Source organism: Streptomyces sp. NPDC057963, assembly GCF_042887155.1.
In the GTDB taxonomy this organism is placed as follows: domain Bacteria; phylum Actinomycetota; class Actinomycetes; order Streptomycetales; family Streptomycetaceae; genus Streptomyces.
Map to the genome: position 1 here is coordinate 640,672 of NZ_JBHVPX010000001.1, position 57,671 is coordinate 698,342.

A 57,671-nucleotide genomic window follows, 5' to 3' on the forward strand; every position below is an offset into this window, starting at 1 on the left:
AAGAGCGGGCGACCGCGTCCGCCCCCGCCACCGATGTGTGGATTCGCGCCCTGAGTCCTCAGACGGTCAACGGCACCGTCCCCGAGAACAAGCCGCGGCCCCCCGCCGAGGTGGCGGCCCTGGAGTCCCTCGGGCTGAGCTCGACACCGCTGGCCCTCGACGGTGCGGGGGTGCACCAGGTCCTGAAGGGCGCCGGCGACTGGCTCCGGGACAACGGGTACCTGCCCAAGGCCGACGAGTCGGGCATCCTCGCGGACGAGCGCCTGATCAAGGCGCGCCTGGAGAACCTGCGCAAGCTGACGCTGCTGACCTCGCCGACCGGCCTCCAGGCCGGAGTGGACGAGATGATCGACGGCGGCTACGTCATCCACTTCAACAAGCCGACCATCGGCGGCGGCAACGACCGCGTGGTGCTCCAACTGGACCTGAGCCCCGAACCCCCTTCCACCAACGGGGCCGGCGGCCAGGGCGTCAGTCACCAGCGGACGGTCAACGGCGTCGTCATCCCGAACATCAGCGGCCTGTCGGTGCCGGGAACGAGCCAGTCCGCGCAGACCACCTCCACGTGGATCGGCGGCACCACCGAACTGGGCGGCTCCGTCGACGGTCCGGTACGGGGAGCGGTCACCGGCGAGATCAAGCGCACGACGACGTCCGCCGAGACACTGACCGTCGGTTCCGGACTCGCCTATTCGCAGTTGATCGCGACGAGCAACCAGGCCACCGAGATCTTCCGGGTGCCGACCGTGCTCGGCGTGAAGATTCAGGCGGGTGAGAATTCGCTGTACTCGGACAACTCCAGTCGGTTCACACCCGCCGACACGAGCACCGAGAGCGGGGGCGGCCCCAGGGCCTATCTGGATGTGGCCCTGCCCGCGAGCCGGACCCTGCCCGCCGCTGTGCAGGAGCAGGCCCCGGCCCAGGAACAGACGCAGGAGCAGAGGCGGAAGGAGGCCCAGGACCCGGGCGGCCTGTTGCCCGACGGCTCACTGGTCGACATCCTGCGGGGCAGCAAGGAACTCAACACGCTCCTGCACGACATGCTGGGCGAGGTACCACCCGCCCCGACGCCGTCCGAGACACCTGCATCCGAAACACCGACGTCCGAAACACCGCCTTCTGAGACACCGACGTCCGAAACGCTGCCGCCCGAAGAACAGGGCCACGTGGTGGGTGGCCCCATGCCGGGTGCTCTGCCGCCCGAGCAGCCGCCGCACACACAAACGCAGACACAGACACAGACACAGACACAACCGCAGGCACAGGCACAGACCACCGCCGGCAACCAGACGCAGAGCCCGGCCCCGGGTACGGCCCCGGGTACGAACACCCGCACTGCCTCCAGCCTGTGGACCTCGGCCGTGCACAGCGCCAAGTCCCTGGCCGGGCACATCCTGAACGCGGCCACGACGGTACGTCAGACCCTGGTCGGCGACACCCTCACGTCCGAGGAGATCTCCCTCAGCGAGGCCCTGCACGCCCAACTCACCCCCGCGGCGCTGTCCGCACGCGCCCATCAGCTCGTCAAGGGCGTCTACGTCATCGACGACCTCTTCGTGCCGGCCGCCCTCGCAGGCACCGATCTCGTCGTCGAGATCCGCGCGAAGCTGTCCAACCTCCGCAGCATGGGTGAGGTCACCCAGTACGGCGAGATCGACCTCGGGCTCGTCGACAGCGCCTCCCGCCAGACCTCCAGCGCCTCCTCCCTCGAAGGGGGTGGCGGCTTCAGCCTGAAGTCCACGGCACTCCGTGCGGACGCCGAGGCGGCCGCGGCCAAGGCAACCGACCCGCTCTCCGCTCCCGACGAGGAGGCCAAGAGCAAGGCCAAGGGCAAGGCCGTGTCCGGCGGCGGGGGCGCCAAGGGGGTGTACGGCCGCGGCGACACCCGGGCGGTGACGGCCGCCGCGTCGACGAGCGTGACACGCGTGCCCTCCGAGAGCGGCAAGCACGTCCGTATCTCCGCCGACATCACCTACGAGGTGACCCTGCGACGCGGGACACGCGGCGGCCCGGTGAGCCGCGCCGGGGCTGTCACCGAGCCCAGGACGGTCACCATCGAGGGGGGAATGCAGTTCCTCGCCACGCCGGAGCAACTGCGCCGCGACAACGGCAGGCTGGTCGATCTGTTGGGCCTGCAGGACCTGGGCGAGGGCACGCCCGCGAACGCCCCGCTGCCGTACCGGTTCGTACAGCGCGGAACCCTCGGCCTGGCTGCCGTGCTGGACGTCACCCCGCTGAGCAGCCCCTTGCCCCTTCCCGTGACCGCGAACGGCACTCCCGGCGCCACGGAACCGAACCCGGCGCCGCAGAACACCAATCCTGACGTTGATGGGCCGACGGAAACTCCGGACGTCCAGGAACAACCCCGGCAGGAACAGAACGAGCAGGAACAGATCGCTCCGGAACAGCAAGAGACCACACCGGAGCAGGACCAGACGGCACCGGAGCAGGAGCAAGCCGCACCGGAACAAGAACAGTTCATGCCGGAGCAGGGAACCACCGACCCCACGCCCCCGGCCGAGCCCCGGATCGAGCGCGATCTGTACCACCGCAGGCTGACCGCGCTGGTGGAGGCCCAGGCACCCGGCGCCCTCACCCCCGGCAGCTCGCACTACGTGCCCGGACTGCGCCAGCGGCTCGCGGACTTCACCTCCCCCGCCGCCATGGCCGCTCTCACCGGCCGCGGCAGGGACCAGCCGCTCAGCTTCACCTTCCCGTACCCCGACGGCGTGACCACCAAGGACGTCACGGTGCACCTCGCGGGCCGCCCGAGCTGGAGCTCCGAACAGCTCCTGCAGGTGAAGGGACGTGAGAGTGCGAAGGGAGCCGGGCTGGAGACCTTCACCCAGCACGCGCCCAACAACATCACCCAGACGCGGAGCCGGACCACCAAGTGGGGAGGTGCCGCGTCCGGCAGCCTCTCCATCCCCACCATCGACGACAGCAAGCACAAGCTGGGCCTCGCCCCCTCGGCCACACACACCACCACGCTCACCGACACCGTCACCAACACGAGCACCGCGGAGGACCGCCTCTGGATGCGTACGGAGGGGGGCGCGGAGTTCCGGCTGGCGTGGACCTTCACGGCCTCGATGGAGATCGACGGGACGACGTACGCGATCGACCAGGTGGACGCCGCCGTCACCGTCCGTTTCGCCAAGGACGAGGATCCCTTGGTCACGGGCGAGGCACCCGCCGAACCCAACCGTCTGCCCAAGGGCGTGCGGGAGACCGACCCGAGGAACACCGCGAACGGACTGCTGACCGCGGTGCCGGTGAGACCCACCGGTACGGAGACCGTCTACGAGATCAGCCACCACCAGGAGCTTCTGCAAGCGGTCCACGAGGTGGCCCCCGAGCTCGCGAAGGGCGCCGCCCTCAGCAGCGGCGCCAGCGACGAGGCGGCGGCGGCACGGCTGACGGAGCTGCTGCACGGCGGGCAGATCACGGTCGACTCACTGCGTCAGGCGGCGGGCTTCGGCGGTTCCGCGCCCCGCGCCGACGGCACGTCCTCGGTGAGGATGACCACGCAGTTGCTGCGACCGAAGATCATCGGCAGCAGCCGTGGCGTCACCATCGACCACGTACGTCAGACCGGTTCCGGCACCACCGCGACCTCCTCTGTGTCGCGTTCGTCCGCCTTCTCCCTCGGCGCGAACCACACCGTCGGCAGCAAGGGCGAGCACACCCTCGGCGTGTCCACCACGCCCTTCCAGTTCCAGTCGGTGCCCCAGGGCCAGGGCGGCGGTGTCTCGGCCGGCGGACGCCGCTGGACGAAGATCGGCACGGCGGGGCTGCCCACGGCCACGAAGGGCCTGCAGACGCACGAGGTCGAGGTCGACACGGTCACCACCGTCACCGGACCCGGCGGGCCGGTCCGCTATGTCACCGGCACCGCGATACTGCGGGTCTCCGAAACGGATCTGCGGGGGCTCGGCATCCTGCCCCCGGGCAACGGCGTCTGGGACCTGCCGCCCCTCTCCACCACGCCCACCACGACAACGCCCACGGGCACTGCAAACACAACAGAAGCAACAACAAACACAACAAACGCTGCGGCGCCAACGGACAGCGACAACGGCGGACGGCCCGATGCCGACCTGATCCAGGCGATCACCACCTACCTGACGGAAGAGGTCGGCGAACAACCCGACGGACAGCAGGACGAGAACCGTCCGATGCCACAGCTCTGGTTGGCGCTCGGGCCGCAGGACGGTGCGGCGCAGTTGGCAGCTGCCGAGGCTCGTGCCGTCGCCATCGCCACCGCCATCGGGTCCCCCGTGGAACTCGCCGTGCACGGCAACAACGGCATCCACTACCTGGTCGTCACCGGCGAGAACAATGAGGCCGCGACGTCCGCCGAGAACGCCGGAAACGCCCGGCCTCTTGGCGGCCCCGGCGGCCCGCGAGGGGAGTCGGTCTCCTCCCAGCCCCTGAACCGCCCCTCGATGCTGCCGCGCCCTCCGGTCGCCGCGGTCTCACAGAACACGGCGGCCGGGAACACCAACCAGGTCAACCGGGACGAGTCCGCGAACACCCTCACTCCGCACGAGCAACCGCCGACGGCCACCTCGACCACCCCAATCGCCCCGCCGACTCCGCCGACTCCGCCGACTCCAACGACTCCAACGACTCCAACGACTCCAACGACTCCAACGACGGCATCGGAGCACTTGTCCTCCCTCGACGCCAACGAGGACACCGCCCAGGACCCGACACCGGTCGACGACTCGGAGACGGCCCGCCCCACCCCGAACACAACAACACAGCACGTGCCCACCCCCAACAACAACGAAGACGCCACCCAGGACCCGACACCGGTCGACGACTCGGAAACGGCCGACCCCACCCCGAACACAACCGTGGCGTCCACGGTCCTCCCCGCTCCCGCTCCCGCCCCCGCCCCGTCCGCCGACCTCACGGACACGACCGAGACGCGGCCTCCGGTCCAGAACTCCAGCCGCTCCGCGCTCGCTTACCAACTCCTCAATCCCACGCCCAAGCCCGCACCCACACCCGCTCCCACCCCCGCTCCCACCCCCACGCCTCCTCCACCTCCCCCGCTGCCAACCCCGCCACCGCCGCCCCCTCGGCCCGAGCCGCGCGTCGGCGAGACCCCGTGGCAGCCGGCTGCGGGACGCGGCAATCTGCCCGACCGCCCCGCCCGTCCCCGGGTCCTGGGCAAGCGGGTCGACGTGCTCGTCTCCGAGGCGGAGCTGCGGCCGTTCCGAAACACCGCGACGGCCGCGGTGCACACCGAACGCTTCGATCCGGCCCTGCGGCAGAACGACCGGCGCCCCGGCCTGCTCAACGGTTCCGAGACGCTGATCCGTAACCACGTGCGTCGCGAACGTCTGTCAGACGGTCGCACCGTTCGCCATTTCTTCGTCACCCTGCCCTTCGAGATCGCCGACTACCTGGACCACTCGGATCTCGACGCACTCCTGACGCGTGTGCAGAGCCTCCTGGACACGCACATGAACCGGGGCTACGTACTCCCTCGTTCCGGCGACCAATTCCGCGTCACCGCAGAGTTCGTGCACGCGCCCGGCCACGGTGAGGCCATCACCCTCACCCGGAACCTCCTGCCCGACCGGGCGGACCAGCTCCACTGGGACCTCGAACACAGCGACGCCACCCTCGTCCACGAACTCCTCCACTACCTCGGACTCGCCGACGAATACCTGGACGCCAACGGCCTGGCGACCGGTGACCCGCATCTGTTCCGCCGCGACCCGCGCCTCACCGGAGTTCACGAGGAGGGGTTGATGGCCCTCCTCGACTCGGACGGCCTGCGCGAACTGCCCGTCGACTACCTCAGGACGATCGAGGACGTCAGCGACACCGTCGACATCCCCGTGCACAACGAGTCCCCACTGACCGAATCCACTGTGCACAACGAGTCCCCACCGACCGCGACGTCCACGCGCCTCGCCCCCGGTCAGACGCCGCACCGCCCCTCAAGCAACGCACCCGACCAAAACGGGGCCCCCGGATCAAGCCAGAAAAGGCGTGTTGGCGAAGAAGAGGACGACGGCGCCCCAGGGCCGAGCAATCAGAAGAAGCCCCGTGCCAGAGAGGATGACGCAGAAGAGCTGGAGCGGCTGAGGGAGTACGAACGTCAGTTGAACCAGGACGATCGGGAGGACCTCGGGTACCAGGGGGACCAGGAGGACCTCGGGTACCAGGAGGATCAGGAGACCCACGCGAGCGAATCGGATACGGGGAAGGGCAAGAAGCGCAGGAAGAATCCGGCGGACTCCATCAGCTCCCACGTGACAGAAAGCCCGGTTGTCGCCGTCCACGGTGGTGGCACCCTCGGCTGGGTGACGAGCGAAACCCGTCTTCGCTTCCCCCGCTCCATGGCGAACGAGCGATCCGAGCAAACCCTCTCCCACCTTTCTTTTCTGCTGCACAAAATCATGACTGACGCCCAGAAGGAGCAAGCAGGGGCGTCCGGAACGGTTCAGGACGACCGCGAGACACAGTCCATGCTGATCAATGGCAGACTACTTTTCGCATCGAACTTCAACGAATCCGCAGACGCTCTCAAGGAATATCTGAAGGGAAGCGGGGACACCTCGCTGCAAGGGCTGCTGGAGCAGCAGCTCAATCCCCCCGCGGCCGGGAAGCAATCCGAAGAAATCAAGCGCATGGACCGCGCCACGGAGAAGGTTCAGGCGATCCTGGACGATCAGCGCGGCATGGAGGACGACGTCACGGCCGACGTCTTGCGTGACGCGGTCGGCAGGACGATCGAGTTCGTCGGCACGGACGCCGACAACCTGCGGGAGGTGCTCACCGCCAAGGAATACGAGGGCAAGGTGATCATGATCCGCGTCGGCCCCACGGAAAAAGTGGGTTCGGAGAAACCTCGTTCGGTACATGCCGAGCAGAAGCTGCTTCTGGCCCTGCACAAGGCCGACATCAAACCCTCAGAGGTTGCCGGGCGATCCTTCATCGTCCAGGGCAGGTACCGGCCGTGCGCCGGCTGCGCGGCCGCACTGAGGTACTACCGCGATGCTCTCGGATTCAGCGGCTTGTCCTTCAACCCCAATCACGGCCATTTCTGGAAGTCGGCCGTGCAGAATCTCCTGGATCACCAACCCCATGTTGCCAACAGTCCCGAGTACGCACAGTATCTCCAGCACATGGTCGAGTCGACGGAGAACGAGACGGGCGATCCGACGCCGACCAACCCGATGAGCACACCCGCGAGTTCCGGGGTGAAACCGCCGTCCGACGGCACCACGGTGACCGAGAACAATGGCCTTGAGATCCGGATTCCGTCCTCGGACGGAGGAAAACACGGATACAGAACCGACTCCGACACCGACATCGAGGTTTCCACCGAAAATGGAGCCAAACGCTATCGCTCCGTGAGACGTGAACGGCACGAGTACCTGGGTCCGGAAACCGGGAGGATCGGCCGAGGCAGCAACAAGGCAAGCGGAGGAAGGCAGGCCGTCCGCGCCCTGGGCGAAGACGAGAGGAGCTTGATCAAGGCAGCCCACCTGTCAGGTGACCGAGAGAATCTGAGAAAAATTCTCATCAATTTCTCCACACAGGGAGGAGTGCGCGGAGTACCGATATCGAACATAGAGCTTTCCGGCATCATCGGACTGAGTCCGGGCCATATCGGACGCATCATCCTCGGAAAGTCGGGCCACGAAGCCCGGAACCAGAGGGAATTCAGAAGAAGAGTGCAAACCTTCACAGGAGAAGGCGAGGAAGCCGCCAGCCTCACCGACGATCACTGGCTTGCGATCGTCAACGAGATGTTCAGACTCCGCATCGACAAGGAGACCGCCGAGGACATTTCCGGATTTTCCGGGGATCTCTTCGACAGCGCCTACGACAGACATAGAGGGAATGAGGGCATCGGAAGCCTCGACGTCTCTCCCGGCGAAACGCTGAAACAGCGAATAGGGAAGCACTTCGCCGGTGGCTTCGAAGAATTCCGCATGGGCTGGGAAGAACTGTTGCATGTAGACACGAAGAAGCTTTCCAGGATGAGCGCATCGGAAATAGAGAAACTTCTGGAAATTCACGAGGACATCGAATCAGAAGGTGTCGATATCGACAATTTGTCCACCTTGCTGGACAACCCTTACCTCAAAGAGGTGATCTCAGGCAACCTGCGGCTCCTTCAGGCAGAGGTGAACAGCCCTTACTTCGGAGACATCCACCCCGACGAACAAGGCGCAGATGAAGAAAGCGAAGAATTTGAGGCCGGATCCCTTTCGGCTCGTTATGAAGCATACCTACGACACATTTACGGAAAGAAGCGGTGATCGTAGCGAAAGGCGTCGATGATTCGGATTTCCCGGCCCCATCGAGACGCGGTCTCATCGCAGTGCCGGTCAGACGGATATATCTGCTCATGACAACAGCCACCTCGACCACGGCAGTCCTGTGATCCCGGATTCACCGCGTCGTCGATGAAGAATCCCACCCCGCTCCCCTATTCCCCGGAGTCGAGCCTCCTCGTCCATTCCCCGGAGTCGAGCCTCCTCGTCGACGGGGCGGACGTTCAGCTGGACAGCAAGGAGATCCGCCTGTGCCCCGTCGCGTACCGTGCCCGGCCGCCCGCGCCGCTGGATCCGGGCGGGCGTCGGGCCGCCGCCCGCCCGGCCCGCCCGTGCGCCCGTCTGGTGTCCCCGCACGGCTTCCCCGGTCCCGGCCGGTGCCGCAGACGCAGGACCTGACGGGTCGGTTCGACTTGCCGGGCGCGGCCGCCAACGATCTCCTCGTCCGCCCGGCCACCGGTCGGACGCAACCGTTCACCGCCACCATGGAGGTGGACGCGGAGCACGGCGCAGCCCGGACCCGGACCGTCCCGAAGGGCGTTTCGTCGTGCACCGAACTCGGCACCGCCGCGGCCTACTTGCTCGACCTGTACACCGAAGGCCCCGGCCGGACCCTCCTCCTGACGGGTCCCGGCGGCATACCCCGCACCTGCCAGGGGTCCTCCGCCGACCACGCTCACTCAGCCCTCTCCGAATCCGCTTCGAGCAGCTCACCCGCGATGCCGGAGAACCACGCTCCCGCCCGGAGCGCTCTTCATGATCGAATCGGGGCGACCGGACAGGGGAGGGCCAGTGCGACAGGCTGACGACGGACGGGTGGGGCCGGCCTCGGGTGGCATATCCGAGCGGATGAAGCGTCGGTTCCGCCGCCGCGACGCCGCCCCCGCGCCCGCCGAGGCGGCGGGCGGCTCCGCTGCCGGTGCGGCACGGGGGGCGTCGCCGCGCACGGTGCGGGACGAGTTCCCCCACCGCTACCTGCTGCGTTCCTCGGCCGTGCCGGACTCCCCGGTCCGGGAACTCGTACGGGAGTTGCCCGCCGACCCCCGGCGCCCCGTCGTCGTGGTCGACGTGCCCCAGAAGGCCGCCGGCAACCTCGGTGAGGAACTGGGCTCGCTGCTGGCCCGGCTGCGCGAGGAGGAGCCGCTCGCCGTCCGGCTGGTGCTGTCCGGGGCCGCCGCACCGGCCGGCGAGGCCGGTCCGCTGGCCCAACGCCTCGCCGACGCCTGGGAGGTCACTCTGGAGGCGCCCGACGCCCCCGCCGTCCTCACCCCCGGCGGCCTGCTCTACGTCACCGAACCCGCCACCCCCGGCGGCGGCTGGTGGCGTTTCGCCCCGGGGACCGCCCCCGAGGCGCTGGGCGCCCGCCTGCCCGCCCCGCGCTGGCAGCACGCGCTGACCCGGGTTCCCCTGGGGCCGATCGGGGAGAGCGTGGTCCGTGCCGTCCCCGCCGGGCTGGCCCTGTACCCGGCGGGCACCGCCGCGCCGCGCCCCGATGAACTCGCCTACGCGGTCGCCGTCCACCCCGAACGGCTGAGTGTGCTGCTCGGCGCCCCGCGCGCGGAGCCGGTCGCGGCGGAGGACCTGGCCACCCTCCTCGCCGGTCTGCCCGCCGAGCCCCGCCACTCCCTGCGGCTCGTCCCGGCCGACGGCCGGGAAGCGGTCGGCCTGGCCGAGGAGGTGTGCGACCTCCTCGGCACGGAGATCGAGGTGAGCCTGGGGCTCCCGGTCGCCGCCACCAGGAGCGAGGACAGCAGCGAGGCCGAGGGCGAATCCGTACAACTGGTCTCCCCCGAGGGGGAGTTCACCTGGCCCGCGCCGCTGACCGCCCTGGTCTGCTCCCCCACCGGGGAGGACGGCTCGCGTCCCTCCCCTCGCCCCGCCGCCTGGGCGTTCCCCGAGAAGGCGGGGGTCCCCGGGACGGAACCGGCGAGCCTGCGGCTGCCGTCCGGGGCCTGGGCGGTGGCGGTGCGTTCCGGCCTCTGGCTCGGCACCTCCCCCCACCCACCCGCCGAGGTACGGGACCGGGCCGGCGAGTCCCGCGCGCTGCGGGTGGAGATCGCGGCGGACTGCCTGTCCGGGAAAGCGGCGGGCGAGAAGCGTCTGAAGGACCTGGCCGCGCTCCTCACCGGCCTCGGCGCGGCGGCGCGCACCCACTCCGAACTCGCCGTCTCCGAGGACGTGGAGCCCGAGGCGGTCGCCGGGCTGCGGCGATTCGCGATCCGTACGGGGCTGACGCTGGCGGCCGCACCTCGGCGGAGCAGTGCCTCGGCGCTGTCCGGGAGCGCGCCGACATCCCGCGAAGTGGGCACCTCGGCCGACGAGGCCACCGCGACGCGGACCGAAACGGCCACGCCCCGCCCGAGCACGCCCGTGGCGGTGGCCGCGCCGACAGCCGGAGGGAACCCGGCTGCCGAGCCCGGACCGCCGGTGGAACCGGAGCCCGAGGCGGCACCGCCCGCCCCACGCCCCCGGGCGGAAGAAGCTCCCGCTGCCAGGACGGGCGCGGGCACGCCACGCGCCGAAGGCCACCCGTCCGGAACCGGAGCAGCGGCGGCCGACCCCGCCCCACGCCCCCGCCCGCAGACAACCCCCCACACGGAATCGGGTCCGGCCCAACCACACACCCAAGGCCGCCCGCCCACAGGCGGACCCGCCACGCCGCTCTCCTCCGCCTGCCCGGAGGAAACCCCTGGGCCCGGGGCGGGCCGGGGCCTGACCCACACCGAGGGCCGGCCGGCGGTGGCAGGGGCCGGGGGCGCCCTCGGGGCGCGCCTCGACCCGGCCGGAGCCGTACCGGACGGGGGCCCGCACGCCCCAGCAGGATCCGGCCGGCCGGCACCGGCCCGGCGGGAGGAGCCCACGCTCCCGCCCGGGGCGGTGGTCGGCGCACGGACCACAGGTGCCGGGGGCGAGGAGGCCGAGCCGAGCGGCCCGCCTCCGTCGACGACGTCCGGCCGGACGCCCGCCGCACCCGCCACCCCGCAGCCGGCGGTGTCCGGCGCCACCACTCCGCCCCCGGTGCCCGCCCCCGCGGGCCGGACGGCCCCGGCACCGGCCCCAGCACCGGCACCGAGCGCCCCGGCCCAGGCCAGGCCCCCTGCCGCCCCGGCCCAGGTCAGGCCCCCTGCCGCTCCGGCCCTGCGCCGCCGCGCGCCCGTGGGCTTCAGCGGCGAGCCGGACCGCCGGGCGTTCCGGGAGCTGGCCGCCGAGGTCTGGGAGAAGCACAGCGGACCCGTGGGCCAGGCACTCATCCGGCTGCCCGCACTGCGCGGAACCGGTGAGGACGCCGCACGGGCCGACCTGATCGCCGTCCATCTGTACCTCTCCTCCTCCCTGGAGGACCCCTTCGGGGCTCGTGCCCTCGCCGAGGACAGCGAGGCGCTGCGCCCGTACGCGGCCTGCCTGGCCTCCGGGTTGCAGCGGCTGCCCGCCCTGCGGGGCACCCTTGTGCGCGCCGTGGCACAGCCGGCTGTCCCGGACGAGGTCGTGCCGGGTGCGGTGCTGGAGTGCGACGCGCCGCTGGACGTCGTCCACCTGGAGGCGCAGAACGCGCCCCTGCCGCCCCTGTCCCACGTCCGTTACGTCATCCGGCCCGTGACCGCCCGGCGCACCTCGGTACTCTCCGTCGACGGAAACGGTGTGCAAGCACTCTTCGGTACCGGGACCGCGTTCACGGTCCTGACCCGCCACGAGGCGGAGGGCGACATGCCCGCCCGGGTCCTGCTGGCCGAACTGCCCACGGGCACCGGCCGGTTCCGGGAGCCCTCCCCAGAAGCCGTGGAACGGCTGGACAGCGCCGCCCGCCGCCCGAGCGCGGCCGGGGCGCCCGCCTGGCCGGATCGGTGCACCGGTCCGTTCCACCACGCCCCACCGGTGCGCTGAGCGGCGCCTCCGCAGAACTCTTTCCTCCCGTCCAGAAAGGCAGACCAGCCATGGCAAGCAAAGAGTCCACCCCGGCAGGTGAGAGCGCCGGGGGCTCCTCGGTGCGACGCGCGGCGGCAATCGCCGTCCTGACCGAGGAACCGACCACCGGCCTGTTCCCCGCGACCGCGACCGCAACCGCCTCCGCCGCCTCCACCGCCTCCGCTCCTGCTTCCGCTTCCGTCTCTCCCTCCGCTTCCGCTTCCGCGGCCGTGACGGCTTCGGCCGCCGGTGCGGAGGCCGAAGCCACAACCGGCACGAAGGCCGAAACGGGCGGCGGGACGGCGACGGCCACCGCCGTAGCCACCGCGACCCCCGCAGCGGAGGAGGAGGGCGCGGCCCCCGCAGCGGAGGAGGAGGCGCCGCCCGCCGCTGCGACGGCCGCAACCGGCGAAACCGCCCCGGCCACCGCCGAATCGGCCACGGCGGCCACCGCCGAGACGGCTTCGGCGGCGGACGGAACCGCTTCCGCCGCTCAGACCCGGACCACGACCGAGTCGGCGGCCGAGACGCGCCTCACCGCCGCGGCGGGCTCCGGCGCCTCCGGGAAGCGCGCCGTCGGCCTGCCCCTGGGGCGGCCCAAGAAGCCGATGATCGCCGCCGCGGTCCTCGGCGGGCTGGTCCTCATCGGGGTGCCCTTCCTCATCTCCGGCCCCGACGACAAGCCCCGTCCCCCGGTCGCCGGGGCCCCTGCCGGCAGCTCGATGAACCCCGACGGTTCCGGCCCCGGACTCGTTCCCAGCGAGCAGCGCATCTCCGCGCCGGGCGTGGCCAAGGCCAAGGGCGAGCACTCCGGCAAGGGGCCCGGCTCCGACGGCACGACCGAACACAACGCCGTTCTGGGCGGCATACACGAGTCCGGCAGCGGCGGTGAGGACAAGGAAGACAAGCCCAGCACCTCGAAGAAGGCCCCGTCCACCAAGACCGGCAAGAAGAACACCCCACCCGCCGAGAGCAACAAGCAGACCCCCGCCAACAAGCCCGCGGGCGTCGCCCCGGCCGCGCCCGCCCCGGCCATCACCTACTCGCACCTCATAGGCCCCGGCTGCAACACGCCCGGCTTCGCCGCCGGGGACCAGTACACCGACGGGAACGAGGGCTGGCGCGGCAGCCGGGGAAGCACCACGTCCTACGGGTGCAGCGGCTTCTACTACAGCCTGCCGATGTCGGGCAGTTCACGCTCGGACGGCATCTGGGCGCAGTGGAAGTTCACGTCCGGCGACGTGAAGAAGGGCAACTGCGCGGTCCAGGTGTACATCCCCAACGTCCACGACCTCTCGTACGTCGGCGGCACCCCGGCTCACTACACCGTCTACCGCGCCTTCACTCAGAGTTCGGGCAACCAGATCGGCACCTTCGAGATCAACCAGCCCTCCCACCTGGGCCAGTGGGTCTCCGCGGGCACCTTCCCGATCACGGACAACAAAATCTCCGTCGTCCTCGACAACCGCGGCAGCGGCGCCAACAACCGCCACGCCGCCGCGGCCCCGGTCCGGGTCAACTGCACCGCGACCTGAGCGGTGTACCGCCCCTCCCCGCGCCGCCACACGCGCGGGGAGGGGCCCCTCTGCCCCTGCCCCTGCCCCTGCCCCTGCCCCTGCCCCTGCCCCGAGGATCGCTCCCCGGCACCGGATCACCGGGCGAACGTCACAGAGTCCACGTCACCTGCCGGTCATACGACGATGCAGGTCATGGCCGCCCACAGCAGGGGCGAGTGCTCGATCCGGCCGCCGGCGCGCCAGTGGTCGAGCTGCTCGCGCTGCCAGCGGCCGAGCCGGTGCACGGGGTCGCGGTGCTCGTGGGCGGCGTCGACGGCGATGATCGCCTCCGACAACGGGCGTACGGACTCGGGCAGACCGGCCAGCCGGTGGAACGCGAAGCTGGTCGGCAGCACCCAGCGGGTGGCGGTGACCAGCTCGGCGCCGTTGTGGATCATCGCCGTCGCCAGGCCGAACGACTCGGCGAACCGCAGATCGCCGCCGCTCTCGCAGCCGATCAGCGCGACACGCGGCGGCGCGGGCCAGATCCGCGCACCCGGCTCGCCGTCCGCGCGCAGGGGAAGCGTGCCCAGCAGGAGGTCCTTGGCCGACAGCGGCCGATGGGTACGGACCGCCTCGACCAGGCCGGCGGTCCCCGGACCGCAACACAGATGGAGCGCACCGTCCTCGCTCTGCCCGCCCTCGACCGGCGCGCCGCTCACGTGCCCGACGTACATCAGCCTGCGTGCCCCCTTGCGGAGCACGCCGCTCAACCAGTCCCGGTCCAGGTCGGTGCGGCGGAAGGCCTCCGCCGGGGCGGCGACGGACGGCGCGACGGCGCCCGCGTCCAGACGGCTCCGGACGAACGACAGCAGCTGCGGGTCCGAGCCGGGCGGCCCCAGGACCGAGCCGAGCGGGGAGTCGGCCCGGAACCCGGGAACCCGGGGGTCGAGGACGAGTACGACCGCGTCGGCGCCCGCATCCGCGCCCGCGCCCGCATCCACATCCGCGTCCGTTTCGGCGTCCGTGTCCGGCGCCGGACACGCAGCGGATCTCTTCGGCCGCAACGACACCGGCGCCGTGGTCACGACGTCCGCCAGATCGATGAGCCGGACGTCGTCGCCGACGGCAAGCAGTTCCCACGGGACCTGGGCCACCCTGGGCGACGGCTGGATCCGCACCAGGGGACGGCCCGCGCGCGCCGACACGTGGCGTATCTGCGCCGTCAGCCCCTCCGGCCACAGTGCCTCGGCCAGCACCCGCGCGAGCCGGTGCTCGGTCCGGTGACCGGCCATCGCTCCCGAGTCGAACGCCCGCCGCAGCCCCTCCGCTCCCCCACCCGCGCCCGGCAGCGCGGCGGCCAGCGCGCCGACCGCCCGGTCGACTTCGGCACCGGGCCCGTGGCCGGTACCGAACCCCCGGGCCCCGCTGGTCCACGTCCAGGTCATGAACAGGTCGCCGGCGTCCGCCAGCCGGACCTGGACCACCGGTCGGCTCATCACGTCGTCGGCGACCAGCACGACACCTCTTCCTCACTCACGATCCGTCGGTGATAGCGGAATTCGGCCGCCTCGATGTACTCCTGGAGCGCGATGCGGCCGGATTCCGGCGACATCCGCACCTTCGGCGGCGGCGCGACGCGCAGGCCGACGGAGGCAGCGGCCTCCGCCGCCACACCCCCGGGCATCATCGGGCCCTCGACGTGCCCGTACGCCTTCATGGCCGCGCTCGGGAAGACCGACGCAACGTCTACGGCGGCCCCGGCCGCCCCAGCTGCCCCGGCGGGCGCAGAGGACTCGCCGGGCCCGGAGGACTCGCCGGATCCAGAGGACTCGCCGGGCCCGGAGGGCGGGACACGCATCGCCGACCGAGGTGTGCGGTCCAGCGCCAGCGAGGCGCCCGCGCAGCGGTGTTCCACCAGTTCGAAGAGCAGCCCCTGGTCCTGTCGGCGTACCGCGAGACGGAAGACCAACTGCATGGCGTCGTCCGCCAGTTCCAGCCACTGACTGCGGGCGTGGGCGGTGGCGAAGTCGTAGCGTGCCGCCTCCAGGGCCAGCGCGGCGGGAAGGGCGAGGGCGAGCGCGGTGCCGATGGACTCCCGCTCGTGGTCGCCGTGGTCCGTCCGGTTCAGGTTGTCCTCAAGGGCTCTCGCGAGCAGGAGATCGACCTGTGCGCACCGCTCGTACACCTCCCGCGCCTGGTACACGTCGCGGGCTTCCTGGGCCAGCCGCTTCATCTCGGTGATGTCGCCCCGGGCATAGGCCTGTTGGGCGCCCAGCAGGCTGGTGTCGGCGGCGGCGACCGATGCGCCGAGTCGTTCGAACCGGGCCAGGCTCGCCCCCAGCAGGTCCTGTGCGCCGGTGGCGTCGCCGCGCAGACCGGCGAGAAAGCCGCGGGCCTGTTCGCAGACCGCCAGGTCACCGAACTGCCGCTGCCGCTCGAAGATCGCGGACGCCTCGGCGTACCACCGCTCCGCGAGGTCGAGATCGCCCCGGTGCATCGCGGCATACGCCCGGTGCACGAGCAGCGACTGCCGCTCACCGGTGTTCCCCATCGCCCGGAAGCCGTCCTCCGCGCGGACGAAGTAGTCCTCGGCCGGGTCGAACCGCCCCGTCGAGGCGCAGATCAGGCCGAGGGCGGTCAGCAGCCGCGGGACGGTCGGCAGCATGGTCGGCGGCATGGTGGACAACAGCGCCGAGGCATGCTCCTCGGCCGCTCCCCACTCGCCCCGCTCCATCAGCAGATGCACCCGGTTCAGGCCGAGTTCGGCAGTACGCAGCCCCTCGGGGTCGTCGAACCCGGGCAGCCTGGCCGCCACTTCGTCGAGACAGGCCAGCGCCTCGTCCAGGTGCCCGGTCCTGCGCAGCAGGTCGGCCCTGGCGAGCAGGGTCTTCAGCAGGACTTCCAGCCACAGTTGACGGCCGAGCGGCCCCATCGACACCGAGGGGATGCCGTGGAGCAGGCCGAGGGCCCGCTCCACGGCGTCCGCCGCCCCGGCCAGGTCCGTGGCGGTGAGCCGGACGCTCGCGAGGTCCGACAGCAGATGCGCCCGCAGGAACCGCACGTCGGGCGAGTCCTCGATGGGCTCGGCCACGGTGAGCAACCCCTCGTAGACGGTGCACGCGGCGGCGAGGTCAGCAGCCAGCCGATGTTCCTCGGCCAGGGCGAAACCACTGTCGAACGGCTCCCCGTACAGCCACACCCCCGCGTCGTCCTCCTCGTCCGGCATCCGTCAGTAGTCCTCACCGGTGGCAGCGGCGGCGATCTCGGCAAGGAACGGCCCCGAAAGGGCGTCGTGCGGCGACGCGCCCTGTGCCGGGGACTCCGCCGCGGTTGCCAGCCGCCGCCGGGCCAGCGTGCGGACCGCGTCGCGGTCGGCGACGCCCCCGGCTCCACCGGCCGTACCGGGACCGGGACCGAAGCCAGGACCAGGACCGAGGTCGAAGCCGGGACCGGGACCGAGGTCGAAGCCGGGACCGGGACCGAGGTCGAAGCCGGGACCGGGACCGAGGTCGAAGCCGGGACCGGGACCGAGGTCGAAGCCGGGGAGCAGCACACCGACCTCGATGCGCGGCGGCGCCGCCGCGGCCGGCAGCTCCAGCTCCGCCCGGCCGGTCCACACGTCGTCCCGCCTGGCGAGCGGCACCCGATACCGGCGGCCGCCGTTCACACGGACCTCCGCGACGAGAGGCACCGCGGCGGCGGGGGCCGCGATGTGCGCGACGACCTCGACCTCGATCTGCCGTCGCGCGCCGAGTGCGCGAGCGGTCCAGGACACCGCGGTCTCGGAGGCGTCGACGAAGCCGGGCGGGTAGCGGCGCCAGTCGTTGGTGCCCGAGCCCCGGGCGATCACCCGGCCGCCCGCGACGAGCGGATCGCCCGCCGCGAGGGCATAGCCGCCCTGCCGTGCGAACAGCGCGCCGGGATCGACCGGCGTACCGGCCGGACGGCGCTGGTCCAGCGACGACCGGAGGCGGCGCAGCGCCTGCCCGTCCAGCCCGGCGCTGTCCGCCGCGTCGTCGATCAACCGCAGGACGCTCTCCAGGTGGCGTGCCGTGTCCGTCGGCCGCGGTGCCGCGCGCCACCACTCGGTCAGCGGGTCGAGGGCCGACCGATGGTCCTCGATCAGTTCGGCCGCGCAGTCGTCGGGCTGGTCACCGAAGTCGTCGAACAACTGCTGGCACGCGTGGGTGAGCGCGGCCAGCTCCAGGCCGAGCACGTCCGGTTCGAGCGCCGGTATCCCGTCCGCGTACGACGCCGGCCACCACCGCGCCGCCCAGTGCCCGAAGCCGAGCCGGGCGGCGCCGCCCGCGAGAGCGGTCACGTCCGCAGCCACCCGCGGGCCGGCCGGCTCCCCCGCCGCGCAGGCGTGCACGGCAGCGGCGGTGCGCTCGCCGTAGACCGCCCACAGCCACTGCTGCGCCCGCCCCACGTCGTTCACCTCCGCCACCGGCAGACCCGGGTCCCCGAGGACGGGCCAGGCCAGAACCGCTCCCGCGACGTCGAGTACGGCCCGGGTGAAGTCGGGGCCCGCACCACCCACGTCGCTGCCGTCCCCGGCCCCGCCGAAGGCAGCACCGGCGGCGACCCGGATCGTGCCGTCCGCACCCCGCACGACACGGACGTCGATGGGGGCCCGCGCCATCACGCGCTCCTCGGCTCGGCCGCTTCCGCCGCGGTCGCCGACAGTGCCCGCAGCGCCGACCGGACCCTGGCGCGGTGGTCCATCATCACCGAGCGGGCGACCCCGTCGAGCACCGCCCAGGCCGACGCGGCGTCCCTCAACGACGCGTCGCGGACATCCCGCCCGTGCAGCCGCACCCACAGCCGCCGCATGTAGGCGGCCCACGGGGTACGGAGGTCCTGAGCGAGGGCTTCCAGTACGCCGCCGTCCGGGTCGGGGCGGGGAGAGACGGTCATCCTGCGGGCGCGAAGGGCCGAAGCCTCCCGCCGCCAGCGGCTGTTGACCGCCCGGTGCGCCGTCGTCCGCCCCGGCGCGGATTCTCCGGTGCCCAGCGGGTCGAGGCCGACCGCGAGCCGACCGCCGAGGACCACGGCGACGCGCAGGCTCTCGTCGTACAGGCCGAGCGGAGCACAGCTGCGGCCGACCTCCCGCCCGACGAGCTCCGGCACCGTCGCCAACTCCTCGCGCCGGGCCGACGACTGCAGCACGACGAAGAGCCGCTCGAAGAGCGTGCGGTCCAGCGGCGCGGGAAGCGTGGCCGTCGAGGCGCCCCGGCCGACCTCCGGGCGCGGCGGCACCTGGCGCTCGGTCAGCCCCAGATGCGCCGGCAGGTCGTCGCGGCCCCAGACACCGCTCGGGTGCGCCCATAGGGCCCGGCCGAGCAGGTCTCCGTACCCCGCCTCGACCATGGACACGTACGCCGCTGGGTTCCCCGCCCCACCCGGCGCGCCGCAGGCGTCCAGAACCTCGGCCGCCAGCGCGACCGCCGCGGCCGTGCCGTCCGCCGGGGCCGGCCGGCGGCTCTCCCACCCGGTGGCCAGCTCCCCGTCGAGCCGGGCGCGCCGGGAGGCGTCCGCCAGGTGCTCCTTCAGCACGTCCACCGTGCGTCCGCCGACCGCGTCCGCCACATCCTCGACCACGGACCTGGCCAACGCGTCCGCACCGTCCGAGGGCGCTCCGTGCTCGGTGGCCAGCTCGAAGCACCGCTGGAAGTACAGATCCTGGGGGTTGCCCGCCACGACACCCAGGGCCCGCCGGGCCCTCTTGAGCAGGGTGAACCACTGCGCCGTCGCCTCAAGACGCGGACCGGACTCGCGGATCAGCGCGTCGAGGTGCGCGGCCTGCGCCGGTCCGAGGAAGTCCACCGCGAGTTCCGGGCTCAGCGCCGGCCTGACGATCAGCGGCAGCACGATCAGCTTGACCGTCCGGGTCAGGGGTGCGCCACCGGGGCCACTCAGCGATTCCAGCCCCGGTCCGAGGCCGCGCCAGGCTCTGTCGATGACCATGGCGCGCGGGAGGCTCTCGCCGGTCGGCCGGCTCGGAGGCGACATGTGAGGAGGGTACGTCGTCCGAAAACGGGCGGGCGAACCTGAGATCGGTAGGTGCCGCCGGCCGCCTAGCGTCCACCCCGTCAGCAGGACGCACCCGTAGGCCGGGACGGTCACCACGCCCCGTCCCACCGGCCCGACAGCCGACGGCCGACAGCCGGCCCCGGCCTCCGAGCACTCTCCCCGCCCGCACACCGGGCCCACCGGCCCCAGGACCGACACCGACACCGACACGGATGCGCTCCAGGTCGCACCCGACGAAATCCACCTGAACCGCACCGGACATCACCAAGACCGGACATCACCAAGAAGGAGAAGCCGACATGGGAATCTTCGGGAATCGTCGCAAGAACCGCGAGGAGCGGGCCGCCGAGATCGCCGACAAGGTGGCCAGTGGCAAGGGTTTCTACGGCCGCGCCACACGCGCGTTCCTCGGCGACGAGGACTTCGCCAAGGTTCAGCAGTCGATCGGCGCGTACCACTCCGGCGTCGACGTCCAGCAGTTGCTCGCCATGGGGGTGCCGACCATCCCCGCCGTCGTCGAATCGATCAGCGACACCGGCAGACTGGTCAACTTCAACCCGGTCGTCGACCTGGTCCTCCAGCCGTCCGGGGCCGCTGACCGCATCGCCCTCCAGACCATCGTCTCGAAGGTGCGGATTCCCCGCCCCGGCGACCAGGTACTGCTGATCGCCGACCCCGCCCGGCCGGGCGGCTACCTGTACGCCGGGGACGGCATCGCCCCGTGACGACACCGCCGCACCACGTGCCGGCGACCGCTGCACCACTCCCCCGCGCTCCGGCCCCCAGGGCTCCGAGAACGGCTGAAGGCCCAGGTCGGAGACTGTCCTCACCTGGGCCTTCCCCGACCCCCCTGTTCCACCTCGCCGGTGCACGTTCTGGACGACCTTCTTCAGGCGCGCGTGTCGGCGCGGTGGCGTACGGCGCTCAGGGCCGGGACTTCCGGGCTCGGCCCCGGGTACGTGGTGTCGGCGGACAACCTTGACGCCGCAGTGACCGTTCTCTGCCGCGGATGGTGACGGAGACAGGGGGTCGCCGTGGGCCAAAGGCCCGTGCGTCACGCCTCCGCAATGGCGTCCAGTGGGCTCAGAGCGGCTGCTCGGCGGGCCGGGAGGGCTGCTGCGAGTGCGCCGATCGTGAGGGACACCAGGCATACGAGGAGCAGCGTTCCCCAGGGAAGGGCCAGGGAGTACCCCTTCAACGCGCCGTTGGCCAGTGCGCCCACCGTCCAGGCTCCGAACAGGCCGCCCGCCAGTCCCAGGAGTGTGCCGAAGGCGGCGACGGTCACCGCTTCCAGTCGGATCATCCGTCGGATACCGGTGCGGTCCATGCCGACGGCGCGCAGCATGCCGATTTCACGGGTGCGTTCCGAGACCGACATGGCCAGGGTGTTCACGATGCCGAGGGTGCCGATCACGGCACCGATGCCGAGGAGCCCGTACATGAGGGTCAGCAGGGTACCCATGGCGCCGGCGGCCTCTTGCACGAGTTCGTCCCGGTTCTGGACTTTCAGCAGCGGGTTGTTGCCCGTCGCGGTGCGCAGTCGGTCCTGGGTCGCCCTGGAGATCGCGTCGTCGTCGGTGCGGACGAGGATTCGCTGGATGGAGCCAGGGTTCAGGCTGTTCTGCTGGACCTCGGTGCGGGCGCCGAGGGCGTCTTGGGCGGTGGGGTTGTCCTCGTAGGTGCCGATGACGGTGTACTCCTTGAAGTCCCTGTGGCCGTGGCCGATGCGGGCGTTGATCCGCTCTCCCGTCTTCACGCCCTGTTCTCGGGCGGTGCTGCTGGAGAGGGCGATTCGGCCCGGCCCGAGGTCCTTCAGGGAGCCGCTGACGAAGGCGAGTCTCATGACGGAATCAACGGTCCCGGGGTCGACGCCGGAAATCTGCAAGGCCTTGCTGCCGGTGAACAGGGTGGAGTCGGTGACGGCACTCGTGGTCCGTACCCCAGGGGTCTCGGACACCTTCTGGACGGCGGCCGGGTCGATGCCGGTCATGGCGGCGCGGGCGCTGATCACATAGTCGGCGCTGAGGCCGGCCGCTGCCTGGCGGTCGAGGGCCTGCCCGGTGGAGTGTCCGACGACGGCGAGTCCGGCGACCAGGGCCGTACTGACCATCAAGGCGGAGGCGGTGGCCGCAGTGCGCCGTGGATCTCGCAGTGCGTTCTCGCGGGCGAGGCGGCCGGCAACGCCGAAACGGCTGGTCAGGCGCCCGGTGAGGCGGATCACGGGGCCGGCGAGGGCCGGCGCCAGCGTGATCAGGGCGACGACGAGGGCTGCGCAGCCGAACATCGCGTTCCGGAGGTTTTCCTCCGATGCGTCCTTCGCACCCATGAGCGAGATGAGCAGCCCGGCGCTGAGGGCGAGCAGGAGCGATCCCGCCACGGCACGGTAGCGGGATCGGGCGGTGGTGGGCGGCTGCTCGGACGAGCGCATCGCCTCGATGGGGGCGATCTTCGCCGCCTTGCGAGACGGCAGCCACGCGGCGAGGACCGTGACGCCCACGCCCACCCCGAGGGCGGCAACGACCGGGAACGGGCCGATCACCAGAGGACCGGTGCGCGGTGTCTCCTGCGTGGTGCTCAGGAGGTTGGGCAGTACGGAGGCGATGCCGAGGCCGAGCAGGAAGCCGATCACCGACGAGACGAGGCCGAGCAGGACGGCCTCCCAGAGGATGGTGCGGACCACTTGGCGGCGCGAGGCACCGATGGCCCGCAGCAGAGCAATCTCCCGGGTGCGGCGGGCGACGAGCACGGTGAAGGTGTTGACGACGAGGAACGAGCCGATGAACAGCGCGACGCCGGCGTAGACCATCGGCAGTTTCTGGTGGCCCCGGGTCAGCGTGTTGACGAGGATCGTCTGCTGGTCGGCCTGGGCGGTGCCGGTCGTGACCTCGGCCCGGTCGGCCGGGAGCAGTGCGGTGACCCGGTCGGCGAGGTCGAACTGGCTGGTGCCGGGCTGGGCGGTCAGATCGACCGAGGTGTAGTGGCCTGGGCTTGCGAACAGTTGCTGGGCGGTCGCCCTGTCGAACAGGGCGAGGGTGCCGCCGGCGGTCACCCGGGTGTCCTGGGTGGTGACAACGCCCACGAGTCGTTTGGTGACGGCCGGGCCGTCGGCGGCCAGCGTGATCGTGTCGCCGACGACGAATCCACCGGCGGCGGCGGTGACACGGTCCACGGCGAGTTCATCGCCGTTGCGGGGGGCATGGCCCTTGACCAGCGGATAGCGACTGTCCTTGCCACCGGCGCCCGGTACGTAGGCGGCGGCAAGGTTCGCCCACACCTTGCCGGCCCGCAGCGGAGTGCCATCTGCGGCGTTGAGGGTTGCCGACCCGTCGGCCGACGGCCGCACAGCGGCGACACCGGGCACATCGGCCAGTTTCCGCGCGAGCGCGTCGTCGAGAACGAGGGGATGTTCGTTCCCGGAGGCGCCGGGTGGGGGTGTCTTCGAGGTTACGGTGACGGCGACGTCCGCGAAGCTCTTGGACACAGAGGCGCGGTAGGCCGCGACGGAGGAGTCCGCGAAGACAAGGGTGCCGCAGACGAACGCGACACCCAGGCATACCGCGAGGACGGTCATGACCAGACGGGCCTTGTGCGCGAGGACGTTGCGCAGAGCTGTTTTCAGCATGGATGGCTTCCGGGACGTGGGAGTGCGGGGAGGTGCGACGCACATGTGCAAGGGCCGGGCGGGCTCGTCGTCCGTGAGCGGGTGACGGGCCGGCCGGGGGCGGGGGTCGGCTCAACTGGTGCGGGCGCGGGCGTCGAACCCCTTCATCCGGTCCAGGACCCCGTCCGGGGTGGGCTGTGACATCTCGTCGACCAGGCAGCCGTCGGCGAGGAAGACCACGCGGTCGGCGTAGCCTGCGGCGACAGGGTCGTGGGTGACCACGACCACGGTCTGGCCCAGCTCGCGCACCGAGTCGTGCAGGAAGCCGAGGACCTCCGCCCCAGCCCGGGAATCCAGGTTGCCGGTGGGTTCGTCCGCGAAGACGATCGCGGGGCGGGAGACCAGGGCGCGGGCCACCGCGACGCGCTGTTGCTGCCCGCCGGACAGTTGTCCGGGACGGTGGTCGAGGCGCTGGGAGAGGCCGATCATGGAAACCACCCGGTCCAGCCACTGCCGGTCGGGCTTCCGGCCGGCGATGGTGAGCGGCAGGGTGATGTTCTCCAGCGCGGTCAGGGTCGGCAGCAGGTTGAACGCCTGGAAGACGAAGCCGATCCGGTCGCGGCGCAGCGCGGTGAGCTGCCGGTCGTTGAGCGTGCCCAGTTCGGTGGTGCCGATGCGGACGGAGCCGGAGTCGAAGGAGTCGAGTCCGGCGGAGCAGTGCATCAGGGTGGACTTGCCACTGCCGGACGGGCCCATGATGGCGGTGAACTCGCCCTCCCGGAACGAGGCGTTGACCCGGTTCAGGGCGACCACGCGGTTGTCGCCACTGCCGTAGACCTTCGACAGGTCGGTCGTAGCGGCCGCGATCCCGCTCGTCGCGTTCGGCGTGTGCGGGGCACGGGGGTTGACGGTCACAGGGAACTCCTCTTCGGGTGCAGAAAGCTGCACGTCGAAGGGTCTCCGGGGAACGTATCGGGGCCTGCGCCGCCGTGTATGGACCCCCGCTCCGCTTTGTATCGGTTGTGCAGCGGCGGGGCGGACGGTCAGTTTTGTACTGGCTGTGCAGGGGTGGGCGGTCGGTCCGGCAGGCGCAGGGTGGCGACGGCGCCGCCGCCCGGGGCGTTGTCCAGGCACAGTCCGGCGCCGAGGAGCCGGGCCTGGCCCAGGGCGATGGTCAGGCCCAGGCCGTGGCCCGAGCCGCGCTCCGCCGCACCCGTGTGGAAGCGGCGCGGGCCGTCGCGCAGCAGGTCCGGGGGGAAGCCGGAGCCATGGTCGCGCACGACGACGGTACGGCCCTCGACGGCGACCTGTACCGGGGTGTCCCCGTGCCGGTGGGCGTTGACGACCAGGTTGCTGACGATCCGTTCGAGGCGGCGCGGGTCGGTCTCCACGGTCTGCGCGGCCTTCTCGCGCGTCGCGTCGGTGACGGTCACTTCGGTGTCGAGACCGGTGCGCGCCACGGCCTCCGAGACCACCGCCCCGAGCGGCACACGGGCGTGGACCGGCTGTTCGGCGCCGGCGTCGAGGCGGGAGATCTCAAGGAGGTCCTCGACCAGGCCGCGCAGGTCGCGCACCCGGGCCCGGAGCAGATCCTCCGTCCCACCGGACGGCAGGAGGTCGGCGGCGACCAGCAGACCACCGACCGGGGTGCGCAGCTCGTGGGCCACGTCCGCGGTGAACTGGCGCTCGGTGCGCAGCCGTCGGCCGAGACTGTCGGCCATGACGTCGACGGTGGCGGCGATGTCGGCCACCTCGTCACGGCCCTTGGTGGGACCGGTCCGGGCATCCAGGTCCCCGGCGGAGATCCGGCCCGCGGTCTCGGAGACCCGCCGCAGCCGGCGGCCGAGCAGCCCGGCTCCGTAGACCGCCAACGGCGTGGCCGCCGCGAGTGCGACCAGCGAGGACACCGTCATGATCACGTCGAGCCGGCGCAGCCCGTAGAGCTCCGTGCTCATGTTGACCTGGACGGCCAGCACCGGGCTGCCCGGACCGTCGACCCGCTGGGCGGCCCAGACACTCGGCCCCAGATTCCCGTCGACGCGCCCGTCGTAGGCCGTGTGCCGGTCGCCGTCGGCGGGATGCCGTAGTACGGCGGGCAACTCAGCCGGATCCAGCTCTGCACCGTCCGCCAGAGCTCCGGTGCGCCGGTAGGTGTCCATGGCCGCGTACACGGTGTTGACGGCGCGTGCCCCGGCCCGGTCGAGGATGTCCTTCGCGGTCCAGAGGTGTACCAGCACGCCCACCGCCGCCACGACCAGGCAAGCCGTTGCCGCCGCCAGCGCGGCGATTTTCCAGCGCAGGGACACGCGGGTCGGCCGCAGCCGGTGGAACGGTTGCACCGGCCTCAGCGCCTGAGCTTGTAGCCGAAGCCGCGGACCGTCTCGATCCGGTCCCGGCCCAGCTTGCTCCGCAGCCGCTGCACACACAGGTCCACGACCCGGCTGTCGCCGTCCCAGCCGTACTCCCAGACGTTGCGGAGCAGGGTTTGCCGCTCCAGCACGATCCCCGGGTGGGCGGCGAATTCCAGCAGCAGCTTCAGTTCGGTCGGGGTCAGTGCCACCGGGCTTCCGGAGACGGACACCTCCAGGCCGCCGGTGTCGACGGTCAGGTCCCCGAAGGCCAGCACCTCCCTCTCGGACCGTGCTGCCCCCTCGCCTGCGGCCCGCTCGGGTCCCGGGGCGGGCGGGTAGGTCGCCCGCCGCAGCAGCGAGCGGATACGTGCCACGAGCACGTAGGTGTCCACGGGTTTGACCACGTAGTCGTCCGCCCCGGCCTCCAGGCCGGCGACGACGTCGAGCCCGTCGCCGCGAGCCGACATCATCAAAACGGGCACCAAGCTGGTCTCCCGGACTCTGCGGCACAGGCCGATCCCATCCAGACCCGGCAGCATCACGTCCAGAATCAGCAGGTCGAAGCTCTCCTCGCGGAAGAGCTCCAGCCCCGCCAGCCCGTCGGCCGCAGCCCTCATCCGGTAGCCGTAGCGCTCCAGAGCGACGGTGAAGGACCGGCGCATCAGGTCGTCGTCCTCCACCAGCAGCACGCGAACAGGCCGCGGAGAGGCCGGAGCAGGGGCGGACGAAGACACGGGCAGATGGCTCCTGTTCGGACGGTCGTGAGGCACAGGTCTGTGTGTACGCACGCGCAGACGGCGACCTGGGAAAACGATAAGGCAGACACCGGACGCGGCAACCGCCCCGTACAGCGGTCACGCATCGCGCCCCCACCGCACCTTTCCTCCACGAACACCCAGGTCGGACGGGACGGCACAGATCGGCAGCAGCCGGGACCACGTCACTCCGGCGCCCCGTCGACCCCCGTTCGCCGTGGCCCGGCGCACCGATCCGATGGCCGGCCAAGCGCTCCCTGATACCCGACCGATACAAAACCCGCCCTACGTCGCCGGTACGGTGACCGCTTCGGTTCGCCGGGTCGTCCGGGCGTCGGTCACCGGTCGCCGTGCACCGGACTGGATGGGTGGGGTAGGCCCCCGGCGGCCCTCCGCTCACGCAGGCAACGCCACGGCAATCCGACCGTGCGACCCGTCATGCCCCGAGCAACAGAAAACCCCAGGTCACGGGCTATGTGACCTGGGGTTTCGCTGAGCCCCCTGTCGGATTCGAACCGACGACCTACGCATTACAAGTTGTCCGATCTTGGTTCGGGTGCGTCCGCGGGCGTCCGCGAACCGAGGTTCGCCCCTGCTTCCCGACCTCGATGGACGACGGCGGACACCCCTGGAACGAGCGGCAATTGAGACTGCAACTGAGACTGGGCGGTGTCCGATGAGTCAGTTTGCCTCCGAGCGTGCCCGCCAGGGTGGACCTGGCGGGCACCGAGAGAGGGTCAGAACCCGCCATCTCGTACGCCAGCACGGAAGGCGGCTCACTGGGAGGTGGGCCACCTCCACGCAGTCACCGTCTGAAACGCTGTGGCTGCTCTTGCGCCACGGCGCGTCGCCAGATCCTGGCTGTAGAGGTCCTGCTTGCGCATGGCAATCCTCCCCTGTCGAGTAGTCCTGCCAGCACGAACCAGGTTCAGCGGACCTCGCTGGGCCGCTACGTCCGCCTCCTGCGCAGCGGGGTATGCACCGCCGACCCGGGAGTGCGACCGTAATCGCCGCCGACTCCCCGCTCAGACGAGCCCGCTTTCGTCGACGGGTGCGCGCCCTCGCTCTTCACTCAGTGGCCCCGCCGAGATCCGGGGCCTTCGAAGCCGGGTCAGGAACCGCTGGCGGCCGAGGCGGCGGCAGCCGCGGCGGCGGCCGAACTGCCGTCCGAGGACGCAGACGCAGCCGAAGCCGCGGCGGCGGCCGAACTGCCGCCCGAGGACGCAGACGCAGCCGAAGCCGCGGCGGCGGCCGAACTGCCGCCCGAGGACGCAGCCGCAGCCGCAGCCGCAGCCGCAGCCGCAGAAGAACCGTCAGGCTTAGTGCCGTCAGGCTTAGTGCCATCGGCCTTCAGGGTCGCGTTCCTCTCGCTGCCGTCGGAGACGGTCACGGGACCGAGGGAGCCACCACCGCTGACGGCCGAGCAGCCGCCCTGATAGAGGACGATGACGTCACCCTGGGCAAATTTACAATTACTACCGGCGACGGCGATGTCGCCGTCGGCTGCGGCCATCGAAGCCGAGGCTCCGATCATGCCCACGGCGGCGAGCATCACGACGGCGAGCTTGTGTGTCTTCCGCATCATTTCTCCTTGGTCTCATTCCCGTTCCCACAAGAACAACGTTGCACGCTGTCACCAAACAATCACGTATCGTTCACGCTGCGCTACCGCCGTCCGGATGATCAAGATGCTCTCCTACTCGGCTTCGCTGCCCCAAGCCGTGCCCAGAATGGAGGCGTGCGAGCCGCTCCCGGCGTCGCCGTCGCGTCCGTTGAACGAGAAAACCCCAGGTCGGAAGCGTTTCCGACCTGGGGTTTGAGATGAGCCGCTTTCGGGATTCGAACCCGAGACCTAGGCATTACGAGTTGTCGGATTTCGTTCCGGAGCTGTCCGCCGCCGTCCGTAATCGACACTGCACTGCAGGTCAGGGACATTCTGAGATGTCAACGGACGCCGCTGGACGCCGTCGGAATCTTGAGCAGTTGAGACCGCAACTGAGACCGCCGCCCTACCCAAGGCCACAGCCACGGGTGGGGCGGCGCCGTCGATCGGAGGCGAGGCGTTACGCCGCCAAGGCCTCGGCAATGCTCGCCATGCCGAGGATGACTTGATCGGCACCGGCGTCCGCGAGCGCGGTCTCCTTGGTCGGCTTGTTGGCGAAGCCGACGCTTCGCGCCGCCGCTGCCCGAGTCGCCTCGATGTCGGTCACCGAGTCTCCGATCAAAACGGTTCGCTCCGGCGTGGCCCCGAGCAGTGAGGCGGCTTTGAGCAATGGGTACGGCGACGGCTTCATGAGGTCAGGCCTCATTGCGGGCCGTCCCACGACCTCCTCTACGAGAGTTGAGAGCCCGTGGGCGGAGAGGTAGACGCGTACGCATTCGGCGGAGTTGTTGCTCACGACCGCCACGCGGCGCCCCGATTCATGAGCTGCTTTCAGCGCCTCAGCGGCTCCATCGATCGGCGGCCCAGCGACTCCAACCGCGCTGACTTCCGCCTCGGTGAGCTTGGCCTCGACGGCTGCAAGGATCGTCCCTCCGCCCTGTGCCGCGAGGTGGTGAACCTCCATGGGGTCTTCCGTTGAGCGCGCTGCGGCGCCGACGCGTGGTCCACGCTGGAGCAGGCAAGGGGAGGAGAGGGCACGAACCGGGCCCTGACCAGCGTGACTGTGGGCGTCACACCCGACGACATCCCGGGCGTCGCGCCCCGGTGGGAGCTGCCCGTGTGGGGCCCCACGGAACCGGTGGCCCCTGCTCTGGAGGCCGGGCCCACGCTCACCGATGACGCGCTGGACGTGCTCGTCGACCAGATCTGTCACAGCGAATCCCCCGCCCTGTCCTACCGCGACATGGCCGCCCGCTTCCGCGCGGCCGGCCACTCCGCGTCCGAGACCCGGCTCCGGGCCGCGTGGAAGCGGGTGGCCTGATGGCGACGCTGCCGGTGTTCCGGTGGCGCCTGGCCCCGGACGGGTACGCCACCCGCCGTCAGCTCCGCGCCCTCGGACTGCGGCCCGGCGGGCAGGACGTCGCCGCCCAGCTCGAACGCCCCCGCCGTCGCCGGGAACCGCTGGTCGCCTACCTCTACCGCGTCGACCACGCCAAGCCCGTGCGGCCCATGACACCGGCACGCCGGGCAGCACTGGCCAAGGCCATGCTCGCCCGCCGCACCTGCCCCAACTGCCGCCGCGACGCCGGGTACTGCATCCCGCGCTCGCTCGGCATGTGCGTGACCTGCAACGACACCACCAACCACTGACCAGGAAGCAGGCAACCCAGTGAAGATCCGCATCGGCAACGTGACCATCGACACCACCGACAACGACCAGTCCGGCAACGACATCCGCGACGCGATCGAGAGCAACGGCGGCACGGTCACCGGCGGCCACTTCGGCGGCGAGAACCACGGCATCACCGGCGGGACCTTCCACGGCGCCATCCACATCAGCAGCGACACCGGCCAGTAGACAGCCCCACCGCGCCGCTCCTTCTGCCGCGCCCGCTCACCCCCACACTCGCACCGCTCCGAGGAGACCCGCATGTCTAGCACCGACTGGAACGCAGCCGCCGCCCGCCTCGAAAGGGAAGCCGCCAGGTACGACCGTGAGGCCGCCAGGTCCAAGGGCGTGTGGCGCGAGATCGCCGAGAGCCAGGCCGACGACCACCGCGCCTGGGCCGCCCACTACCGGGCCAAGGCCAAGCGCCAGCGCTGACCCCACCGCCCCGGACCCGCCGTGATGGTGCCGGATCGAATCCGGCCCGGGGCACTCCCCTGCACCACCCACAAGCCGACGTGCCGTCGGCAGTTCACCGCTGCCCCGACCCGAGGAGAGCCGTGTCCCACGACGAAGAGTTCATCGCCTACATGAAGGCGTTCGAGGCGTCCACGAAGCACCTCGGGGCCTGCACCGCCTGCCAGAACGACCAGCCCTGCACCGAAGGTGCCCCGATCCACGCCGAGTTCATTGCCCGTCAGAACGCCTGGAACGAGCGCGTCCGGGCCGAAAGGAAGCAGCCGTGACCCACCTTCCCGAGCCGGTCCAGGTCGTGCAGCTCCCGGACGGCACCTACGCCTACACCCGCAATCTCCCCGCACCGCAGGTCCCGCCGCAGCAGATCGTCCAGCACATCCACCAGGCCCCGCCCGATCGGACCGTCCAGCGGATCGCGCTCGGCTCCGGTGTCGGCGCCGGGGCAGTCGCGGCCGGCGTCTACTTCGGCCCCCTCCTCGTCGGCGTCCTCACCGCGATTGCCGCGAACCTGGCGATCCTCACGTTCCTTGCCGTGGCCATGGCCTGGGGTGTCGTGACCGTCGTGAAGTCGGTCGGCGGTGCGGACGGCCAGGCCGCTTCCAAGTCCGCATCCAGGGCCCGTCGCCGTCGCTGACGGTCCCTCTGCCCGTCCGGTCTCGTACCGGGCGGACAGAGGGACCGGACAGCCCGGCCCGCCCCAGGGAGGACACCGTGGAGAGCTACACCCCCGCCGAAAAGCGCGAGCGCAACCGCCTCTTCCGCAAGGGCTTCCGCCAGGCCCTCGCCGACTGCGTCGACCCCCGCTTGGAAGCCCGGATCGAAAAGATCGACCAGCGGGCCGCCGAGCGCGGCGCCCAGGAGCTGCGGGCCCTGCACCAGGTGCAGGCCGACGCCCGCCAGACCCTCGCCAACGCCAAGGCCACCGAGCGCACCGCCGCCCGCCAGGCCCGCAAGCAGGCCGAGGACGCCGTGCGCCGCGCCGAACGAGCCGTGGCCCGCGCAGAGCGCTGAACACACCATCACGCCCCTGTGTGTCGGGGCGGCCGTACCCGGCCAAGGACACCGGCCGCCCCGACACCAGCCCTCAGCCCATCGAGCAGAAGGAAGTACCAGCATGACGGACACCGCCGCTCCGGTCGCTCACCTGCGGCCGGTCCCCGACCTCGAAGACGACAGCGAGTCCGGTGCGCCGGTCGCGGTCGACAACCCCGCGCTGCCCGACCCGAAGGTCAGTGTCGAAAAGCGCAAACCGGTGCTGGCCGGATGGCTCACCAACCGGCGGGACTTCCTGGCCACCGCCAAGCACGCCGGGGCCAACCTCGGCTACAGCGCCCTGTTCCACAGCGTCAGGCTGCCGGTGTATGGAGGTCGGCTGGCACTGATGTCCCCGCGGGGAGCCTGCAGGTTCATCGCCTCCACCAACCGGAGGGTGTGGGACCGGGAAGCCGCCCCGCTGCGGGCCGCCGCCGTGCGCGCGGAGGATGTCGAGGAGTACATGCGCCTGGCCCGGCTGCGGTCCGGCCGTGTCCGGCTGCGCGGCCTGGTCGTCCTGGTCGCGACCGTGTTCGGGATGGGATTCGCGCTCTGGCTGTACGTCATGGCCCCGGCGTTCATGTACGCGTTCGCGGCCGGCGGGGTGCTGCTGCTGGGCATGGCAGGTCAGCAGCCCGACGCCCCGGTCGTCGGCCCCGCCGTGCTGAAGACCGAGGTGCAGAAGCTGACCGGCAGCATCGTGCTGCGCGGTCTCGACTCGATCGGGAACGCGAAGATCTCCGCCGCCATCAAGAAGGGCGGCGACATGAACGGGCTGCGCTTCACCAGCGAGATCGTGCGCGACGGCCCCGGCTACCGCGCCGACCTGGACCTTCCGTACGGGGTGACGCCCGAGGACATCATGGAGTCCCGCAAGCCGCTCGCCTCCGGTCTGCGGCGCAAGGTCGGCTGCGTGTGGCCCTCACCCGATCCCACCGAGCACGAAGGTCGCCTGGTGCTGTGGGTCGGGGACAAGCCGATGAACGAGACGACGAAACCGGCCTGGCCGCTCCTCAAGACCGGGACCGTGGACCTGTTCAAGCCGGTCGTGTTCGGCAACGACCAGCGGATGCGGGACGTGAGCGTGACGCTCATGTTCGCCGCCGTCGTCGTCGGCTCGATCCCCCGCATGGGCAAGACGTTCCTGATGCGGCTGTTCCTGCTCATCGCCGCACTCGATCCCCGCTCCGAGCTCCACGCGTTCGACTTCAAGGGCACCGGCGACTTCGGCGCCCTGGAGCCGGTCTGCCACCGCTACCGGGCCGGTGAGGAGGACGACGACATCGAATACGTCCTGGACGCGCTGCGGGAGCTGAAGGAAGAGCTGCGGCGGCGGGCGAAGGTCATCAAGTCCCTGCCGCGCTCCCGCTGCCCGGAGTCGAAGGTCACCCCGGAGCTGGCCAGCGACAAGAGCCTGAAGCTCCACCCGATCGTGGTCGGGTTCGACGAGTGCCAGGTGCCCTTCGAGCACGAGGAGCACGGCAAAGAGATCGAGGCGATCTGCACCGACCTCGTCAAGCGCGGCCCCGCCCTGGGCATCGTGACCCTGTTCGGCACCCAGCGCCCCGACGCGAAGTCGCTGCCCACCGGCATCAGCGCGAACGCGGTCCTGCGGTTCTGCCTGAAGGTCATGGCCCAGCCCGCGAACGACATGGTGCTCGGCACGTCGATGTACAAGGCCGGATACCGGGCCACGATGTTCTCCCGCTCCGACCGGGGCATCTGCTGGATGGCCGGTGAAGGCGACGACCCCCGCATCGTCGCCTCCGCGTTCGTCGACGCCGTCGCCGCCGAGCAGATCGCCGCACGGGCCCGCACCGCGCGGGAGGAATACGGCAACGTCACCGGCCACGCCATCGGCAAGGGCCCGGACAAGAGCAGCCGTTCCGATGTCCTCGCCGATGTCCTCGCGGTCATCGCACCGGGAGAGAAGGCGGTGTGGTGCGAGCGGATCGCCACCCGCCTGGCCGACGCCCACCCCGACACCTACACCGGGTGGAAGGGCGAGAACGTCACCACCGCCCTCAAGCCTTTCGGCATCAAGGCCGGCCAGGTCTGGGGCCAGACCGACGCCGGTGAAGGCAAGAACCGGCGGGGCATCGACCGCACCGACATTGTCGCCGCCATCACCCGCCGTGACCAGAACAAGGCGGCTGCCTGAGCCGAGCACGACTGCTAGACCTAGCGGCCCCGCCTGCTAGGTCTAGCACCCCCGCTAAGGGCTGTCCCGTAATCCCTGGCGGGCGTGCGACGACAGCTACGGCACCTCGCCGCGTTGTCGGAACGCCCGAATACATCCAGTATGAGGGCGTCCCTCCGCCTTGCGATGCACCGCATCTGACGCCGCACGCTGATCCACCAGGGATTACGGGACAGCCCTTAGCAACCAAAAGCCGCCCTGAGCTGCCCACTAGCGTCTAGCGACCCACCTGCGAAAACCCACGCGAGCGTCTGCCCGCAGCGGGCCGGGGGCGGTCTCGTCTTCACCCGGCCCAAGACGAAGAAGAGCCAGAACGCCGTACCGATCCCGCCCGTCTTCATTCCGTTCCTCCGCGACCACCAGGCCCAGCAGGACGAGATGCGGATCGCGGCCGACGACCTGTGGCAGGACTTCAAGGTCGTGTTCTCACGTCCGGACGGCCGGCCGCTCGACCCTCGCGCCGACTAAGAGGAGTTCAAGGAACTGCTCGCCGAAGCGGGGATCGACGACCGTCGCCTGTACGACGGAAGCCGTCACACCGCCGGGACCATCCTGAACGAGCTCGGCGTGGACATGCCGACCATCATGGAGATCCTTCGCCACACCCAGATCAGCCAGACCCGGCGCTACGTGAAGGGGCGGTCGCACCTGTCGAAGGACGCGATGCGGCGCATGGGCGAGTTCTTCGTACCGCCGCCAGCAGTCGCCCCCGAGGCCACCACTGAGACTAGAACTGAGACTACGGACACCCGCGCGGCCCGCGCCCAGCGCCGCCGACGCGTCCGCTGAACGACAAAACCCCAGCTCAGAGCGGATCTGAGCTGGGGTTCACACTGAGCCCCCTGTCGGATTCGAACCGACGACCTACGCATTACAAGTGCGTTGCTCTGGCCAGCTGAGCTAAGGAGGCGTGCCGGAGCAGTGTAACCAACACCGCTCCCCGCGCGGTCCAGAATTTCGCGCCCCTCGAACTACTGACAGATTTCAAATGTCCAGGTAGCGTCGCTGGGGATTCACCCAAGTGGACCAGACCACTCCCTTACTCGGATCGTCCGGCACGTTCCTGCCGGTGAAGGAGAAGATTCAGCATGGCCAGTGTCACGTTCGACAAGGCGTCCCGCGTCTACCCCGGCTCCACGAAGCCGGCCGTGGACCAGCTCGAGATCGACATCGCGGACGGTGAGTTCCTCGTCCTCGTCGGTCCTTCCGGTTGTGGCAAGTCGACCTCCCTGCGCATGCTCGCGGGTCTTGAGGACGTCAACGGCGGCGCGATCCGCATCGGTGACCGCGACGTCACGCACCTGCCCCCGAAGGACCGGGACATCGCCATGGTGTTCCAGAACTACGCGCTCTACCCGCACATGACCGTCGCGGACAACATGGGCTTCGCGCTCAAGATCGCCGGTATCAACAAGACCGAGATCCGGGCGAAGGTCGAAGAGGCCGCCAAGATGCTGGACCTCACCGAGTACCTGGACCGCAAGCCGAAGGCGCTCTCCGGTGGTCAGCGTCAGCGTGTCGCGATGGGCCGTGCCATCGTGCGTGAGCCGCAGGTCTTCCTCATGGACGAGCCGCTGTCGAACCTCGACGCCAAGCTGCGTGTCTCCACCCGTACGCAGATCGCCTCGCTCCAGCGCCGTCTGGGCATCACGACCGTGTACGTCACGCACGACCAGGTCGAGGCCCTGACCATGGGTGACCGTGTCGCGGTCCTCAAGGACGGTCTGCTCCAGCAGGTCGACTCGCCGCGCAACATGTACGACAAGCCGGCGAACCTCTTCGTGGCGGGCTTCATCGGCTCCCCGGCCATGAACCTGATCGAGGTCCCGATCACCGACGGCGGCGTGAAGTTCGGCAACAGCGTCGTCCCGGTCTCCCGCGAGGCGCTCTCCGCCGCCGCGGACAAGGGCGACACGACCGTCACGGTCGGCATCCGCCCCGAGCACTTCGACATCGTCGAGCACGGCGGCGCCGCCGCGAAGGCCCTCTCGAAGGACAGCGCCGACGCCCCGGCCGGTCTGGCCGTCTCGGTCAACGTCGTCGAGGAGCTCGGCGCCGACGGCTTCGTCTACGGCTCCGCGCGGGTCGGCGGCGAGGACAAGGACCTGGTCGTCCGCGTCGGCGGCCGCGCCGTTCCGGAGAAGGGCACCAAGCTGCACGTCGTGCCGCGCCCGGACGAGCTGCACGTCTTCTCCACCTCGACGGGCGCCCGTCTCACCGACTGACGTCCCGCGCACCCGCACCGCAGACACGACGGCCCCGCACGTTCTCCGTGCGGGGCCGTTCGCGCGCCGCACGGCGTGTCCGGGTTTGAATCCGCAGGGCGCCGGATTCCCCGGCACACCGGGCATTTCACCGCCGCACGTCAACACGCGATTCGAAAAGCGCACTCGAACCACCCCACTCAAGGGTGACAAGATGTCGCCACATCATTACTGCCCGCTACGCTCGCTGCGTGACCCACACCGCTCGCCGCATCGGCCGATCCCTCGCTTTCGTTCTGCCCGTCGTGATGGTCCTCTCCGGGACCCTCGCCGTCACCAGCGTGCCGTGGGCAGCGCACAACTCCGAGTCGCAGATCCTGGCCGCGTCGGCTCAGGACGTATCGAAGCGCGCCGAGGCACGCACCCCGCAGGACGTCCTCCGCGACCGGCTGCTCCTGGAACTCCGGGAGAAGAACCCCGGTGCCGCGCTGACGGACCTGCAGCGTTCCGTCGAGGCCCGTCCCTCGCTCGCCCGGCACTGCATGTCGATCGCGAAGGCGCTGGGCCGCGCGGCGGTCGAGCAGTACGGTCCGACGCGCGCCCACCGGTTCTCGCGTCCCGTCTGCGACACGTCGTTCGCCTCGGGCGTCGCACAGTTCAGCTGACCGGCCTGTCCGGGCACGGCATATCGTGCCTGACATGCATACGTATCCGACGCAGGCCGTGGTCCTGGCTGGTGGCCAGGGATCGCGGCTGCGCCCGTACACCGACGACCGCCCCAAGCCGATGGTCGAGATCCCGGGCACCGGGACTCCGATCATCGGCCATCAGCTTTCCTGGCTGGCCGCCGAGGGCGTGACCGACGCCGTGGTGTCGTGCGGTCACCTCGCCGAGGTGCTGCAGGAGTGGCTGAACGCGGCGGTGCTGCCGCTGCGCGTAACGACCGTCGTGGAGTCCGAGCCTCTGGGCCGCGGCGGCGGGCTGAAGTACGCCGCCGCCCGGCTGCCCGACCCCGACCAGCCCTGGTACGCCACCAACGGCGACATCTGGACGCGCTTCTCGCTGCGCGAGATGGCCGCGTTCCACACCGAGCGCGACGCCACCGCCACCCTGGCCCTGGCCCGCCCCCGGATCCCGTGGGGCGCCGTGGAGACGGACGCGTTCGGCCACATCACCGACTTCATCGAGTCGCCGCCGTCCCCGTATCTGATCAACGCCGGTGTGTACGTCTTCTCGCCGACGTTCACGACGCTGCTGCCGGACCGGGGCGACCACGAGCGGACGACGTTCCCGCGGCTGGCCCGCGAGCGCCGGCTGGCCGGGTACCCGCTGCCGCACGGCGCGTACTGGCGGGCCATCGACACGGCGAAGGACCTGACCGAGGCCGCCAAGGAGCTCGACGGGCAGTAGCGGAGGGCCGGGGACAGACACGGGGGCAGGCCGGAGACGGATACCGGCGGAAGGGTGTCGGAGACAGACACTGCCGAGGGCCGGGACAGACACCGGCGGAAGGATGCCGAGGACAGATACGGCGGAGGGGCGGTCACCGGTTCGTTCCGGTGACCGCCCCTCCCGCCGTGTGGGCCGGGCGGCTCAGCCGAGCAGGCCGCCGATCGGGTTCTGCCCGCCGCCGGAGCTCCCGCCGTTGGAACCGCCACCGCTGTCCGAACCGCCCGCACCGGAGCCGCCGCCGCTGCCGGTGCCGGTGGAACCTGACGAGCTCGGGCCGGAACTGCCGGACGAGGGCTGCTGCGGGGCCGTCCGCTGCGGGGGCTGCTGGACGGTGCCCTGCGTCTGGCTGGGCTGCCCGGCACCGGCCCCCGCCTGGCCGGACTCCCGGACGGAGCCCGCGGCGGGCGTGGACGCGCGGGCGGAGGGGGTGGTCGCGGCGCTGCTGCGGGAGGGTGAGGGCCGCTGCCCCTCGGGCGTGTGGGAAGCCCGGCCGCTGCGGGACTCCTGCGGGAGCGGGGAACCGGGGAGCTGGTTGGTCGGGTTGCCGTTCGGTCCGGGCACCGTGACGACCCCGGAGGAGCGGACCGCGCCACCGAGCACGGAGCCCACGAGCAGGGTGAGGCCGACGACGACAGTGGCGACGACGGCGCCCCGCCGCAGCACCCGGCGGCGGAGGTTCCAGATCGCCGAGCGCGGGCCGAGCCTGCGCCACGCCTCACCGGCGAGGCGTCCGTCGACGGAGTAGACGGGGGCACCCGCGATGATCAGCGGGCTCCAGGCGGCGAGGTAGATGATGTCGGGCGCGTCGTAGGCGGCGACGGTGCGCCAGCTCACGGTGACCAGCAGGGCGGCGGAGAGCAGGGCACCGACGGAGGCGGCGACGCGCTGCCAGAGACCGAGGACGGTGAGAACGCCGACGACGACCTGGAGGAAGGCGACGGTCAGTCCGGCACCGACGGGGTGCGAGAGGGCGAAGTCGCGCAGGGGCTCGGCCAGCGCCCAGGGCTGCAGCGAGGTCAGCCACTTGACCATGGAGCCGCGCTCGCCGCCGTCGAAGTAGACGGGGTCGCACAGCTTGCCCATGCCGGCGTAGATGGAGATGAAACCGAGGAAGACCCGCAGCGGCAGCAGCACGACGCCGAGGTTCATACGGCGCCCGGGGTAGTACGCGTGTCGCACGGAGTCGTTGCCCTGGCGCCGCCCTCGGGCCTCGGCACCGTCGTCGTACTCGTCCCCGGCGTACCCGGCGTACCCGTCCGGGTCGTACGCGTCGCGGCCGTATGGTCCCGGGTCGACCGGGTCGTAGGCACCGACCGCCTGCCGCATGGGCGGCAGCAGCGGACCGTTGCCGTGGCGGCCCGGCTGGTGGGGCGCGGTGACGACGGGGTTGGGCTGGGTCTCTTCGAGGCGCTCGATGAGCTGGGTGCCGCCCGTGCCGAGCCCGCGGTCGAACTCGTGGCCCGCGCGGGCGGCATAGGAGTCGTAGGGGTCGTAGGAGTCGTACGCGGTGGCCGGGCCGCCCGCGGTGGAGTTCCGTACGGCCTGGAGGAGTCCGGTGGCGCCGGGGTCGCCGGGAGCGGACCTTCCGCTCCACACGACGGGCGAGCGCCTGCCGCGCACCGCTCCGGTGCCGCCACTCATGGCGGGGATCCTGGGCACGCCGGCGGGGGCCAGACCGCGCAGCCGTGCGCGCTGGCCGGGGGCGAGCTGCACCCGGAAGCTGGCGTGGTTGACGATGACCTGCGCAGGGTCGCAGTCCACCTTGGTCATGCTCAGGGCGGGTTGTTCGTCGAACCGAGGCGTTCTGGTGTCCACACTCATCTAACCGAGTGATGCGTGTTTAGGACACTGCCTTGACGGGCCCGATGTGTCCGAGGCCCGTCAATGGGTCGGGCGGGGGGCGCCCCGGACGGCCGCCCCCCGGCCGGGCGTACCTCAGGCCCGGCGCCGCGCGACCTCGTACAGGACGATCCCGGCGGCGACACCCGCGTTCAGCGACTCCGCGCCGCCCGGCATCGAGATGCGGACCCGGTAGTCGCAGGTCTCGCCGACGAGGCGGCCGAGGCCCTTGCCCTCACTGCCGATGACGATGACGACGGGGCCGCCGAGCGCCTCCAGGTCCTCGACGGTGTGCTCACCGTCCGCGGCGAGGCCGACGACCGTGATGCCGGCCTTCTGGTAGCCCTCCAGGGCCCGGGTCAGGTTCGTCACCCGGGAGACCGGCGTACGGGCCGCCGTGCCCGCCGAGGACTTCCAGGCGCCCGCCGTCATCCCGGCCGCGCGCCGCTCGGGCACGACCACGCCGTGACCGCCGAACGCGGAGACGGAGCGGACGATCGCGCCCAGGTTGCGCGGGTCGGTGACGCCGTCGAGGGCGACGATCAGCGGGTCCTCGCCGTTGTCGTACGCCGCCGCGGTGAGGTCCTCGGGGTGCGCGTACTCGTACGGCGGGACCTGGAGGACGAGGCCCTGGTGGTTCAGGCCGTTCGTCATCCGGTCCAGCTCGGGGCGCGGGGCCTCCATCAGGTTGATGTTGCCGCGCTCACCGGCGAGCTGGAGCGCGTCGCGGACCCGCTCGTCGTTGTCGATGTACTGCTGGACGTACAAGGTCGTCGCCGGGACGCCGTCGCGCAGCGCCTCGTAGACCGGGTTGCGGCCGACGACCATCTCGGACGTGCCCTTGACGCCGCCGCGCCGCGGGGCGGGGCGGCGGGCCGCGGCCTGCTTGGCCTGGGCGTTGGCGACGCGGTTCTTCTTGTGCCCCTTGCGGGCGGAGGCGGGCGGCGTCGGGCCCTTTCCTTCGAGGCCACGGCGTCGCTGCCCGCCGCTGCCGACCTGCATGCCCTTCTTGTTGGACGTGCGGCGGTTCCTGCGCTGGCTGTTCCCGGCCATGACCTACCTGTTTCGTTGCTTCTCAGACATGCGTACGTAAGTGAAGTGTGCCGCCCGGAACGCCGGGCGGCACACCGTGGGGACTACTGGCGCGGGCCGAGTGTCCACCGTGGTCCGGCCGGGCTGTCCTCGATGACGAGGCCGGACTGGTTGAGCTGGTCGCGAATGGCGTCGGCGGCGGGCCAGTCCTTGCGCTCGCGGGCCGACTGGCGCTGGTCCAGGACGAGGCGTACGAGCGTGTCGACGACCCCGTGCAGATCGTCGCCGCGGTCGCTCTCACCCGCCCAGTGGTCGTCGAGCGGGTCGAGGCCGAGGACGCCGAGCATCGCGCGGACCTCCGCGAGCCGGGCGACGGCGGCTTCCTTGTCGTCGGCGGCGAGCGCGGAGTTGCCCTGGCGGACCGTGGTGTGGACGATCGCGAGCGCCTGCGGGACGCCCAAGTCGTCGTCCATCGCCTCGGCGAACGCCGGCGGCACCTCGGTCGCGGGCTCGACCGTCTCGCCCGCCTTCTCGGTGACGCGCTGGACGAAGCCCTCGATCCGCGCGAACGCGGACTCGGCCTCGCGCAGCGCCTCCTCGCTGTACTCGATCATCGACCGGTAGTGCGGGGTGCCGAGGTAGTAGCGCAGCACGATCGGACGCCACTGCTTGACCATCTCGCTGACCAGCACCGAGTTGCCGAGCGACTTCGACATCTTCTCGCCGGACATGGTGACCCAGCCGTTGTGCACCCAGTACTTCGCGAACGTGTCACCGAACCCCTTGGCCTGGGCGATCTCGTTCTCGTGGTGCGGGAAGATCAGGTCGATGCCGCCGCCGTGGATGTCGAAGGCGGTGCCGAGGTACTTGTGGGCCATGGCGGAGCACTCCAGGTGCCAGCCGGGCCGGCCGCGGCCCCACGGGGTCTCCCAGCTGGGCTCGCCCGGCTTGGACGCCTTCCACATCGCGAAGTCGCGCTGGTCGCGCTTGCCGGTCTCGCCCTCGCCGGACGGCTGGCGCAGATCGTCCAGGTCCTGGTTGGAGAGCTCCAGGTAGCCCGGGAAGGAGCGCACGTCGAAGTAGACGTTGCCGTCGGCCGCGTAGGCGTGACCGCGCTCGATCAGGCCCCGCATCATCTCGATCATCTCGGTGATGTGGCCGGTCGCGCGCGGTTCGTACGTGGCCGGGAGGCAGCCGAGCGCGTCGTAGCCGGCGTTGAACGCCCGCTCGTTCTCGTACCCGATGGCCCACCACGGGCGGCCCTGCTCGGCCGACTTCGTGATGATCTTGTCGTCGATGTCGGTGACGTTCCGGATGAACGTGACGTCGTAGCCGCGGTACTCGAACCAGCGGCGCATGATGTCGAAGTTCAGCCCGGACCGGATGTGCCCGATGTGCGGGGCGGCCTGGACAGTCGCGCCACAGAGGTAGATCGAGACACAGCCCGCTGTGAGCGGGACGAAGTCACGGATCTGCCGGGCGCTGGTGTCGTACAGGCGAATAGTCACGCCTCAAGGGTAGTGGGCGCGCACCAGTGCCCCGCGACCCCTTGGCGATCGCGGGGAAAAGTCTGCGGCGGCGGAGTGTCCCTAGATGCGTCCGACGACCTTCCGCGGGGTGATCCGGACGACCACGCGCTCGCCGTCGTCACCGGCCGCAGGGTTGAACTCCGCGTACCTCTTGCCGGTGTACTTCACGGACAGCTCGTCGATGAGCTCCTGGCCGCCCTCGGTGGTGAGCGCCGCGGTGCCGCGGATCTCTGCGTACGTGTACGGGGCGTCGAAGGGCTGCACGACGACGGAGACCCGCGGGTCGCGGCTCAGGTTCTGCTCCTTGCGGCGGCCTGCCGTCGTCGAGACGAGCAGGTCGTCGCCGTCGCGCTTCACCCAGACCGGGGAGACCTGGGGGCTGCCGTCGGGCTGGATGGTGGCGACGGTGACGAAGACGGGGGTGTCGAGAAGCGCCTTGAGTTCTGCGGAGAGTGCGGCGGTCATGGCGTACGTCCTCCAGTGGGGATCGGTGGTGCCTCTACCCGTACCCCAACCCCGCGTCGCCGCTCGCGCTTCCCGTTCCTGCCCACCGGAAAGGTCAAGGCGAGCGCGGCGCCCGCGAACGGCACGGCGGCGAGTACCGCCCACCGGGCCGGGTCGGGCCGGGTCGGGCCGGTCCGGGCCGGGCACCTGGAGCAGGGCCCCGGTGCCGCGCTGCCGCCGAGGACGGCGAGCCCGGAGACGGACGACAGGGCTCCGGTGGCGAGTCCGACCTGCCGGCCGTCGACCAGACCCCGCACGAGGCCCCGTGCGGCCGGGACCAGCAGGTCAGGGCCGTGCGGCAGGTCAGTCCGTGCGGTAGACCAGCGCGGTCGCGATCCCGGCGAGGCCCTCGGCCCGCCCGGTGAAGCCGAGCCCGTCGGAGGTGGCGGCGGAGAGCGAGACGGGCGCCCCCACGGCGGCCGACAGCACCCGCTGCGCCTCGTCGCGCCGCTTGCCGATCTTCGGCCGTACGCCGACGACCTGCACGGCCACGTTGCCGATCTCGAAGCCCTCGGCCCGGACGATCCGCGCCGCCTCCGTCAGCAGGGTGACCCCGGCCGCGCCGGACCACTCGGGCCGCCCGGTGCCGAAGTGCTGCCCGAGGTCGCCGAGCCCGGCGGCCGAGAAGAGGGCGTTGCACGCGGCGTGCGCGACGACATCGGCGTCGGAGTGCCCGGCCAGGCCGGGGCCCTCGCCCTCCCACAGCAGCCCCGCGCACCACAGCTCGCGGCCCTCCTCGAAGGCGTGGATGTCCGTGCCGATCCCGACGAGCGGAATCACGGGCCCGGCGCCCTGCTCAGAAGCCATCGTTCGCCCTCCTGCGCGCGAGTACCGCCTCGGCCAGCACCAGATCCAGTGGCCGGGTCACCTTGAACGCCTCTTCGTGCCCGGGTACGACCACGACGAGCGCCCCGAGCCGTTCCACCATGCCCGCGTCGTCCGTGGCGCCCTCGCCGCTGACGGCGACGGTCCGGTGCGCGCGCACGAGCGTCTCGCGATCGAAGCCCTGCGGTGTCTGGACGGCGCGCAGCCGGGCCCGGACGGGCGTGCCGAGCACCGGCTCCGGCTCGCCCGGCCCACCCGGCTCGACCTCCTTGACGGTGTCGGCGAGCGGCAGCGCGGGGACGACGGCGGGCGCGCCGTCCCGCACCGCCTCGATCACCGCGTCCACGGTGTCGACGGGCACCAGCGGGCGCGCCGCGTCGTGGACGAGGACGACGGAGACGTCCTCGGGCAGGGCGTCGAGGCCGATCCGCACCGAGTCCTGGCGGGTGTCGCCGCCGGGTACGACGAGGAAATCGGTGCGCTCGGGCAGGGCGTGCTCGTCGAGCAGGTTCTTGACCTCGGCGGCACCGTCCGGCGGCGCCACGACGACGACCAGGGAGACGGAACGGGACGCGGCCATGGCCCGAACCGCGTGGATGAGCATGGGCGTCCCGCCCAGCGCGCGGAGCGCCTTGGGGGCACCCGGGCCGAGCCGTACGCCGCGGCCGGCCGCGGGAATCACGGCGGCCGTGCGGTACGGGCGCGATAGATCAGACATCGGTTGCACTCCGAAGCTTCGGCATGTTTGTTTCCCTCACCGACATGGGTATGGCCACAAGCGAGCCGGGCGCCACGCCCTGACTCGACCGGGCCCTTTCCGTGACACCCGGTCGGCGTCGGACAAGCCGCACCGGCCGCTCGGGATCGGCTGCACAAGATCGCGAGCAACGTATCGGGGGGATTGCGTGTGAAGCCAACGCATGGGTGGGTCGGGATGTAATCCGGACACACCGTGGCTGAATCCGAACATGCCGCAGCGCCCGACGACATACCGTGTTTACGGTTGTCAGCGGGCACCGCGACAGATTCTTTAAGGCCGGCGCGCGCCGGTTCAGGACGCGAGTACCTCGTCGAGCAGAGCCTCGGCCTTGTCTTCGTTCGTGTTCTCCGCGAGAGCGAGCTCGCTCACCAGAATCTGGCGAGCCTTGGCGAGCATCCGCTTCTCACCTGCGGAGAGTCCACGCTCGCGCTCACGACGCCACAGGTCGCGAACCACTTCGGCGACCTTGATGACATCGCCGGAGGCGAGCTTCTCCAGATTTGCCTTGTAGCGCCGGGACCAGTTCGTCGGCTCTTCGGCATACGGTGCGCGCAGCACCTCGAAGACCCGGTCCAGCCCCTCCTGCCCGACTACATCGCGTACGCCCACGAACTCCGCATTGTCCGCCGGCACACGAACCGTCAAGTCGCCCTGGGCGACCTTGAGCACCAAGTAGGTCTTGTCCACGCCTTTGATCTGGCGAGTTTCGATAGCCTCGATCAGCGCGGCCCCGTGATGGGGATAGACCACGGTGTCGCCAACCTTGAACGTCATGTGACAGGTACCCCTTCCGTGGCTATCAAGAGTAACACGAGAACAGCTTCTCCTGAATGGCGTTTTCGCAGGTCAGGGCATATCTCGGGGCTTGACAACAGCAACACGTACGTGCTGCGGAAGGCTCACGGGAGACGGTATTCGCAGGTCGGAGCGGCTGTACGGGCGAGGTGAAACGCGGACGTTACACCCATCCGAACCCCCCTCTGAAGTGACTGAACGTCCCGTTTTGCCTGGTTCCGGATGATGAACTTTACGTACTCCGTTCGGAGATCGATCACCCGTGCGGACGTAAGTGTGGTTGATCAATGGATATTGATCAGTGCCCCGATGCGATCGGATATACGAGCGGAATGCGCCACGCTCCATGAATTGATCACCGGCGATATGTGAACGGTGCGTGTCGACCGGATTCGGTGATGCAACGGCCCCCGAACCCCTGCCCGGGGCGGCCCGGAACGGCGCCCGCCCCGGAAGCGCCGCGGCACGAAGGAACGCCAAGGGGCGGGTCGGGTGCGGGGCGGGAGGGGCGGCTCGGTAGCCTAAGGCCGCTGACACACCCTTAGGGCGGCTTTAAGCCGCTCACCCCCCCGTCCGCAGTCCGAACGTTCAAGGAGTTGCCGCCGCCGTGAGCCGCAGCCTTCGACACGGCGCTCTCGCCGCCACAGCCATCGTGTTCTCGATCGCCTCGCTCGCCGCGTGCGGTGCGGGCAATGACGCAGCGACGCTCAAGGTCAGGCCGGACTCTGCTGCCACCGCCTCCGGTGACATCAGCATCCAGAACGCGAACGTCATCACCCAGCCCGAACGTAACGCCGAGGGCCCGGCCGTCGTCAGCGCGACGCTGTTCAACAGCGGCACCAAGCCGCAGACCCTGGATGCCCTCACGCTGCCGGGCACGAGCGCCGCGGTGCAGCTGCACGCCGCCAAGGGCAAGGGGCCCGTCGTGGTCCCGGCCGGCGGCAGGGTGGTTCTCGGCGGCAAGGGCAATGCCTCCGCTGTGATCGAGAACGGCCGCGAGGCCGCGCAGGCGGGCAATGTGCAGCCCGTCGTCTTCAAGTTCAGCTCCACCGGGGAGATCTCCCTGGGCGCGTTCGTCGTTCCGGCGAGCAGCTACTTCGAGGGCTTCGGCCCGAGCTCGCTGCCGGTGGCGCCGTCGAAGTCGTCCGCGACGCCCTCCGGTTCCACCTCCGCAAACCCGGGAGCGCCCGGCGAGTCCGGCTCCGAGGCCGACTCCGAGTCCACGGGCGACGCGGTCCTCCCGGGCGACGCCGCGTCCGCCTCGACGCAGACCGACTGACCGGCTGACCGTACGCGGGCACGTGAACGGCGGAGGGCGCCCTCCCTTTCGGGGGGGCGCCCTCCGCCGTCGCGTACGGGCCGGTCTACGGCTCGAACTTGTACCCCAGGCCCCGCACCGTCACCAGGAAGCGCGGCGCACCCGGGTCGGGCTCGATCTTGGCGCGCAGGCGCTTGACGTGGACGTCGAGGGTCTTGGTGTCGCCCACGTAGTCCGCGCCCCAGACCCGGTCGATCAGCTGCATGCGGGTCAGGACCCGGCCCGCGTTGCGCAGCAGCATCTCCAGCAGGTCGAACTCCTTGAGCGGGAGATCGACCTTGCCGCCGGAGACCGTGACGACGTGGCGGTCCACGTCCATCCGGACCGGGCCCGCCTCCAGGGCGGCCGGTGTGACCTCCTCCGGCTCACCGCGGCGGCGCAGCACCGCGCGGATGCGGGCCACGAGCTCCCGCGAGGAGAACGGCTTGGTGACGTAGTCGTCGGCTCCTATTTCCAGGCCGACGACCTTGTCGATCTCGCTGTCCTTGGCCGTGACCATGATCACGGGGACGTTGGACCTGCTGCGCAGTTGACGGCAGACCTCCGTACCGGGCAGGCCCGGCAGCATCAGGTCGAGCAGCACGAGGTCGGCGCCGTTGCGCTCGAACTCGTCGAGCCCGTCCGGGCCCGTCGCCGCGATGGCGACTTCGAAACCCTCCTTGCGCAGCATGTACGACAGGGCGTCGCTGAAGGATTCCTCATCCTCGACGACGAGCACTCGGGTCACGGAAGGACCTCCGGGGCAGGGAATGGTTCAAGGGTGTCGGGGTGAGCGGGTCCGCAGGGGCCCTCGTCGCCATTGACGATGAGCGGTCCGCCCGAGCTGCGGTCCCGTTCCCGTACGGAGCCCGCTTCGGGCAGCCGCAGGGTGAAGGTGGAGCCCTGGCCCTCCGAGCTCCAGACCGTGACCTCCCCGCCGTGCGAGGCGGCCACGTGTTTGACGATGGCGAGGCCGAGGCCGGTGCCACCGGTGGCCCGTGAGCGGGCCGGGTCGACGCGGTAGAAGCGTTCGAAGACCCGCTCGCGGTCCTTCTCCGAGATGCCGATGCCCTGGTCGGTCACGGCTATCTCGATCTGGTCCCCGCCGGGTACGGACAGCCGCCTGGCGGCGATGCCCACTCGGGTACGGGCGGGGCTGTAGTTGACGGCGTTCTCGACGAGGTTGCCGAGCGCCGCGGCGAGCTGGCCTCGGTTGCCCCAGATACGGAGCTCCGCGGTGCCGCCCGCCGCCATGGTGATCTGCTTCGAGCCGGCCTGCTGGCGGCAGCGGTCGATGGCCTCGGCCACCAGTTCGTCCACCCGGACCGGTTCGGCATCCTCCAGCGGGTCGTCGTTCTGCACCCGGGAGAGGTCGATGATCTCCTGTACGAGGTTGGTCAGCCTGGTCGCCTCGATCTGCATCCGCCCGGCGAACCGCTCCACCGCCTCCGGGTCGTCGGAGGCGTCCGTCACGGCCTCGGAGAGCAGCGAGAGCGCGCCGACCGGGGTCTTGAGCTCGTGGCTGACATTGGCGACGAAGTCGCGCCGTACCGCTTCGATACGGCGGGCCTCGGTGAGGTCCTCGACCAGCAGGAGCACCAGCCGGGAGCCCAGCGGGGCGACCCGGGCGGAGACCGCCAGGGCCTCGCCGCGGCCCGTACCGCGCCGGGGGAGGTCCAGTTCGACCTGCCGTATCTCACCGTCGCGGCGGGTGTCCCTGGCCATGTTCAGCATCGCTTCGACGGCGAGCCGCCCACCCCTGACCAGTCCCAGCGCATAGGCGGCGGAGCTGGCCTTGACCACGCTGTCGCTCTCGTCGAGCACGACCGCAGAGGAGCTGAGCACGGAAAGGACCGTGTCCACGCCCGGGGGGAGGGGGGCATTGCTGTCGGGCCGCAGGGAGGTGCGCGTCGGCTTCTTCTGGTCGCGCTCGCTCCAGCGGAACGCAAGCATGGCGATCACGCCGGTACACGCACCGCCGATCGCCGCAGCTGCGGCGACTGCCGCGTTCACGTCCATACGTCAAGGTTATGCGGGTCCGGGAGGACTCTCCCAGCCATCCGAGTGCGTATCCGAACACTCGTCGCCCAGAGTTCACCCGGGAGCAAGGGTTGATTCACTTGCGCGGCCGGAAGTCGACGCGTACGCCCCCCAGGGTGGCAGCGTGGGGTTCATACCTGGCCCCGGCCTACACAGAGGACTGGAGAGGGACTTCCATGCGTGACGCCTATCACGAGGAACTCGACTCGATCGGCGAGGGACTGGTCGAGATGGCCCGGCTCGTCGGGTCGGCGATCGGCCGGGCGACGACGTCCATGCTCGATGCCGATCTCAAGCTCGCGGAGAGCGTGATCGCCGCGGACCAGAAGGTCGACGACCTCCAGCACGACCTGGAGGCGCGGGCCATCGCCCTGCTCGCGCGCCAGCAGCCGGTGGCGACGGATCTGCGGATCGTGGTCACCTCGCTGCGGATGAGCGCCGACCTGGAGCGCTCGGGGGACCTCGCCCAGCACGTCGCCAAGCTGGCCCGGCTGCGGTTCCCGGCATCGGCGGTGCCGCACGACCTGCACGCCACCATTCTGGAGATGGGGCAGCTGGCGCAGCGCCTGATGGCCAAGGCGGCCGAGGTGATCATCACCAAGGACGTCGACCTGGCACTTCAGCTGGAGCAGGACGACGACGAGATGGACCTGCTGCACCGCACGCTGTTCCAGCACCTGATGGACGACCGCTGGAAGCACGGCATCGAGACGGCCGTCGATGTGACGCTGCTCGGCCGCTACTACGAGCGCTTCGCCGACCACGCGGTGTCGGTCGCCAAGCGCGTGGTCTACCTGGTGACGGGTGAGCACGCCGACGAGATCCAGCAGCAGACGGCGGTGGAGGGCGCGTAGCCGCGGGCACGGACCCAGCGGCGGTGGGGGTATTGGGCGTACGCGGTCGCATTCGGTCGCACAGGTGTCTCTGCATGTGTGCGCCGTTGATGCGCCCGCCGGGGTGGGGATGCAATGGGGCGGGGCGGCACGCCTTGGCCGTACGCCCCGGTCGTACGCGCGTCGCCGTGGCGTACGGCCCTGTCGTACGCCTTGAAGGAGGAACCATGGCCGATTCCCCCACGACCGAACCCCGGCAGGAGGCACCCGCCGACGTGGTGCACCTGCCCCTGCTCGGCGCCTGCGGATGCGGCTCGGGCTGCGGATGCGGCTGCCAGTCCGGGGCCCCGTGCCAGTGCGGTGGCTGCTGCGGCTGACAGGCCGCCGCGGAAGCCGAAGGGCGCCCCGCCCGGAGCAAGCCATTCGCTGCTCCGGGCGGGGCGCCGTCGTGTGCGGACGCGGCGGGGCGTGCCGGCTCCCGTGGGTGGTGTCGCGGCAACGTGACACCTGCCGGGCCAAGTGTCACGTTCCCGGCGACCACCCATCCCACGCCCGGACCACGACGATCACGCCACCCGACCCACCCTGCCCCGCAGCCCCGACACCACCGGCTGAAGACAAGCCCGCTCCCACCAGTGACCTCGCAGCAACGTGACACCCACCACGCCAAGTGTCACGTTCCCCGACAATCACCCCACCCCACACCCGGACCACAACGATCAAGCCACCTGGTCCACCGTGCCCTGCGGCACGGACGCTTCTGCCTCGGACACCGGCACCGCCGCCCCCACCGTCTCCTCCGCCGCCGGAAGCGCCCGCATCAGCAGCCAGTAGCCGAGCGCGGCCGCCGTCCCCAGGACCGCACACGTTCCCCACAGCCACTCCGCACCGAAGCGGTCGATCACCACACCCGACATCAGCGGCGCGATCAGCGCGGCGGCGGACCACGACATCGTGTACATGCCCTGATAGCGCCCGCGACCCCGGACCGGCGAGAGCCGGACCACCAGACTGCTCTGGATCGGTGAGTTGACGATCTCGGCGACCGTCCAGACGCAGATGGTCAGCGCGTACACGGCGACGGATCCGGCGAAGGCCGTGAGTCCGAATCCGTACCCCGCCAGCAACGACGACACGATGAGCAGCCGACGCGGATCGCGATGCTGGATGAAGCGGGTGACCGGGATCTGGAGCACCACGATCAGCACACCGTTGACGGCGATGGCGGTGCCGAAGTCGGAGCTGGAGAACCCGTCCGTCCCCATGGCCACCGGCAGCCCCACGTACCCCTGCTGGAAGATCAGCGCGATCACGAAGGACAGCCCGACGACGCTCATGAACCGCCCGTCGCGCAGCACGGTGGAGAGCCGGACCTCGTCCGGTCCCCCGACCGCGCGACCGGCCACCGCCGGCTTCTCGGGCCGCGACTCGGGCACCTTCATGAAGACGACGAAGGCGCAGACCAGCGTCATCGCGGCCTCGCCGAGGAACCCGGCGAGATAGCTGTACTCGGCGACGAATCCGGCCCCGGCCGAGGAGACGGCGAAGCCGAGGTTGATCGCCCAGTAGTTGAGCGAGAAGGCCCGCACCCGGTCCTCGGGCCGGACGATGTCGGCCATCATGGCCTGCACGGCGGGCCGCGAAGCGTTGCTGGCCATGCCGACGACGAAGGCGACGGCCGCGATCGCCACCGGGTGGACCATGAACCCGAGGACGGCCACGGACACGGCGGTCGAGGTCTGCGCGATGAGCATGGTGGGCCGTCGGCCCAGCCGGTCGGTCATCACCCCCGCCCCGAGCGAGGAGACGACCCCGCCGAGCCCGTGCAGCGCCGCGACCAGACCGGCGTACGAGGCGGAGTAGCCCCGGTCCAGGGTCAGGTAGAGCGCCATGAAGGTGGCGACGAACGCCCCGAGGCGGTTGACCAGAGTGCTGGTCCACAACCACCAGAACTCCCTGGGGAGACCGGACACGGATTCACGTGCGGCCCGTCTGAGCCCGGCGACAGACATGCGGAATCCCCCCAGGGAAGTACGGAACGAACACCATCGGTAAGAGGTCCGATGGCCATCCGAACATTACGAATCCCGGTTTCCGGACCGCCAGTCAATTGACGCCGACCGTCAATCGTCCTGCTCCCCGGCTCCCCACGCACCCTCGCACTCCCCTGCTGTCCCCCTGTTGTCCCCCACCTGTCCGCCCTGTGACCGGCCGCGCAGCGCCCGTATGCCGTCGATTACGCTCGGACCCATGGCCGACGCACCGTACAAGCTGATCCTCCTCCGCCACGGCGAGAGCGAATGGAACGCGAAGAACCTGTTCACCGGATGGGTGGACGTCAACCTCACGGAGAAGGGCGAGAAGGAGGCAGTCCGCGGCGGTGAGCTGCTCAAGGACGCCGGCCTGCTCCCCGACGTCCTGCACACCTCCCTCCAGAAGCGCGCCATCCGCACCGCGCAGCTCGCGCTGGAATCCGCGGACCGCCACTGGATCCCCGTCCACCGTTCCTGGCGGCTGAACGAGCGCCACTACGGTGCCCTGCAGGGCAAGGACAAGGCACAGACGCTCGCCGAATTCGGCGAGGAGCAGTTCATGCTCTGGCGCCGCTCGTACGACACCCCGCCGCCCGCCCTGGAGGACGGCACCGAGTTCTCGCAGAGCGACGACCCGCGCTACGCGACGATCCCGCCGGAGCTGCGTCCGCGCACCGAGTGCCTCAAGGACGTCGTCGTCCGCATGCTGCCGTACTGGTACGACGGCATCGTCCCGGACCTCCTGGCCGGCCGCACGGTCCTGGTCGCCGCCCACGGCAACAGCCTCCGCGCCCTGGTCAAGCACCTCGACGGCATCTCCGACGCCGACATCGCGGGCCTGAACATCCCGACCGGCATCCCGCTCGCCTACGAGCTGGACGCCGACTTCCGCCCGATCAAGCCGGGCGGCACGTACCTCGACCCGGACGCGGCGAAGGCCGCCATCGAGGCCGTGAAGAACCAGGGCAAGAAGTAGCCCCCACAGTCGGACGCGCCCCCGCCTGCGGTTCACCGCGGGCGGGGGCTTGTCGTTGCGTGCGGGCGCCCGCAGGTCGTCGGCCCGGCGAGGCCGGGCACGGAAACGGACGGGCGGAAACGGACGGGGCCGGGTGCCTCTGCGGTTTGCGAGCCTGGCGTGGACGACGGCTTCTCGCACGGGAAGCACGGCCAGTACGCCGTGGCGCCGCGTCCCACGGCAGCCCTCGCCCGGTCCTGGGCCGCTCCACCGACGGCCCGCTCCCCCACCGCCCCCAGCCGCAGTTCGCGCCGCCTCCCCCACCGCCCCCAGCCGCAGTTCGCGCCGCCTCCCCCCTCACACCCAGCCGCAGTTCGCGCCTCCTTCACCTCGGGCGCGGCGAAGGCCGCCGTCGAGGCCACCTCCTGCCGGATCGTGCGGCCCCGATTCCGCGGCATCATTCCGGGCCCAACGCCCGTCCGATACGCGCCGCGAGCGTGCCCCACGGCCGGCAGGCGACCACCGGCAGCGCGTGCGGGCGGGCCTGGTCGCCGAGCCATCGCGAATACGCCGCGCTGACCCGCGCCCGATGCCGCTGCACACCGCTCCCGGGCTCCCGGGCGGCGTAGTTGGCGGTGATCCGCTCCGGATCCTCCTCGTGCAGGAACACCGCCCGCACGCGGCGGCCCGATGCCGAGCCCTCGTGAATCGCCGCCGCGGCGGCGGCCGGGGTGAGGTAGTCGCCCTCGATCACGGCGGGCACATCGACGGTCAGGCGGTTGCGTACGACGCCGAGCACCGCGGGTTCCAACGCGCGGGCGGTGGCGATCTGAAGGTTCAGCACCTGCTCGACCGCGAGCTGCGCGATGTCGGGGATGTCGTCGAAGTGGTGGACGGCGGGGTGGTGTTCGGCCGTGGTCATGGCCTCGACGGCGCTGACCACGTCGTCGAACTCGACCACGAACCCCTGTGCGTCAGCGGCCAGTTGGAGGGCCACTCGGCTCTTGCCGACACCGGACGCTCCACCGATCAGCAATATGTCCCATGATGTTCCAGTCACGGTGGAAACGTATCGCGTGGGCTCCGCGTCCGCCTCCGACCCTGGCGCTACGGTGGCCCAAGTACCGGCCCGTACACGGGCGGAGCCGATCGGGCGGGCCGTGCGGAGAGAGCAAGGAGAGCGGGGAGAGCAATCATGGGCGAGCCCCTGAAGACCTTCGTCGGCGGCGCCGAAGTCGACGTGCCCAACAGCATTCCGGACATCCGGGCAACCCTGCCCGAGGAGAGACGCGAGGAGTTCGACCGCGCCATCAACGGCGCCGGTGTGGACCAGATCCAGGCGGTCATGCGGCACTGGATGCTGGAGGCCGTTCCCGATCCGGAGGCCGAGAAGATCCTGGACCGGCTGGCGCAGGACGAGGCCGAGAGGCGGAGCGTCGCTTGAGCTTCCGCATCTCCTACGCCCCGCCCGCCGACGACACCCTGGCCAAGATGCGTGACGGTGAGCCCTTCCGCGACGAGATGGCTCGCACCCTGGGCCTCGACCCGTACGGGCACGGGTCGTCGGCCGTCAAGAGCGAGCGCGACCGCCGCGAGGCGACGGTCGCCGGGGCGATCGTCCTCTATTACGTCTCCGGTTCGGTCCTGACCGTCACCGTGGTGAGACTCGTCCCGCTGCCCTGAATCCGCGCCGGGCAGGTGCGCCGGCCGCCCACGGGCGGGACCGGCTCACTGCCCGGATTCCGCCGGAACCCCGGTGATCCTGCCGCTCTCGTCCACGGTGTGGGTCTCCCAGTACGTGTCCCACTTGTCGCCCACGTGCTGGGGAACCTTGCCCTCCGGGTAGCGGACGTATCCCTTCGGCGGATCCTCGCCGTTGGGCACGCACGCCGATCCGGTGCTCCCGACGGTCATGACGGGATACTCGCCGCCGCCGCAACTCGCGTCCTGGAGCGAGCAGCCCGCGGTCAGCATCGCCGCGGTCACAGAGGCCAGGGCGATCCCCACCGCGAACCGGCCCGCGCGGCGCCCGCGGCTGTTCGCGGATGCCACACGGCCGCGTCGGTCCATTCCGTGCACAGGTGCCTCCCTCGGGGCGGTTGGTAGGCCCAGCCTGCCCGGAGAGCGGGACATCGGTCGTGAGTACGCATACTCACTCGGGTCCGTGCGGGTCCCTAGGCCAGTTTCGCGGCCTGCGCCTCGACCACCGCGGTCGGCAGCTCGAAGTCGCCACCCCCGCCCATCGTGGCCAGGTTCATCGAGGAGAACGAGGCGAACGAGGGGCCCTGGCGCATGGCCACGAGCTTGAACTGGATCTTCTCCCCGTCCTGTTCCACCTGCACCGTCCAGGCGGCCGCGTCCTCCCCGCCCTTGATGCGCTCCTCGGTGATCTTGCTGACCTTCTGCTTCTCACCGGCCGCCGTGAAGTCGAACCCACCCGCGCATTCGGTGGCCGCGGTACGCAGCGAGGCGACCGACTCCTCCGCACCCTTGCCGTCGTACGAGCCGAGGGCCAACTGCGTCGTCGTGATGTCGAACGCCGCCTTGAACGCCTCTTCGGCATCCGCGTCGTCCTGCTTGTCCATGCTGCCCTTCTTGGGCTCACTGACGACGGTCCGCTTGGTGAACGCGCCGGGCTCACCGACCTGCGCGCCCATCAGCGCGTCGGCGAGCGGGGCGCAGACCTTCTTCTCGACCTTGATGTCGTCGACGGAGATCATGTCTTTGGCCGCGACCTCGGAAACCTTGTGTCCCTTGACGTCGCCCTGGGCCAGCGCGACCTTCTCCAGCTCGGCGGCGGTCAGCGCCTTGGCCGCCGGCTTCGCGGCCGCGGACCCCTTGCCCTTGGCGTCCGCCCCCTTGCCGTCCGAGTCGGAGCCGGAGTCCGAGCCGCCGCAGCCGGCGGCGAACAGGGCCAGGGACACCGCGGCGGCGGCAACAGCGGTACGGCGTACGGCGGTGGATCGCATGGGTCCGGTCCGTCTCTCTGATCTGGGGTCTTCGGGTTTTGCACACTCTATGAGCGAGAGTTGGTTTGTTGATCAATAAAGAAGGGCACGGGATGCGATCGTGACGGCGCCGTGATCATCCTGTGAAGGCACCCCTCTCTCTCCCAAGCCCTCCCGGATACCGATACCAAGGGGCATTTCCTCCCATACGGAGGAATAAGGCAACTGCCGGTGCTCATCGCGCTGTTGGCGTACGACGGAGGGCAGCACCGCCGCACCTCCCCCTCGCCGCATTCCCCTTCGCAGGAGGCGCGTTCGGCGCCGCGGGCGAGGGGCCGGATACCGGCCCGCGGCGCCCACCCGGCTCAGAGGCGGACGGCGCGCTGGGCCTCGTGGAGGTTGGGCGGCCACACCGCTCCGGGTGATCCGTACGCCTCCAGCCTGGTGTGCAGATCGCCGGTGAAGTCGGGGACGTCGATCTGGTCGAACTCCGTCACCTCGCTGACGCCGACGGTCGCGCTGTACGGGGCGAGCCCGTCGATCCGCATCAGGCCGGCCCGGCCGTTGGTGACCCGGATGTTCCAGTGCGTGAAGCGGGCGCCGAAGAGCGGGCCCGCGCTCGCGTCGCCACCGTGCCGGCCGTTGTTGTCGACCGTGATGTCGGTACGCACGTCGGCGAACGGCATGCCGCGGTGGGAGTCGAACGTTCCCATCTCCATCACACCGCGCGACCAGACGTTGTAACTGGACAGCCCTTCGACGTTGATGCCGTGCAATTGCGTTCCGGCGGGTGCCGGGACGGTGCGACGCTCGATCGTGAAGTCCTCGACGAGGTTGTCGTGCGAGCCCTCGCGGCAGTAGTAGGGGTGGTGCGAGCCGCGCCCCGCGACCCGTGTACGGCGCAGGGTGCAGGCGGAAGCGCCGATCAGTCCGAAGCCGTTGTCGACGTGGCGGACGGTGATGTCGTCGGCCCAGCAGTCGTACGCACACTGGAACGCGACCCCGTTGTACCCCTTGTCGAGCAGGTGCTGCGACTGCGGGGTCTCGACCGCTTCGAGCGTGAGGCCCTCGACGCCGGAGCCCGTGAGCGGAGTGACGAGAGTGGTCAGGCGGGGATCCCACTCGGGGCGGACGTCGAGCGGAAGCGGACGTTCCAGCATGACCCTGTGCCCGTGTAGGGAGGCGACGCGGACCGGCCACTCGTAGGGGACGTACGAGGTCAGCTTGGTCTTGTCGTCCCAGTCGTACGCCTCGGGACCGGGGCCGCCACCGGCCATGTGTTCCAGGAGCGTGTGGTCGGCGTCGTCGGCGAGGCGGAGCAGGACGAGCCCGCCGCGCTTCAGCTTCCGGGGGTCCCGGACGGTGATCACGCGGTCCCCCTGCCGGGCGGGTGCGACGGCGGTCAGGGTCCGCCACTCGTCGCGCCGGTTGCCGGTCCAGCCCTCGAAGGGCCACTCCTTCGCCCGGATCGCGTCGGTGAGCGCGGCCCAACGGCCCTTCGGGCAGAGCCAGATGAGGCCCCCGGCCCAGGACCAGCTGGACTTGTCGCCGCCGTACCGGCTGCCGTACACACCGATCAGCTCGGTGAGGTTCCTGGTCGCGTACAGCTTGGTGCGCGCGCTGCCCGCGCCGCGCACCACCACGTCGCTGTGGCCGATCCGGATGATGTCGTCGATGCGGTACGTGCCCGCCGGGATGAGCACCGTGCCGCCGCCGTGCTCTCCGGCGGCGGCGATGGCACGGTTGATCGCGGGGGCGGCGTCGGCGGAACTGTCCGGCTTCGCACCGTAGTGCAGGACGTTGGCGACGAAGCCGCGGCCCGCGCGGTGGCGGGGCAGGTCGGAGCCGCCGCGGTAGCCGGCCCGGCCGATGAAAGGGACCTGGGGGTGGGTGAAGGGGGCGGCGGCGAACTCCCGCCAGAGGGCGGTGGCGTGCGGGCCACCGGCCGAGGCCCCGCGGCCCGTGGCGGTTCCGGTGACCATGGAGGACGCCGCGGCGGTTCCGGTGCCCGCGGCGGGCGCCGCGGCGGTTCCGGTGCTCGTCGCGGATGCCGTACCGCCGCCGAGGGTGCCGGTGGCCGTCGCCGCGACGACGGCCACCGCGCTGCCGAGCAGTCCGCGTCTGCTGATGTTCCCTACGTTCCGCATGTCTTCCCTGGTCGCCATGAACCCGAGCCGCCCTTCATGCATGTGAACGATGTTCATAGCTGCGTCGGCGGTGAGCATGCCACGGGCTCCGGCACGGCGAAAGAGGTCGCGCGCCGAAGAAAATGCGGGCAAAACCGCATGCGGAGAAAGTTGCAGGCGGAGGAAGTCGGGCAGGGAAAGTCAGGAGGAAGGCCGACCGGTCCGGCCGGTCGAGCCTCGCACGGAGATCAGCCGACCGGACGCTGGGTCAGATGCGTGAAGGCGTCCAGATTCCTGGTGGACTCGCCGCGCGACACCCGCCACTCGTACTCCTTGCGGATCGCGCTCGCGAAACCCAGCTCCAGCAGGGTGTTGAAGGAGTCGTCGGCCGCTTCCAGCACCGCGCCGAGCAGCCGGTCCAGCTCCTGCGGGGTGACCACGGAGAGCGGCAACTTGCCGACCAGGTAGATGTCGCCGAGCCGGTCGATCGCGTAGCTCACGCCGAAGAGGCGGAGGTTGCGCTCCAGCAGCCAGCGGTGGACCGCCGCGTCGTTCTCGTCCGGGTGGCGGACGACGAAGGCGTTGAGGGAGAGCGAGTGCTTGCCGACCCGCAGCGAGCAGGTGGTGGACAGCTTGCGCGTACCGGGCAGCTGGACGACGTAGCCACCGGGTTCGGGGCTCTCCCATTCGAGCCCGGCGTCCGCCAGGGTCGCCTCGATGACCTGCGCGACCTGCGTCGTCGCCGCTGTACCGGGTGCGTCAGCCATGGTGCGAGCGTACGCGACGGCGGTGTTCGTACATCGCGGCCGTGTACACGTCGGCGGTCGCCGCCGCGGCGGTGTCCCAGCCGAAGCGCTGGGCGTGCGCGGCGGCCGCGGCCCCCATCCGGGCGACCAGTTCCGGCGCATCGGCGAACCGGGCCAGCGCCTCTGCGTACGCCTGCGGGTCGTGCCCGGGTATCAGGAAGCCGCTGACCCCGTCCCGCACCGCCACCGGGAGACCACCCACGGCCGCCGCGACGACCGGGGTGCCCGACGCCTGGGCCTCGATGGCGACCAGGCCGAAGGATT

Annotated in this window: 46 protein-coding genes, 1 tRNA gene and 3 pseudogenes (2 of these 50 only partly in view); 23 read left to right on the top strand and 27 right to left on the bottom strand. The window is 70.9% G+C overall.

Translation table 11 applies throughout. The features are described from left to right. From ACFVT1_RS02975 to ACFVT1_RS02990, 4 genes are all read left to right on the top strand, one after another. Window positions 1-8,294: the 3' portion of a hypothetical protein gene (locus tag ACFVT1_RS02975; RefSeq protein WP_389791947.1), read on the top strand. It extends 4,564 nt beyond the left edge of the window; 8,294 of the gene's 12,858 nt are visible here — the last part of the coding sequence; its start codon lies off the left edge, out of view; the stop codon is at window positions 8,292-8,294. Between the two features lie 147 nt (window positions 8,295-8,441). Beyond that, window positions 8,442-8,708, top strand: coding sequence for a hypothetical protein (locus ACFVT1_RS02980; RefSeq protein ID WP_389791949.1), 267 nt, complete (start codon window positions 8,442-8,444; stop codon window positions 8,706-8,708). A gap of 450 nt (window positions 8,709-9,158) precedes the next feature. Then, on the top strand, window positions 9,159-12,191 hold the full coding sequence (locus tag ACFVT1_RS02985; protein WP_389791951.1) for a hypothetical protein: 3,033 nt from the start codon (window positions 9,159-9,161) through the stop codon (window positions 12,189-12,191). Window positions 12,192-12,241: 50 nt separating this feature from the next. Then, window positions 12,242-13,747 carry a hypothetical protein gene (locus tag ACFVT1_RS02990; RefSeq protein WP_389791952.1) on the top strand — a complete coding sequence of 502 codons (1,506 nt, stop codon included), beginning with the start codon at window positions 12,242-12,244 and terminating at the stop codon, window positions 13,745-13,747. Window positions 13,748-13,902: 155 nt separating this feature from the next. Here the strand turns inward: ACFVT1_RS02990 and ACFVT1_RS02995 are convergent. The 3 genes and pseudogenes from ACFVT1_RS02995 to ACFVT1_RS03005 all read right to left on the bottom strand — a co-directional run bounded on the left by ACFVT1_RS02995 (window position 13,903) and on the right by ACFVT1_RS03005 (window position 19,723). Then, window positions 13,903-16,937: pseudogene (locus ACFVT1_RS02995) on the bottom strand (hypothetical protein). A gap of 3 nt (window positions 16,938-16,940) precedes the next feature. Beyond that, on the bottom strand, window positions 16,941-18,353 hold the full coding sequence (locus ACFVT1_RS03000; RefSeq protein WP_389791954.1) for a hypothetical protein: 1,413 nt from the start codon (window positions 18,351-18,353) through the stop codon (window positions 16,941-16,943). Further along, window positions 18,353-19,723, bottom strand: a complete 1,371-nt coding sequence (locus tag ACFVT1_RS03005) for a hypothetical protein (RefSeq protein WP_389791956.1) — start codon at window positions 19,721-19,723, stop codon at window positions 18,353-18,355. The genes ACFVT1_RS03000 and ACFVT1_RS03005 overlap by 1 nt, the downstream gene beginning before the upstream one ends. A 320-nt stretch (window positions 19,724-20,043) precedes the next feature. Between ACFVT1_RS03005 and ACFVT1_RS03010 the strand changes: the two genes are divergently transcribed. Then, window positions 20,044-20,469 (top strand): hypothetical protein, encoded by a 426-nt coding sequence (locus ACFVT1_RS03010; protein WP_389791958.1) that lies wholly within the window; start codon window positions 20,044-20,046, stop codon window positions 20,467-20,469. Between the two features lie 329 nt (window positions 20,470-20,798). Here the strand turns inward: ACFVT1_RS03010 and ACFVT1_RS03015 are convergent, their stop codons facing one another. From ACFVT1_RS03015 to ACFVT1_RS03045, 7 genes are all read right to left on the bottom strand, one after another. After that, a complete protein-coding gene (locus ACFVT1_RS03015) occupies window positions 20,799-23,366 on the bottom strand; it encodes an ABC transporter permease (protein WP_389791960.1) in 2,568 nt (855 codons plus the stop codon). Window positions 23,367-23,477: 111 nt separating this feature from the next. Then, complete coding sequence (locus tag ACFVT1_RS03020; RefSeq protein WP_389791961.1) at window positions 23,478-24,260, bottom strand: ABC transporter ATP-binding protein; 783 nt, start codon at window positions 24,258-24,260, stop codon at window positions 23,478-23,480. A gap of 128 nt (window positions 24,261-24,388) precedes the next feature. Beyond that, entirely contained in the window at window positions 24,389-25,684 is a 1,296-nt protein-coding gene (locus tag ACFVT1_RS03025) for a sensor histidine kinase (protein WP_389791963.1), read from the bottom strand. A 5-nt stretch (window positions 25,685-25,689) separates the two neighbouring features. Beyond that, window positions 25,690-26,385 (bottom strand): two-component system response regulator CseB, encoded by a 696-nt coding sequence (gene cseB / locus ACFVT1_RS03030; RefSeq protein ID WP_389791965.1) that lies wholly within the window; start codon window positions 26,383-26,385, stop codon window positions 25,690-25,692. Between the two features lie 747 nt (window positions 26,386-27,132). Beyond that, window positions 27,133-27,480 (bottom strand): DUF397 domain-containing protein, encoded by a 348-nt coding sequence (locus tag ACFVT1_RS03035; RefSeq protein WP_389792240.1) that lies wholly within the window; start codon window positions 27,478-27,480, stop codon window positions 27,133-27,135. 82 nt (window positions 27,481-27,562) lie between these two features. Next, on the bottom strand, window positions 27,563-28,033 hold the full coding sequence (locus ACFVT1_RS03040; protein WP_389791967.1) for a hypothetical protein: 471 nt from the start codon (window positions 28,031-28,033) through the stop codon (window positions 27,563-27,565). A 481-nt stretch (window positions 28,034-28,514) separates the two neighbouring features. Then, window positions 28,515-29,018 carry an HAD family hydrolase gene (locus ACFVT1_RS03045; RefSeq protein ID WP_389791969.1) on the bottom strand — a complete coding sequence of 168 codons (504 nt, stop codon included), beginning with the start codon at window positions 29,016-29,018 and terminating at the stop codon, window positions 28,515-28,517. Between the two features lie 27 nt (window positions 29,019-29,045). Between ACFVT1_RS03045 and ACFVT1_RS03050 the strand changes: the two are divergent. From ACFVT1_RS03050 to ACFVT1_RS03090, 9 genes and pseudogenes are all read left to right on the top strand, one after another. Continuing rightward, window positions 29,046-29,375, top strand: a pseudogene (locus tag ACFVT1_RS03050) (protein spdB); the annotation flags it as partial. Further along, window positions 29,375-29,704: an RRQRL motif-containing zinc-binding protein gene (locus ACFVT1_RS03055; protein WP_389791971.1), complete on the top strand. Its 330-nt coding sequence runs from the start codon at window positions 29,375-29,377 to the stop codon at window positions 29,702-29,704. The pseudogene ACFVT1_RS03050 and the gene ACFVT1_RS03055, both read left to right, overlap by 1 nt. Window positions 29,705-29,723: 19 nt before the next feature. Further along, window positions 29,724-29,912, top strand: a complete 189-nt coding sequence (locus ACFVT1_RS03060) for a hypothetical protein (protein WP_389791972.1) — start codon at window positions 29,724-29,726, stop codon at window positions 29,910-29,912. 72 nt (window positions 29,913-29,984) lie between these two features. Then, complete coding sequence (locus tag ACFVT1_RS03065) at window positions 29,985-30,158, top strand: hypothetical protein (protein ID WP_389791974.1); 174 nt, start codon at window positions 29,985-29,987, stop codon at window positions 30,156-30,158. Between the two features lie 122 nt (window positions 30,159-30,280). Then, on the top strand, window positions 30,281-30,466 hold the full coding sequence (locus ACFVT1_RS03070) for a hypothetical protein (RefSeq protein ID WP_389791976.1): 186 nt from the start codon (window positions 30,281-30,283) through the stop codon (window positions 30,464-30,466). Beyond that, window positions 30,463-30,831, top strand: coding sequence for a DUF6251 family protein (locus ACFVT1_RS03075; RefSeq protein ID WP_389791978.1), 369 nt, complete (start codon window positions 30,463-30,465; stop codon window positions 30,829-30,831). Before ACFVT1_RS03070 ends, ACFVT1_RS03075 begins: the two co-directional genes overlap by 4 nt. Before the next feature lie 77 nt (window positions 30,832-30,908). Beyond that, complete coding sequence (locus ACFVT1_RS03080) at window positions 30,909-31,208, top strand: hypothetical protein (RefSeq protein WP_389791980.1); 300 nt, start codon at window positions 30,909-30,911, stop codon at window positions 31,206-31,208. Between the two features lie 103 nt (window positions 31,209-31,311). Further along, window positions 31,312-33,390: a cell division protein FtsK gene (locus tag ACFVT1_RS03085; protein ID WP_389791982.1), complete on the top strand. Its 2,079-nt coding sequence runs from the start codon at window positions 31,312-31,314 to the stop codon at window positions 33,388-33,390. 279 nt (window positions 33,391-33,669) lie between these two features. Beyond that, window positions 33,670-34,218, top strand: a pseudogene (locus ACFVT1_RS03090) (tyrosine-type recombinase/integrase); the annotation flags it as partial. A 47-nt stretch (window positions 34,219-34,265) separates the two neighbouring features. Here ACFVT1_RS03090 and ACFVT1_RS03095 read toward each other — a convergent pair. After that, a tRNA-Thr gene (locus ACFVT1_RS03095) sits at window positions 34,266-34,339 on the bottom strand. Between the two features lie 178 nt (window positions 34,340-34,517). Between ACFVT1_RS03095 and ACFVT1_RS03100 the strand changes: the two genes are divergently transcribed. The 3 genes from ACFVT1_RS03100 (at window position 34,518) to ACFVT1_RS03110 (ending at window position 37,043) form a co-directional block, all read left to right on the top strand. Continuing rightward, on the top strand, window positions 34,518-35,654 hold the full coding sequence (locus ACFVT1_RS03100) for an ABC transporter ATP-binding protein (protein WP_389791984.1): 1,137 nt from the start codon (window positions 34,518-34,520) through the stop codon (window positions 35,652-35,654). Between the two features lie 230 nt (window positions 35,655-35,884). After that, a complete protein-coding gene (locus tag ACFVT1_RS03105) occupies window positions 35,885-36,298 on the top strand; it encodes a hypothetical protein (protein ID WP_362211883.1) in 414 nt (137 codons plus the stop codon). A 34-nt stretch (window positions 36,299-36,332) separates the two neighbouring features. Next, on the top strand, window positions 36,333-37,043 hold the full coding sequence (locus ACFVT1_RS03110) for an NDP-sugar synthase (RefSeq protein ID WP_389791986.1): 711 nt from the start codon (window positions 36,333-36,335) through the stop codon (window positions 37,041-37,043). 183 nt (window positions 37,044-37,226) lie between these two features. Here the strand turns inward: ACFVT1_RS03110 and ACFVT1_RS03115 are convergent, their stop codons facing one another. From ACFVT1_RS03115 to ACFVT1_RS03145, 7 genes are all read right to left on the bottom strand, one after another. Continuing rightward, on the bottom strand, window positions 37,227-38,906 hold the full coding sequence (locus ACFVT1_RS03115) for a DoxX family membrane protein (protein WP_389791988.1): 1,680 nt from the start codon (window positions 38,904-38,906) through the stop codon (window positions 37,227-37,229). 114 nt (window positions 38,907-39,020) lie between these two features. Next, a complete protein-coding gene (gene rlmB, locus ACFVT1_RS03120) occupies window positions 39,021-39,977 on the bottom strand; it encodes a 23S rRNA (guanosine(2251)-2'-O)-methyltransferase RlmB (RefSeq protein ID WP_389791990.1) in 957 nt (318 codons plus the stop codon). A gap of 83 nt (window positions 39,978-40,060) precedes the next feature. Then, window positions 40,061-41,464 (bottom strand): cysteine--tRNA ligase, encoded by a 1,404-nt coding sequence (cysS, locus tag ACFVT1_RS03125; protein WP_389791992.1) that lies wholly within the window; start codon window positions 41,462-41,464, stop codon window positions 40,061-40,063. An 81-nt stretch (window positions 41,465-41,545) separates the two neighbouring features. Continuing rightward, window positions 41,546-41,950 (bottom strand): PPOX class F420-dependent oxidoreductase, encoded by a 405-nt coding sequence (locus tag ACFVT1_RS03130; RefSeq protein ID WP_389791994.1) that lies wholly within the window; start codon window positions 41,948-41,950, stop codon window positions 41,546-41,548. 342 nt (window positions 41,951-42,292) lie between these two features. After that, window positions 42,293-42,796 carry a 2-C-methyl-D-erythritol 2,4-cyclodiphosphate synthase gene (gene ispF, locus ACFVT1_RS03135; protein ID WP_389791996.1) on the bottom strand — a complete coding sequence of 168 codons (504 nt, stop codon included), beginning with the start codon at window positions 42,794-42,796 and terminating at the stop codon, window positions 42,293-42,295. Then, entirely contained in the window at window positions 42,786-43,532 is a 747-nt protein-coding gene (gene ispD, locus ACFVT1_RS03140) for a 2-C-methyl-D-erythritol 4-phosphate cytidylyltransferase (RefSeq protein ID WP_389791998.1), read from the bottom strand. Before ispD ends, ispF begins: the two co-directional genes overlap by 11 nt. 333 nt (window positions 43,533-43,865) lie before the next feature. Continuing rightward, on the bottom strand, window positions 43,866-44,348 hold the full coding sequence (locus ACFVT1_RS03145; RefSeq protein WP_006380568.1) for a CarD family transcriptional regulator: 483 nt from the start codon (window positions 44,346-44,348) through the stop codon (window positions 43,866-43,868). A 628-nt stretch (window positions 44,349-44,976) separates the two neighbouring features. Here ACFVT1_RS03145 and ACFVT1_RS03150 point away from each other — a divergent pair. Next, the gene (locus ACFVT1_RS03150; RefSeq protein ID WP_389792000.1) at window positions 44,977-45,648 is read left to right on the top strand and encodes a DUF461 domain-containing protein; all 672 of its coding nucleotides are present in this window, start codon (window positions 44,977-44,979) and stop codon (window positions 45,646-45,648) included. Window positions 45,649-45,733: 85 nt separating this feature from the next. Here ACFVT1_RS03150 and ACFVT1_RS03155 read toward each other — a convergent pair whose 3' ends face one another. Both ACFVT1_RS03155 and ACFVT1_RS03160 read right to left on the bottom strand, forming a co-directional pair. Then, entirely contained in the window at window positions 45,734-46,414 is a 681-nt protein-coding gene (locus ACFVT1_RS03155) for a response regulator transcription factor (protein WP_030977814.1), read from the bottom strand. Continuing rightward, window positions 46,411-47,685 carry an ATP-binding protein gene (locus ACFVT1_RS03160; protein ID WP_362206462.1) on the bottom strand — a complete coding sequence of 425 codons (1,275 nt, stop codon included), beginning with the start codon at window positions 47,683-47,685 and terminating at the stop codon, window positions 46,411-46,413. The genes ACFVT1_RS03155 and ACFVT1_RS03160 overlap by 4 nt, the downstream gene beginning before the upstream one ends. Before the next feature lie 197 nt (window positions 47,686-47,882). Between ACFVT1_RS03160 and phoU the strand changes: the two genes are divergently transcribed. Both phoU and ACFVT1_RS03170 read left to right on the top strand, forming a co-directional pair. Continuing rightward, a complete protein-coding gene (gene phoU / locus ACFVT1_RS03165; RefSeq protein WP_362206461.1) occupies window positions 47,883-48,560 on the top strand; it encodes a phosphate signaling complex protein PhoU in 678 nt (225 codons plus the stop codon). A 206-nt stretch (window positions 48,561-48,766) separates the two neighbouring features. Then, window positions 48,767-48,916, top strand: a complete 150-nt coding sequence (locus ACFVT1_RS03170) for a hypothetical protein (RefSeq protein WP_389792003.1) — start codon at window positions 48,767-48,769, stop codon at window positions 48,914-48,916. 342 nt (window positions 48,917-49,258) lie between these two features. On the opposite strand, the gene ACFVT1_RS03175 is transcribed toward ACFVT1_RS03170, so the two are convergent. Beyond that, window positions 49,259-50,551: an MDR family MFS transporter gene (locus ACFVT1_RS03175; RefSeq protein ID WP_389792005.1), complete on the bottom strand. Its 1,293-nt coding sequence runs from the start codon at window positions 50,549-50,551 to the stop codon at window positions 49,259-49,261. A gap of 238 nt (window positions 50,552-50,789) precedes the next feature. On the opposite strand from ACFVT1_RS03175, the gene ACFVT1_RS03180 reads away from it, so the two are divergent. After that, complete coding sequence (locus ACFVT1_RS03180; RefSeq protein ID WP_389792007.1) at window positions 50,790-51,548, top strand: phosphoglyceromutase; 759 nt, start codon at window positions 50,790-50,792, stop codon at window positions 51,546-51,548. A gap of 436 nt (window positions 51,549-51,984) precedes the next feature. Here the strand turns inward: ACFVT1_RS03180 and ACFVT1_RS03185 are convergent, their stop codons facing one another. Further along, a complete protein-coding gene (locus ACFVT1_RS03185) occupies window positions 51,985-52,587 on the bottom strand; it encodes a hypothetical protein (protein ID WP_389792009.1) in 603 nt (200 codons plus the stop codon). 135 nt (window positions 52,588-52,722) lie between these two features. Between ACFVT1_RS03185 and ACFVT1_RS03190 the strand changes: the two genes are divergently transcribed. Beyond that, on the top strand, window positions 52,723-52,971 hold the full coding sequence (locus ACFVT1_RS03190) for a hypothetical protein (RefSeq protein WP_362206441.1): 249 nt from the start codon (window positions 52,723-52,725) through the stop codon (window positions 52,969-52,971). Continuing rightward, a complete protein-coding gene (locus tag ACFVT1_RS03195) occupies window positions 52,968-53,210 on the top strand; it encodes a hypothetical protein (protein WP_362206440.1) in 243 nt (80 codons plus the stop codon). Before ACFVT1_RS03190 ends, ACFVT1_RS03195 begins: the two co-directional genes overlap by 4 nt. Window positions 53,211-53,255: 45 nt before the next feature. Here the strand turns inward: ACFVT1_RS03195 and ACFVT1_RS03200 are convergent, their stop codons facing one another. The 5 genes from ACFVT1_RS03200 to mshA all read right to left on the bottom strand — a co-directional run. Continuing rightward, window positions 53,256-53,597 (bottom strand): SCO0607 family lipoprotein, encoded by a 342-nt coding sequence (locus tag ACFVT1_RS03200; RefSeq protein WP_389792242.1) that lies wholly within the window; start codon window positions 53,595-53,597, stop codon window positions 53,256-53,258. Between the two features lie 104 nt (window positions 53,598-53,701). Then, a complete protein-coding gene (locus tag ACFVT1_RS03205) occupies window positions 53,702-54,496 on the bottom strand; it encodes a hypothetical protein (RefSeq protein WP_389792011.1) in 795 nt (264 codons plus the stop codon). A 344-nt stretch (window positions 54,497-54,840) separates the two neighbouring features. Next, complete coding sequence (locus ACFVT1_RS03210) at window positions 54,841-56,457, bottom strand: glycosyl hydrolase family 28-related protein (RefSeq protein WP_389792244.1); 1,617 nt, start codon at window positions 56,455-56,457, stop codon at window positions 54,841-54,843. A 392-nt stretch (window positions 56,458-56,849) separates the two neighbouring features. Continuing rightward, the gene (locus tag ACFVT1_RS03215; RefSeq protein ID WP_389792013.1) at window positions 56,850-57,368 is read right to left on the bottom strand and encodes a YbjN domain-containing protein; all 519 of its coding nucleotides are present in this window, start codon (window positions 57,366-57,368) and stop codon (window positions 56,850-56,852) included. Further along, window positions 57,361-57,671, bottom strand: partial view of a D-inositol-3-phosphate glycosyltransferase gene (gene mshA, locus ACFVT1_RS03220; protein ID WP_389792015.1) — the end only. Its footprint extends 1,042 nt past the window's final position; 311 of the gene's 1,353 nt are visible here — the last part of the coding sequence; its start codon lies beyond the right edge, outside the window; its stop codon occupies window positions 57,361-57,363. The genes ACFVT1_RS03215 and mshA overlap by 8 nt, the downstream gene beginning before the upstream one ends.

Coding starts and splice junctions, on each gene's coding strand:
- ACFVT1_RS02980 (WP_389791949.1), top strand. CDS start 8,442: ATGAAGAATCCCACCCCGCTCCCCTATTCCCCGGAGTCGAGCCTCCTC.
- ACFVT1_RS02985 (WP_389791951.1), top strand. CDS start 9,159: ATGAAGCGTCGGTTCCGCCGCCGCGACGCCGCCCCCGCGCCCGCCGAG.
- ACFVT1_RS02990 (WP_389791952.1), top strand. CDS start 12,242: ATGGCAAGCAAAGAGTCCACCCCGGCAGGTGAGAGCGCCGGGGGCTCC.
- ACFVT1_RS03000 (WP_389791954.1), bottom strand. CDS start 18,353: ATGGCGCGGGCCCCCATCGACGTCCGTGTCGTGCGGGGTGCGGACGGC.
- ACFVT1_RS03005 (WP_389791956.1), bottom strand. CDS start 19,723: ATGTCGCCTCCGAGCCGGCCGACCGGCGAGAGCCTCCCGCGCGCCATG.
- ACFVT1_RS03010 (WP_389791958.1), top strand. CDS start 20,044: ATGGGAATCTTCGGGAATCGTCGCAAGAACCGCGAGGAGCGGGCCGCC.
- ACFVT1_RS03015 (WP_389791960.1), bottom strand. CDS start 23,366: ATGCTGAAAACAGCTCTGCGCAACGTCCTCGCGCACAAGGCCCGTCTG.
- ACFVT1_RS03040 (WP_389791967.1), bottom strand. CDS start 28,033: ATGCGGAAGACACACAAGCTCGCCGTCGTGATGCTCGCCGCCGTGGGC.
- ACFVT1_RS03045 (WP_389791969.1), bottom strand. CDS start 29,018: ATGGAGGTTCACCACCTCGCGGCACAGGGCGGAGGGACGATCCTTGCA.
- ACFVT1_RS03055 (WP_389791971.1), top strand. CDS start 29,375: ATGGCGACGCTGCCGGTGTTCCGGTGGCGCCTGGCCCCGGACGGGTAC.
- ACFVT1_RS03065 (WP_389791974.1), top strand. CDS start 29,985: ATGTCTAGCACCGACTGGAACGCAGCCGCCGCCCGCCTCGAAAGGGAA.
- ACFVT1_RS03085 (WP_389791982.1), top strand. CDS start 31,312: ATGACGGACACCGCCGCTCCGGTCGCTCACCTGCGGCCGGTCCCCGAC.
- ACFVT1_RS03100 (WP_389791984.1), top strand. CDS start 34,518: ATGGCCAGTGTCACGTTCGACAAGGCGTCCCGCGTCTACCCCGGCTCC.
- ACFVT1_RS03110 (WP_389791986.1), top strand. CDS start 36,333: ATGCATACGTATCCGACGCAGGCCGTGGTCCTGGCTGGTGGCCAGGGA.
- ACFVT1_RS03115 (WP_389791988.1), bottom strand. CDS start 38,906: ATGAGTGTGGACACCAGAACGCCTCGGTTCGACGAACAACCCGCCCTG.
- rlmB (WP_389791990.1), bottom strand. CDS start 39,977: ATGGCCGGGAACAGCCAGCGCAGGAACCGCCGCACGTCCAACAAGAAG.
- ACFVT1_RS03130 (WP_389791994.1), bottom strand. CDS start 41,950: ATGACCGCCGCACTCTCCGCAGAACTCAAGGCGCTTCTCGACACCCCC.
- ispF (WP_389791996.1), bottom strand. CDS start 42,796: ATGGCTTCTGAGCAGGGCGCCGGGCCCGTGATTCCGCTCGTCGGGATC.
- ispD (WP_389791998.1), bottom strand. CDS start 43,532: ATGTCTGATCTATCGCGCCCGTACCGCACGGCCGCCGTGATTCCCGCG.
- ACFVT1_RS03145 (WP_006380568.1), bottom strand. CDS start 44,348: ATGACGTTCAAGGTTGGCGACACCGTGGTCTATCCCCATCACGGGGCC.
- ACFVT1_RS03160 (WP_362206462.1), bottom strand. CDS start 47,685: ATGGACGTGAACGCGGCAGTCGCCGCAGCTGCGGCGATCGGCGGTGCG.
- phoU (WP_362206461.1), top strand. CDS start 47,883: ATGCGTGACGCCTATCACGAGGAACTCGACTCGATCGGCGAGGGACTG.
- ACFVT1_RS03170 (WP_389792003.1), top strand. CDS start 48,767: ATGGCCGATTCCCCCACGACCGAACCCCGGCAGGAGGCACCCGCCGAC.
- ACFVT1_RS03175 (WP_389792005.1), bottom strand. CDS start 50,551: ATGTCTGTCGCCGGGCTCAGACGGGCCGCACGTGAATCCGTGTCCGGT.
- ACFVT1_RS03180 (WP_389792007.1), top strand. CDS start 50,790: ATGGCCGACGCACCGTACAAGCTGATCCTCCTCCGCCACGGCGAGAGC.
- ACFVT1_RS03190 (WP_362206441.1), top strand. CDS start 52,723: ATGGGCGAGCCCCTGAAGACCTTCGTCGGCGGCGCCGAAGTCGACGTG.
- ACFVT1_RS03200 (WP_389792242.1), bottom strand. CDS start 53,597: ATGGACCGACGCGGCCGTGTGGCATCCGCGAACAGCCGCGGGCGCCGC.
- ACFVT1_RS03205 (WP_389792011.1), bottom strand. CDS start 54,496: ATGCGATCCACCGCCGTACGCCGTACCGCTGTTGCCGCCGCCGCGGTG.
- ACFVT1_RS03210 (WP_389792244.1), bottom strand. CDS start 56,457: ATGGTCACCGGAACCGCCACGGGCCGCGGGGCCTCGGCCGGTGGCCCG.
- ACFVT1_RS03215 (WP_389792013.1), bottom strand. CDS start 57,368: ATGGCTGACGCACCCGGTACAGCGGCGACGACGCAGGTCGCGCAGGTC.